Source organism: uncultured Olegusella sp., from assembly GCF_947253395.1.
Classification (GTDB): domain Bacteria; phylum Actinomycetota; class Coriobacteriia; order Coriobacteriales; family Atopobiaceae; genus Olegusella.
Genome location: NZ_CAMXYY010000002.1, coordinates 1 through 57,671 on the forward strand (window position 1 = coordinate 1; position 57,671 = coordinate 57,671).

Sequence of the window (57,671 nt, forward strand, 5' to 3'; positions counted from 1 at the left end):
CTACAGAAGGGCCTCTGCCATGGGAGTTCTGAATGTGATGACGTTTTGCAGTGGCCTGGGCATCAGCTGCTTTCCGGGCGCGTTCGCTGGCAAGCGCGCATAGTTTTTCCTGAGAGTTAACGAGTAGTTCGCCTTCGGCGAGTTCAATCTTTTGCCAGCTGCCATCAGAGGTGAGCTGACGAGCCTTGGTGTTATCAGCAAGCTGGAGATCCATGTATTCTTTGACCATTTGACGACAACGTGGGTCAAGCACGGGATAGGCAATCTCAACGCGACGTTCGGTATTACGTGTCATCATGTCGGCAGAGGAGAGATAGATAGTATCCATCTCGGATCCAAAGGCGTAGACACGAGCATGTTCAAGGAAGCGCCCCACAATCTGGCGTACTACCAATCCGTCGGTTTTGCCTGGGACGCCTGCTTTGATACAGCAAATACCACGAACGATAAGTGTTACTTGAACACCAGCTTCGCAGGCTTCTGAGATCTTATCAATGACATCGCGGTCAGTGAGCGAGTTCATCTTCATGAGAACTGCGGCTTCATGACTACTTTTTGCGCGATGAATCTCGCGATCAAGACCACTCATCACCAAAGGCTTGAGACGGGTAGGCGCCACGCCAAGATAGCGGTAACTGCCGTGTAGATTGCCTAACGAAAGATTGCGGAAGAATACATTGCCATCTTCACCAATGCCCTCGTGTGCGGTAAGTAGCATAAAGTCGGAGTATAGACCCGCTGTCTTCTCATTGAAATTGCCAGTACCAAGGCAGGTGATTCGCTTTATTTCGCCCTGTTGGTGATAGGTAATCTGGCAAATCTTGGAGTGCACCTTAAAGCCTTCTTGGCCATAAATGACGGTGCAGCCTGCGTCTTCGAGGCGTTCTGCCCAAGCGATATTGTTTGCCTCATCAAAGCGTGCGCGCAGCTCCATTAACACGGTGACATCTTTGTTATTTTCGGATGCTGCAATTAAAGATTCGCACAGCTTAGAGAGTTTGGCTACGCGGTAAAGCGTAATTTTAATCTGGATACAGTCATCATCCGATGACGCTTCATGGATAAGTTGTAGCAGCGGGTCCATCGACTCATAGGGATAAAAGAGCAGGATATCGTTAGCTTCAACTTGTGGACGAATGGGTTTTGACATATCAACCATTGAAGAAGGCTGAGGTGAGAAGGGATTATACAGCAGCGTCGCTCGCGAATCTGCAGGTAAGTGCGAGTCAAGCGAAAAGATATAGCCCAAATCGAGAGGGATAGTAACGCGGAAGACACGCTTGCGGGGCAGTTCTGTCTCGCTGAGGATAAATTTCTCCAAATCTTTGGGAAGTTGTCCTTGAATTTGTAGGCGCACTGGCTGCAAACGCTGGCGTAGCTTGAGTACGCGTTTCATATGTTGACGATAGTCTTCTTCTTCACCAACCCCTTCGCCATCAGGATCGATATCTGCATTGCGTGTGAGACGGATGATCGCAGAAGCAGTTGGTAGGTAATTGCCAAAGAGTCCATCGAGGCGCGTACGAATTACATCTTCGATGAGGGTATAACGCCATACCTCTTGGGTACTTGGCAGGGGAATCACACGGGGGAGTGACGAGGGTACTTCAATAATGCCCAGCATTCCCGACTCATCAGGTCCATTGAGTGAGCAGGTCACATAAAGCTGCATATTACGCAGATTGGGGAATGGATGACGAGGATCGACAATTTGCGGTGAGATGATAGGCGCAATGTGTGTGTCAAAATATTTAGAGACAACGGCCTTGTCAGCATCGCTCATAGTTTCACAGCTTGCACGTGCGAGACCGCGATGAGAAAGTTGTGACTCAATAATCTCCAGCGCTTTTTCTTGCTTTTCAATGTAGCTGGGAAGTACGTTAAAGATAGCCCGAAGCTGCTCGGCGGGAGTTTGATTTGATTTGTTATCTGTGGGCTGATGTTTAAGGAGATTCAAATCGGAAAGACCACCGATACGAATCATAAACCACTCATCAAGGTTTGAGTCAAAGATAGATACGAATTTCAGTCGTTCAAAGAGGGGGACGGTTTCATCTAAAGCTTCGTCAAGCACACGGTCATTAAAGCGCAACCAACTAATCTCGCGGTTTTGCGTATACGAAAAATCCAGTTGTGGTGATTGGTTTTTTTCTTTTTGAGAAGAATTCTTTGGAGAAGCAGTTTCCTTTGTAGCCTTTGCTGACTTTTCAGGATTTTTGTCTTGCGTGGCCGCAGCTTTGTCTGCCATACACAACCCCCCATTTCTTATGTGCTCAACAAGCTTCATTTTATCAGCTGATAGCGTGCACGGGCTGTGTTTGACCAATATAAAATTTTACGGAATGCATTTTTTGTTAGCGAAGCATAATAAAAGTTGTAGGAAATCTGGTAAAAATTTGTTTGAGAAAAAATTTTTTAGAGATGTTTATATGTGAAATGCATTCTCTATAATAGGAATAAAAAACCGTGTTTTGTAAATAAAATGTATATTACATGAATGTTACATCACTCTCTCAAATTCTAGAACTACAGCCAGATAAAAAGAAGTCCCAATGAAATAATCAAGAAATAATGATGACTTTATGCAGGTAATAAGGGAAGAATTGTGAATATAACCATCTAAATTTGTCACGAATAACCGCTCAACGAAAAAATAATACCGTTCCCCCGTGAACAAATTTATAGCTATCGAAATTAAAAACTATTGGATATAGTTAGGAATTGTAATGCAGAGGCTTGCGGCTTTAGATAAAAAACTGCGATGCCGATGTGATGTTTCTATTCGAGTTGTGCCAGAAGACTGGCACAAAGGAGTGGGAGGAAATCATGCCTAAGGGACTTAACGTCCACAGCGAGATTGGTGCCCTCAAAAAGGTACTGCTCCACCGTCCTGGCGAGGAACTGCTCAACCTGCCGCCCGATGAGCTCGGTCGTCTGCTTTTTGACGACGTGCCTTTCCTTGAGGTAGCTCAGGAGGAGCATGATCGCTTTGCAGAGATTCTGCGTGAGCAGGGTGCTGAGGTTTTGTACCTTGAGAAGCTCGTTGCTGAGGCTCTTGATGCAGCAGGCACTCGTGAGGAGTTCACCAACCAGTGGCTCGACGAGTCTGGTCTTCGTGGCACGCACACCCGTGCCGTTGTCAAGGAGTTTATGGATTCCATTGAGGACACCCAGACCTTCGTAGAGAAGACTATCGCTGGTATTCGTAAGAACGAGCTTGAGCTTCCGACTCATTCCAGCAATCTGCTTGCTGATCTTGTTGGCGCAGATCAGGACAGTGAGTCTGATCTTTTGATTGATCCCATGCCCAACACCTACTTTACTCGTGACCCCTTCGCAATTGTTGGCCACGGCGTAAACCTCAACCACATGTACTCTGTCACTCGTAATCGCGAGACTTTGTATGGCAAGTACATCTTCCGCGATCACCCTGAGTACAAAGAGTCTCCTCTGTGGTATCGTCGCGATTCTGCTTACCATACCGAGGGTGGCGACGTTCTCAACATCAACGCTCACACCTTGGCAATTGGTATCTCTCAGCGTACGGAGGCTGCTGCCATTGACGCTTTGGCTCAGCACATGTTCTGGGAGAAGGCAGACCAGTGCGAGATTGACACCATCTACGCATTCAACATCCCCGTGTCTCGTGCCTTTATGCACCTTGACACCGTCTTTACCCAGATTGATGTTGACAAGTTCACCATTCACCCAGGCATTATGGGTACCCTGCAGGTCTTCAAGCTCACCAAGGGTGCTTCTGAGGGCGAGATTGCTATCGAGGAAATGAACGACACTCTCGAGCACGTTCTGGCAAAGGCCATGGGTCTGGATGCCGTCCAGCTCATCAAGTGCGGTGGCGGCGATCCCGTTGCAGCAGCTCGCGAGCAGTGGAACGATGGTTCCAACACCCTTGCAGTTGCACCTGGCAAGATTTGCGTGTACCAGCGCAACACCGTTACCAACGATGTTCTGTACAAGGAAGGTCTCGACCTTCTTGTTATGCCTTCCGCAGAGCTTTCCCGCGGCCGTGGCGGCCCCCGTTGCATGTCCATGCCCTTCTGGCGTGAGGACCTCGCGTAGGTGGCGCTTAAAAAGTAATACCCAAAGGGCAGGTTTTACCTGCCCTTTGGCTTGTAGGTCAGATATAAAAAATTTTTTTACGAAAGGAATGAATTATGGCCATCTCTTTGTCCGGCCGCAATTTCCTTAAGCTGCTTGACTACACTCCTGCTGAGATCAACTATCTTCTTGATCTGGCGGCTCAGTTCAAGAACATGAAGCGCGCTGGTATCCCTCATCGTTACCTTGAGGGTAAGAATGTTGTTCTTATTTTCCAAAAGACCTCTACGCGCACCCGTTGCGCTTTTGAGGTCGGCGCTTATGACCTTGGCATGGGTGTTACGTATCTAGACCCCAACAGCTCTCAGATGGGCCACAAAGAGTCCACTGAGGACACTGCCCGTGTTCTTGGCCGCATGTTTGATGGTATTGAGTACCGCGGCTTTGCTCAAGAGCAGGTTGAGGAGATTGCAGAGAAGTCTGGCGTTCCTACCTGGAATGGTCTGACCGATAAGTTCCATCCCACCCAGATGCTCGCTGACATCCTTACCATGAAGGAAGAGTTTGGTGACATCCGCGGCAAGAAGCTTACCTTCTTTGGTGATGCTCGCAACAATGTTGCTAACTCTTTGATGGTTGTTTGCGCTAAGCTTGGCATCAACTTCTGCGCTTGCGGTCCTGAGGCACGCATGCCAGATGCTGAGCTTGTTGCTACCTGCCGTGAGATTGCTGCTGAGAACGGCTGCGAGATTGTGCTGACCGAGGATCCCCACGAGGGCGCCAAGAACTGCGACTGCCTCTACACCGACATTTGGGTTTCCATGGGTGAGTCCTATGACCTGTTTGGTGAGCGCATCAAGCTTCTGAAGCCTTACCGTGTTACCAAGGAGCTCATGGCTGAGGCTAACCCCAACGCTATCTTTGAGCACTGCCTACCTTCCTTCCATGACACCAATACCACCCATGGCAAGGAGGTTGCCGAGGAGTTTGGTATCACCGAGATGGAGGTTACTGACGAGGTCTTCGAGGGTCGTCAGTCTCGCGTCTTTGACGAGGCAGAGAACCGCATGCATACCATCAAGGCTGTCATGTACGCAACTCTGAAGTAAGTTTTTGATTTATATAAAGCAAGGCACCTCCTTGGGTTTTGAATCCAAGGAGGTTTTTTTGGGACTACTATAAGATTGATCCATTGTCAAGTAGTAATTTTTCTATTCTGATTTTTGTATTCTCAAAATATTGCAAATTTTAGTTGAATAAAACATAGGAATGGAAACTCTTTTATGTTTATTCTTCTAAAACATGCTGGTTATTCATGGTTAAACTTGGTGAGACTAGATAAAGTTATCCAAAGAAGATAATCGAATATTTTCACCGACAAATTGCTTACGCTCACCATTGTGATGGAGTTGTGATATCGTAGTTTCGCTAATATTACACATGTTTTGTTGTGTGATAGGCACAAGTTTTGTTGGAGCGCCTGAAGGCGCAAGGAAAGGAGTTGGAATGGCTGAGGTAACTAAGCCAAAGAAGAAGAGGGAGATGCTAACTTCGTTTAGTATTATTTTCCTCCTCATGATTGTTGTGGTAGCCATCTCATGGCTGCTTAATGGTCAGGCTACTGGTGCGAAGACCGCAGATGGCGCAAAGGAGCTTGTCGCAGGTGCTTCTCTCGGCACGTTCACCATGGCAGCCGTTAATGGTTTTGGTGACGCAATGCCCGTCTGCCTCTTTGTTATGGTCCTGGGCGGTTTTCTTGGCATCGTCAACAAGACCAATGCTCTTAACGTTGGTATTACCAATCTTGTTAAGAAGATGCATGGCAAGGAGCTTGTCCTCATTCCTGTTTTGATGTTGATCTTTGCAATACTGGGCTCTACCTATGGCTTCTGCGAAGAGACCGTCGGCTTTTACATCCTGCTTGCTGCAACCATGATGGCTGCAGGCTTTGACCCCATGACGGGTGTCATGATGATTCTTTTGGGTGCTGGCGTTGGTTGCCTCGGCTCCACCGTTAACCCCTTTGCAGTTGGTGCAGCTGTTGACGCTCTCAGTGGCGAAAGTGTTGGCATTGCAGTTGATCAAGGCGTTACCATTGCGCTTGGTCTTATCCTCCTTATTGCTACGTGGGCAGTTTCTTCTTTCATCGTTATGCAGTACGCCAAGAAGGTGCGCAAGGACCCCTCTGCAACCCTTATGTCCGACTCTGAACTCGAGGCTGCTCGCGAGGCTTACGGTAACAACATCGCTGAGGTTGGCGACGCTCAGCTGACCGGTAAGCAGAAGGCAGTTCTTTGGGTCTTTGCTTTTTCCTTCCTCATCATGATCCTCGGCTTTGTGCCTTGGGGCAGCTTTGGCATTACCTTCTTTGAGTCTTGGTCTGGTTTCCTGACCGACCTTCCTCTGGGTCAGTGGTACTTTGCTCAGTCCACCACGTGGTTCCTTCTCATGGCCATCATCATTGGTGTTGTCTATGGCTTCTCTGAGCACGAGATTGTGGACACCTTTATGACTGGTGCAGGCGAAATGATGTCTGTTGTCATGATTATTGCTGTTGCCCGTGGCGTCACCATGATCATGAACGCAACCAACCTTTCCAACTTTGTTTTGAACAATGCTGCCGCCGCACTGAAAGGTACCTCTGCTCCTGTCTTTGCTGTCGGCAGCTACCTGCTTTACTTCCTGCTTTCCTTCCTGATTCCTTCGACTTCTGGTATGGCTGGCGTTTCCATGCCCATCATGGGGCCCTTGGCTGTCAAGCTTGGCTTTAACCCTGCAGTTATGATCATGGTTTTCTCTGCTGCCTGCGGTGTTGTCAACCTGATTACCCCGACCTCCGCAGCAATTATGGGTGGCCTTGCTCTTGCTCGTGTTGAGTACTCCACTTGGTTCAAGTTTGCCATCAAGCTTGTGGCTATCCTGTCTGTGGTTTGCGTGATTATTCTTGCTATCGCTATGACTGTGATTCCTGCATAAGTTTTTACGCAACAACTGTTAGACAAGAAGGACTCCTGGCTTCAGGAGTCCTTCTCTTATGTCACAATTTAGGGCGTTGGCTCGTTTTCTTTGTTTGAATGGATAAATCTTTATGTTTTTTCAATCCCAAAACCTCACTAAGCTTTCTTCGCGTGTCGCGTTGGCTACTGCTGCGATTTCTGTTATAGCTACGTTTGTTATCGTCATGCATCCTGATAGCTTTGCGGTAGTGTCAGCTAAGCCTGCAAGCATTGGTAACATTGTTTTGCTTGTTGCGTTAGTACAGCTTGCTTTAGGTATAGTGGGGGAGTTGCGATACCGCTCTCGAGCGCGCAAGGATTATCATCCATCTTTGGGGAGGGGCGTTGCATCGGCTGTTACTGCCTTTGTTTGTCTTGCCCTTGATTATGTGCTGGTAGGTTCATTTTATTCAGCGGCTTTTGGTACGACGCTTAAACCTGTGGGCTCCGCCGAGCTATTTCATATCTTTGCTCTTATTGGATTTTTTGATGCACTCTTTACCCTTTTGTTGGGAGCGCTTCATGCATTTGCAGCGATTCTTGCCTTGCGTGAGGAAGCCGCGGTATTTGATGACTAAAGGCCATTTTAATCAAAGCATTTATTCAAGCATTACATTTTGACTATCCAGCTGCTGGGATGTATAGCCTATGATAGAGAACGTTAACGAGATTAGAGGAGGCCTTGATGCCCAACGAGGGAAGTTATGAAGCAGCGCTGAGGCGTAGCAACCAAATTCAGGCAGATCTTGCCGATGGCAAAACCGAAGCTTATACCATGCTTACAGGCGATCGCCCTACAGGACGTCTGCATATGGGTCATTACTTTGGCACTCTGATTGAGCGTGTACGCCTACAAAACATGGGCGTTAAGTCCAACGTCATCATTGCGGACTATCAGGTCATCACCGATCGCGATACCACTGAGCATATCCAGGATAATGTCTATAACATGGTGATGGATTATCTTGCTTGTGGCATTGATCCTGCAAAGACCATGATTTTTACTCACTCAGCAGTGCCTGCAGCCAATCAGCTGATGTTACCTTTTCTCTCCTTGGTTTCAGAAGCCGAGCTTGCACGTAACCCTACGGTTAAAGCCGAGCAGGAAGCTAGTGGACATGCTCTGACAGGTTTGCTTTTGACCTATCCCGTACATCAAGCCTGCGATATTTTGTTTTGCAAGGGCAATATCGTTCCTGTTGGTCGCGATCAGTTGCCTCATATTGAGATAACAAGTAAAATTGCGCGCCGTTTTAACGACCGGTATCACTGTAAGGTGTTTCCTGAGGTCGCGGGGCTCCTTACCTCTACGCCCCTGCTTCCTGGTCTAGATGGTCGCAAGATGAGCAAGTCTTATGGCAACGCTATCTCTTTGTGCATGACGGCAGAAGAAACCGCAAAGCTCATCAAGAAGTCCAAGACCGACTCCGATCGCAATATTACCTTTGATCCTGAGAATCGTCCCGGTGTCTCTGCGTTGCTTACTACAGCAGGTATTTGCACAGGTCGCGATCCCAAGGAGATTGCAGAAGAGATTGGTATGGGCGGTGGCGGTGCGCTGAAACGTTATGTTACCGAGGCAGTTAACGGCTATTTTGCACCAATTCGTGAGAAACGTCGTGAGTACGAGCAGGATCTTGATTACATCAAAGACGTGCTACACGATGGCAATAGACGCGCTAACGAGCTTGCTCAGGCCACGCTTGCCGAGGTGCAAGAGGCGATGGGCATGGTTTACTAAATCAAGCTTCGTGGGTGCATTTTGTTTTTAGTGGCGGAGTGTACGCTTGACGATACAAAAAACGCACCCTGATATCAGGTCGTATACGAAGGTTGATTTTTACTCTTCCGCTTACGATGAGCACATCGATACTATCAAAGGTTTTATGCGCATACTTAGGTGCATAAGAACACAGCATGAGTTTATCGCTAACGTAGGTGAAAGCTTTTGCTATGATTTTTAGACTGACACTGTAGCGCAGTAGAGGAGAAATGCATGGCAAGCTCAAATGGAGCAGACGCAAGTAAGACTGCACTTGAAGCAAGTTATCTGCGTGCATTACCGACTCCTGTTATCAGCAGTACTACAGACAATGAAGGTGCGCTTGACCTGTTAGCCAAACTTGATTTGTGGACTCGTGCACAAGTCGTCTTGCTACCTGCAAGCGACCAAGGCGGTATCTCTATGACAGCCCTTGCCAAGCGAGCTTTTGCTGCTGGTAAACGTGTGGGGCTTTGCTTGAATTGCAATGGTGTTGCCGACTGTATTGAGATTTTTTCTGAAGCAGAACTTGACGTTACAGAGTATACGATTCCCGAGGCATCTCGTTGCCGTGCCGAAGGTGATACGTTGGGCTTCAGCTGCAGCGAGCTTGTAGAGTCGCTCTGTATCGTATCCGGGCTAGTGTTTGATGGCCAAGGGTATCGTGTTGGTGAAGATGACGATAAACTCGATGAGTTTCTTGCCTTCTATCCTGGTCACAAGCTTGCTCTTGTCCGTTCGATGCAGGTCTCAAGCAACCCGTTGCCACATGGAGACAAAGCCATTGCCGTTGATTACCTCATCACCGAAAATGCTGTCTGGCATTGTGCTTAGTTGCTTCTTTGCAGCGGGTTTACAACACGCTATTGCTTCGTAGATGGTTCACGACGCATCTTTATATCCTAGTGGGTTTACGATGCACCTTTACTACAGGCTGTAGAAATGACGACTACAGCTTGCACGCAGTGACATTCAAATGAGCGGCCATATCCCTAATAGCTTTGGCGTAGCCCTCGACACCTAAGCCCACAATAGACTCAAAGCATGCGCCGCGCACGTAAGAAATCTGTCTAAATGCTTCACGCTTGTCTACCTCAGAAATATGTACCTCGATAGTGGGAATATCAACTGCGCGTAGGGCATCAAGCAAAGCAATTGAAGTATGTGTCAGAGCTCCTGGATTGATGATAATACCGTCATAAACCTGATAGGCATCTTGGATGCGGTCAACGATATCGCCTTCATGGTTGGACTGAAAACATGAGCATGTACTAAAGCCAGTTTCACTGGCTACCGCTTTGCAAAGGGTGAGTAGATCATCGTAGCTGCTATGACCATAAATATCAGGTTCACGAATGCCAAGCATATTGATATTAGGCCCGTTGATGATAAGAAGTCTGTAGTCTTGAGTAGAGATACTCTCATCCTTAAAATCATCAGCAGTGCCGAGTTCGTTTGACGTTTCTTGCACGACGTCTGCTTCGCCTGTCGTATCTTGCTCAAAAAGTTGGCTAAGTCCTGCCAAGTCATCAACATCAGAATGGGCATGACTCAAAAGATGCGCACCACCAAATAAAGTGGCATTGTTGGCACGTGATTGTGCTTCATAAGAACGCTGACGAGAAGGGCTGATACGCACACGTAGATTGGATGCTAAAGGAGATGTACCCACCACAGTATCTGCATCTTCAGGATTAAGGCCCGTGAGTTCAACAAAGGAGTTGTATACATCACGAACGAGGCGCGGCCCAAAAACCACCTCAAGACCATCGAAACCTCGTGAAGCTAAACCAAGTACGCCAGGGATGGATTCCAGCGCTTCATCGTCAACTTCATCAGGATTGACGATACGCAGCCTAAGGCGTGTCATGCACAAAGAGTTAGAGCGGACATTTTCTTTGCCACCTACACTCAAAAGTACTGATTTCGCGATTGACGAAGGCGAAGCTTCGACTGCCATAAGACTCTATCCTCCCTGGAGTTGCGAAACTTTAGTATAGGAAAGATTCTGCCCTACATATAGCTTTTACAAAGCTCAAACGGTGAGTGGCAGCATGTTTAGGCAAAAAAAGAAATTAGTTGAGAACATTAATTATTCTGTTGTTTGGGTTTTTAGGAAGTCAGAAATAGCGTGCGCATCACCTGCAGGAGAACCAGTGCACGCAACAATGATATCTGCCCAGCTACGATAGAGATTCATGCGTTCGGCTGCAAGCTGGACGAGCCCTTTGGACTGTGAGAGGGGTCTGCCCCTAGTGGAAAGCTGTTCAATAGGGCGATCTAGCATCACGATAAGTCCATTTTGGTGAAGCAAATCGTAGTTTTCTTTGCGTACAACTACACCGCCACCACAGGAGATAACAAGACCTGACCTACTTGCATAGTCTGCAAGAATTTGAGATTCAGCGTCACGAAAAGCAGCTTCGCCATGTGCGCTGATAAAGCCTGCAGCGGTGCTGTCTTCTTTTATTTCAAAAGCTGCATCAAGGTCAATAAAAGGACGATGCAATTTGCGTGCTAAAAGGGCGCCCGTACTCGTCTTGCCAACTCCTGGCATTCCGATTAAACAGATATTGGTCATAGAACTGCGCAACTCACGCTCAATCATTTCAATCGTTTTCTGTGAATGGGTAGTGCTCAAGAAAAGCTCAGATGAAAGAGCTGCCTGAGCAACAAGCATGGCAAGTCCAGACTCAAAAGGAATGCCAAGACGTTCTGCTTGTAAACAAAGGCCCGTGCGTGCGGGGTTGTAGACGATATCAATGACTCCTCGCAGATGACTGAGCCTTGCTAGTGTTGTATTGCTCAGGGGGCTTGCAGGACAGTTGGGATACATACCCACAGGCGTTGTATTGATGAGAAGCTCAGCATCTGCATGGCGTGTGTCAAGTGTGTCATAGCTATCGTCACTATGACGGGAGATGACACTGACAGAGGCTTCCAATTCCTTAAGAGCGGCTTGCACTGCTTGACTTGCGCCACCAGACCCCAAAACGACAACAGGCAAATCAGAAAGTAGCTGAACTCCATTTGTACCCCAGTGATGTTTACAAAAGCGTTTGAGCATCCAAGCAAAGCCGCCCACATCGCTATTATCGGCAAAAATGCTGCCATCACGGCGTTTGATCAAGGTGTTGGCAGTACCTATGCGTTGCGCACGTTCACTTACCTCGTCAGCCAGTGCAAAAGCATTGACCTTGTAAGGAATGGTGACATTGAGCCCCTGCCATGTACCATGGCGAATAAAGTCTTTAAGCTCTTCTGGCTCACGTTCGAAAAGCGCATAGGGAGCCGAGCCTAGCATCTTGTGGATGCGAGGTGACCAGCTATGGCCAAGTTTGCGACCAAGGAGGCCAAAGCGAGAGTCAGGGGCTTCAGCCATTAGATGACCTCACGGTAACTTCCGAGATAGCGCATGTCTTCGCAGACATTGCCGAGGGTTGACATGAGCTGTGTAAATTCAGGAGCTACGACGGGACAATCCACATCAAAATAAAACATGAACTCAAAGTCCTTGCCTAGAATAGGCCGACTCTCAAGTTTAATGATATTGATATCGAGGGCATAAAACTTAGCAAGCACTTTGAAAAGAGCCCCAGGTTCATTGCCAACGACAAGCATCAAAGAACTGCGGTCTGCACCAGGATAGACAGTGAGTTTTTTTGTGATACAAGCAAAGCGGGTGTAGTTATCATCGCGATCCTGCACTGCTTGCGCAAGGGGAACTAAGCCATAAAGTTCTGCGCACGCACGTGATGCAAGGGCAGCAACATCACTACGTTCAGAATTGGCAACCAGTTTGGAGGCAGCAGCGGTATTCTCAACCACATGTACCTGTGCGTGAGGCAGTGATTGCAAAAAGCTCATACTCTGAGCAACTGCTTGCTCATGGCTATAAATTTCGCGAATATCCTCAAGTTTCGTGCCTGGTTTGGCAAGAAGATTGTGATCAACCTTAAGGCGGCAGGTGCGTACAATATGGAAGTCATACTGCATCATGAGGTCGTAGACCTCATTTACCGATCCTGCGCTGCTATTTTCAATGGGCAGCACACCATAGTCGGAAAATCCCTGGTCAACCGCACGAAAAACACCATCAAAGGTATCGAAGTAGCTAATGTTGGCATGCTTGAACAGACAATCAGTTGCAATTTGTGAATAAGCTCCCTCAACGCCTTGGCAGGCAACAAAGGCATCACGAGGGAAAAGCTCAGGAGACTCTTTGAGAGCTTCGTTAATGTTTGCAACTACCTGATTGCTGTGACCCAAAGCACTCGTTTGACGTGAGCGAGAAGCTTCCATAAGCAAAGACATCAGTACTTGGACATAGGCCTGCTGGTCCTTAGGCACCTTGGCTGCGGCATTGACAAGTATTTGATGCTCGCGATCGCGGTTAAAAACGGGAAGCTTGTGTTCAGCTTTATAAGCTGCGACCTTATGAGCAACATCCATGCGCTCTTTGAAGAGCTCAAGAATGTCGTCATCGATACGGTCAATATGCTTACGTAGTTCTGAAATATCTGCCATGGTCATTCCGCTTTCTTAAAGTAGAGGTTATTTGTTCCTTTTGTAGTTTAAAGGTAATGCTCATCATCTGCGCCGCAGGGAGGCCAGGCAAGCCAAGAATCCAAGATAGCAAGGGCACATGCAGACTCTGCTACAGGTACAGCGCGTGGGGCTATGCAGGGGTCGTGTCTACCCTGTACACGAAGAACAGTCTCTTCATTGCGTATGAGATCAACTGAGCGTTGTTCCTGCGCGATTGAAGATGTGGGTTTGACTGCCATGCGCCACAAGAGGGGAGCGCCACTTGTAACGCCTCCCAGATTTCCGCCTGCATCGTTTTTGGCAGGATATACCTTGCCATCAATAATGACATAGGGGTCATTGTGCTCGCTGCCAAGCATTCTTGCGGCGGCAAAGCCCGCGCCAAATTCCAGACCCTTTACTGCGGGAATTCCAAAGACAATACGAGAGATGGTTGATTCAATTCCGTCAAACATGGGTGAGCCGATGCCTGCAGGCAGTCCTGTGGCAACGCATTCCACAATACCACCGACAGAATCGCACGATTTTCTTGCCTTCTCAATATGGGCTTGCATCTCTTCTGCTGCCTGATCACTCAGTACGGGAAAGCTTCGGCCATCCTTTAAGCTGCGTATTTGTGCTGCGAGTGCCTCTGCATCAGCGTGAGATCCTCGGGCAAAAAATGCCTCATCGGCTATACCTGCACATTCGCTGAGGTGGGCAGCGATGCAGACGTCACGCTCAGACAAAAGTTGCATGGCAATACCACCTGCTGCACAAAGTGGTGCGGTGAGGCGACCTGAGAAGTGTCCTCCGCCTGAGACATCCTGTGCACCATGCCATTTTTGTTGAGCTGTCCAATCGGCATGACCAGGGCGAGGCACGCGCTTAAGCTCTTCATAATCTCCAGGACGTGTATTGGTGTTTTGAATAACAAGTGCCAGCGGTGCTCCCGAGGTAGTACCGCTCTGGTTAAGGCCAGACAGAATAGACACGGCATCCGCCTCTTTGCGCGGCGTTGACCAGCGCGCATGACCAGGTGCGCGGCGCATCATATGCTGCTCAAGTGCTTCTCGATTGATATGGTGCCCCGAAGGGAGGCCTTCGATGACGCAGCCAATAGCAGGGGAATGAGACTGACCAAATATGGTGACACGCAAGGCGCTGCCAAAACTAGAGGGCATGTATGGCCTCCTGAGCTTGTGCTTTGCCACCCAGTAGGGCAAAGTCTTTAAAAAACTGAGGATAGGATTTAGCAACACAGTCTGCCCGGTGGATAAGCGTATCTCCGGTGCATTGGGTTGCCAAAATAGCTGCCATCATTGCAATACGATGATCTCCTGCAGCGTCTACAACTCCACCCGTAAGGGTTGAGCCTCCGCTAATAAGTAAATCATCGGCTTCAATGCGCGCTCGTGCTCCGAGTGCTTGCAGTGTTGCACTGACGGTTTGCAGACGGTCTGATTCTTTGAGGCGTAGGCGACCTGCGTTGACAAGACGTGTGGTGCCCGCCGCACATGCGCCAAGCACCGCCAAAGGAGGTACAAGATCGGGGCAATTTGAAACATCCATATGAATGCCTTGTAGGGAAGCAGGAGCGACGCTTGCGGTGTGGTTGCCACGAATAACGGGCGCACCAAAAAGGGAAAGAGCTGCCAAAATAACGCGGTCTCCTTGAGCGCTGCTCAGGTTGAGTTGTTTGACTGAAATTGGCTTCTTACCGATAGCAGCTGCTACCAGCCAAAACGCAGCGTTAGACCAGTCACCTTCCACCTTGATTGTCTCAGGGGCCGCGAGCTGTGTTCCTGACCCGAAAACACGATAAGCGCGATAGCTACCGTCGGCGAGCTGTTTGTGTCCTGCTTCGTATTCCACTCCAAATAGGCTTAGTGCGTTTAGGGTTAAGCGAACGTAGGGCTCAGATTGGAAAGGTTCACTCACAAATATCTCTGTGGTGCCTTTGAGCAGGGAAGCAGCAAGTAAAAGCCCAGTCACATACTGTGAAGAAACATTGCCTGGTAAGGTATAGTTTCCAGCTTGGAGCTGTCCTGTCAGTTTGAGTGGCCAGCTACCAAACTCAGAAAGATTACAACCGTGTGAGCAAAGTGCTGCGGTAAGTTGAGCGAGTGGACGTTTCGCTAAACGCCCTCTTCCCATAAAGCTTGCGTCTGCGCCAAGCGCTGCTGCTACGGGTAACATAAAACGCAGGGTAGAGCCGGACTCTCCGCAGTCGAGCTGTGCTTGGGTACGTGGCTCAAACCTTGATGTTTTTGGGATGGGGACTACCCGAAATCCTGTTTTGGTAGAGGTGATACGGGCACCAAGTGCTCTGAGACAGGCAATAGTGGCATCAATATCCTGTGAACTGCTGCTGCAGTCGATATTGCAGTTCTTATTAGCAAATGCAGCCAAGATAAGCAGTCGATGAGCGACTGATTTGGAGGCAATAGAGTTAAGCTTGCCACCAAGACTTCCTGGGCTAATGAGCATATCCACGCAGGCACTCCGAAATCTCGTTTGGTTTCTTACATGGTTATTGTAAGGAGTGGATTATGGTAAAGAGTGGAAAATTCAAGAGATATAAATACGTCGCAGTAGTTACCAACTAGTCATTTGAAAATATTTATTTTTGTTGGGTTGTTACCATGTACTATGACTAAATATTTTGACTCGAAGACAAAGGAGGATGGCCCCTATGATTGCCATCGTTAAAAAAACAGCTACCCAAGAGCAGCTGGACCATTTTATTCAGTGGATTGAGGGCCGTGGATACAAGGCAAATGTCAGTCAGGGTCAAAATGAAACCATTGTCGGCATTATTGGCGATACCACACAAATTGATCCCTTTTTGCTTGAAAGTATGGACATTATTGAGCAGGTTCAACGTGTGTCTGAACCCTTCAAGAAGGCCAATCGTAAGTTTCATCCCAATGACACCATTGTTGATTGCGGTCGAGGTGTATTAATTGGTGGCGGTCATTTTCAAGTTATGGCTGGACCTTGTTCAGTTGAAGGCATGAACTTGATTGAGATTGCACGCGCAGTCAAAAAGGCTGGGGCTACGATATTGCGTGGAGGTGCATACAAGCCTCGCACGAGTCCTTATGCCTATCAAGGTATGGGTGAAGAAGGACTTGATCTGTTACTTGAGGCGGCGCAAGAAACCAATATGCCTATTGTTACTGAGGTTATGGATCCTCGCGATGTCCAACTTTTTGTGGACAAAAAAATAAATGTTATGCAGATTGGTGCTCGAAATGCGCAGAACTTCCCGTTGCTGCGTGAGGTGGGTAAAACCAACATCCCTATCCTGCTTAAGCGTGGAATTGCAGGTACGGTAGATGAGTTGCTGATGGCTGCAGAGTACATCATGAGTGAGGGAAACCAAAACGTTATCCTGTGTGAGCGTGGCATCCGCAGTTTTGAGACACGTACGCGTAATACCTTTGATGTAAATGCAATTCCTGTACTGCACAAACTGACTCACTTACCTGTGGTAGGGGATCCCAGTCATGCAACAGGCTACACACGCTACGTAAGTCCTATTGCCTATGCGGCAACCGCTGCAGGTGCAGATGGTCTGGAAATTGAGGTTCACAATCAGCCCTCGCTTGCGTGGTCTGATGGGGCACAAGCGCTCACTCCCGAGATGTTTGCTGAGGCTATGAAGCGCATCGCTTTGATTCGTCAGGCAATTACGGTAGATCTTGATTGCGAGGAGGCACGGCTACCTAGCTCAATGAATGCAAAAAATCTTGCTACTGAGAGGGAAGAGGATGCCAAAGTCTAGCCGAGATGAATCAAACGCATCAAATGTTATTTCCGGTCGTGTTGGTATCGTTGGCCTTGGTCTGATGGGAGGCTCTTTTGCCAAAGCCCTCCATGAGGGCGGGCGCGAGGTTTTTGCTTGGAATCGCACACATTCAACTCTTGAGTTAGCAATGATTGATACGGTTGCAGGTGAACTTAACGATACGTCCATTCCCAGCTGTGAACTCTTGATTTTGGCGGGCTATCCTGCCTCGGCGATTGAGTGGCTAAAAGAGAAAGCTCCACTTATTTCAACGAGCACTATTGTGATTGATACGGTGGGCGTTAAGCGTATGGTTTGCCAACGTTGCTTTCCGTTGGCAAAAAAATATGGTTTTGCTTTTGTGGGCTGTCACCCTATGGCGGGCACTCAGTACTCTGGTTATGCACATTCACGCGCTTCCATGTTTCATGGTGCTCCCATGGTGGTGGTAGCTCCTGAGTATATGGATGATATTGAGCGTGTAGATATTTTGGAGCGACTCAAGCAACTGCTCGCGCCAGTAGGCTTTGGTAGATGGATGCTTGCTACTGCTGCCTATCATGATGAGATGATTGCTTATACGAGCCAGCTTGCACATGTGGTGTCTAATGCTTATGTCAAAAGTCCTGCTGCCCGCCATCACAAGGGTTTCTCGGCTGGTTCTTACCGTGATTTGACGCGTGTGGCACGTTTGAATCCAGGTATGTGGACAGAACTCTTTTTGGATAATGCAGATAATTTAAGTGCAGAACTAGAGACGTTGATTGGCAATTTGCAGCAGTACAAAGATGCACTTGATAAGCATGATGAACAAAAACTCTTTGAGCTTTTAGCGGAAGGCGATCGTCTGAAGCGTAAAGCGGAGTCACGCTCTGCTTAGAGGAGAAAACTGATGAAAAGCATTTCGGTAAACACCTCATCGCGTAGCTATAAAGTACAGGTTGGAAGTGGCATTTTAGATTCCTTGGGTTCTGTAGCGCGCAGGTGTGTTGGCGGACAAAAAGCCATGCTTGTTTCAGATAGCAATGTATACCCTTTGTATGGCACACAAGCACAAAGCGCGCTTAAGGCTGCCGCTTACGAAGTAAAAACTGCCATCATTCCTGCAGGTGAGCAATCCAAAAATATGACCGTCCTTTCAGGTCTGCTTGAACATCTTGCTGAAGCTGGTCTTACCCGAGATGATGTTGTGGTGGCGTTAGGCGGTGGAGTTATAGGCGATTTGGCTGGCTTTGCTGCTGCCTGTTATATGCGCGGTTGTGCGGTCGTGCAGGTACCCACTTCATTACTTGCTATGGTTGATTCCTCTGTTGGTGGTAAGACAGCCGTAGACCTTGCTGCAGGTAAAAATCTTGCGGGTGCATTTTGGCAACCATCCGCCGTGATTGCCGATGTCAGCTGTCTATCGACTCTATCGCCTGAACTCTTCTCTGATTCTATTGGCGAGGTTATTAAGTACGGAGTGCTCTGTGACCCAAAGCTTTTTGCATCTCTTGAAGAAAGACCGCTTACGTTGGATGATCCTCAGCGCATCATTGAGCTGGTGAGTCGTTGTATTGAGATTAAACGTGATGTAGTAGATGCAGACGAATGTGAAGCAGGACTTCGCCAAACCCTTAATTTGGGTCACACGATAGGCCACGCTATTGAAGCAGAAAGCAAGTATCACTTGGGCCATGGTAGTTGCGTTGCTGCAGGCCTTTGCTGTATGGCCCGCGCCGATGCAGCTCTTGGACTCTGCGATATTGATACCAGTAAACGTATTAGCAGGCTTTGTGCCGCACATGGGCTACCTACCACGACAGTGCTTGATTCGGATTGCCTCTATAGACGTTCATTGGCAGACAAAAAGCGTCATGGCAGCTACCTTAATCTCGTGCGTATATATGCTATTGGTGAGGTTAGAGTCGAACGCGTGAGTCTTGAGAAATATCGTCAAATTCTGGATTTATGTCGCTAAGGTCTTGATTTTTTGAAATAAAAGCCCGTAGAAGTTTATGCTCCTACGGACTCATTTTGCGTGGTGCCCTCTGTGGGATTCGAACCCGCGGCCTTCTGCTCCGGAGGCAGACGCTCTAATCCACTGAGCTAAGAGGGCGAACGTTTGGCATTATAGTTAATCGACCTAGGATAGGGCAAGATGTACGGCTTCGAGAGGGGGAGCGTTGGCGTTTTCCGATAACTATGCGGGTCTTAGTGGAGCTGAGGTAGCAAAGCGTAAGGCTCAGGGTAAATCAAATATCGATACTGATGTCAAAACAAAAACAATTGCGCAAATCATCAGCGAGCATACGCTTACCTTCTTTAATGGCATAAACCTCGTGATTGCACTTTTGGTGCTTGCTACAGGCTATTTTCGCAATCTATTGTTTGTCACCACGCCTCTCATTAATCTTTTTATTGGTGTTATTCAAGAGATTCGGGCAAAACGTCAGGTTGATAGACTGCAGCTTTTGACTGCCTCAGAGGTGCAGGTACGGCGCGATGGCAAAGATCAACTTATTTCCTCTTCGGAACTTGTGCTTGACGATGTGATTGTTCTTGCCCATGGACAGCAGGTGCCGGCAGATTCTTTGGTGCTTGCGGGTGCTGCGACTATGAATGAAAGTTTATTGACGGGTGAGTCTGAGCCCGTATCAAAACATGTTGGTGATGCGATTCTTTCAGGTTCATTTGTTGACTCGGGATCTCTGGTATGCCGCGTTAATAAGGTAGGCAAGGACGGATATGCTGCGCGTATCAATGCGGAGGCAAAATACGTTAAGCCCATACGCTCTGAAATTAAAAGCGTTGTTGAATCTGTTGTCCGCTTTGGTACCTATATGCTCATCCCTCTGGGCCTTGCGCTTTTTATTCGTACATCCATGACGGGAGCCGAGCTTAATCATGCGATTTTGACCTCTGTGTCTGCAGTTATCGCAATGATTCCTCAAGGTCTTGTATTGTTGACTTCAACTGTATTAGCCGTCGCAACGACGCGTTTGGGTCAGCATCAAGTGCTTGTGCAGCAGGCATATTGCATTGAGACGCTTGCTCGTGTTGATACGCTTTGTTTGGACAAGACGGGCACTCTTACCACAGGCGGCATGATTGTCGACCAAGTTGTCGGTGCTGATGGTGGAAAACAGCTGCGCCAACAAACGCTCACCGCAATGTCTACCATTGCTCATGCAGGTGAGGACGATGCAAACGAAACTGCTGTCGCTATTTTGAATTATGTTAAAGCGCAACAGGTTATGCCATTGGATGTTGTGCGCGCGATTCCTTTTTCTTCTCGTCGTAAATATTCAGGTTGTATTTGTTTGGATGGCCAAGCGCTCGTAATGGGTGCAGCACAGTTTGTACTTGGCGATGAGTTTTCCTCTGTAGAGACTCAGCTTCGTTCTTTTGGTGAATTAGCGCGCGTACTAATTGTGGCGCGTGTTGAGGATTTTGATGAAAAAGGTCTATTTATCGGCAAAGCCCAGCTCCTTGGCTTTGTAAGTATCCAAGACGAGCTTCGTGCCAGCGCACAGGAGACAATGGAATACTTCATCCAACAAGGAGTCGATCTTCGTGTCATTTCGGGCGATGATCCGGTCACGGTCTCTGCCATTGCGCGCGTAGCGGGTGTTCCTCAAGCAGACAAATGGATTGATACTTCAACGCTCACAGACAAAACAGCTATTGCACAGGCTGTGAGAGATTATCGAGTCTTTGGTCGTGTGACCCCTGAAATAAAGCGTGAATTGGTGATTGCCCTCAAAAACCAAGGTCATACGGTTGCTATGACGGGCGATGGAGTGAACGATATTTTGGCTTTGCGTGAAGCGGACTGCTCGGTTGCTATGGCCTCAGGTTCTGCAGCAGCGCGCAATGTTGCCGAGATTGTCCTTGCAGATGATGATTTTGCTCACATGCCTCAAGTTGTTGCAGAAGGACGTCGTTCTATCAATAATCTTCAGCGTTCGGCTTCTCTATTTTTGGTAAAGACAGTCTATGCTGCAGTCTTGGCTTTTATTTGCGTATTTTTGCCGCCATATCCTTTTATTCCCATACAGGCTTCGCTCTTATCAGGCATCGTTATTGGACTTCCAAGCTTGGTGCTTGCACTGGAACCCAATCATGAGCGTGTAACAGGATCTTTCCTTGAGCATGTGCTGAGTCGCTCATTACCTGCTTCATTAGCGATTGTGGTAGCTCTTTTTGCCGAGATTTTGGCTGGGCGTGCGCTTGGTTGGTCTTTTGGATTGGTATCAACAGCATGCACCTATTTGGTTGCCATCATAGGCATTATCTTGGTATGGCGTATTTCACAGCCGCTCAATGTACTGAGAAAAGCTCTTCTTGGAGTCATGATTTTTTCACTTCTGGTTGCGGTGTTATTTTTCTTTGACTTCTTTTCAATTGAGGATTTATCGCTTGGAGGTTACATCTTTTGCGCGATTGTAGCTTTGCTGTCAGTGGGGATATTCAAGCATAGTTATGATTGGCTAAATGGGCCTGCGCTTGATGCCGGGTTCCTTAAAGGTGCAGTTGCTCGGGTGGAGGCATTAAATGTTGGACGTGACAAGCGACGCGCAGCTTGGCAAGAAGCCTTGCGCGACCGATTTGAAAGTTGATGTTAGCTCTGAGAATTTTGTGCAAGCAGTATATAAGGCGAGAGAGAGCGTAGAGTTTGCCGTTGGTAAAAAGAAGTTCCATGCATATAAGGTCGCAGATATTCCCGGGGCAGATAAGCTTCCCTACGCCTTATTTGTTTTGCTAGAAAACTGTGTACGTCGCGCTAAAGATGACGATGAAGCTGCTCTTTTGGCGGGTCGTATCGTCTCGGCGGCACTTGAGGGTACCAAGGGTGCTGAAATTCCTTTTATGCCCGCTCGCGTACTCTTTCAGGATTTTACGGGTGTCCCTGTTTTTGTGGACTTTGCTGCTATGCGTGACGCTATGGCAGCTCGTGGCGGCAATCCAGAGCGTGTGAGTCCGCGTATCCCGTGTACCTTGGTCATTGACCATTCGGTCATTGCTGATGAGGCAGGTACATCCTGCTCTGCCCTTACTAATCGTCTCAAGGAAGTAGAGCGCAATCGTGAACGCTTTGCTTTCCTTAAGTGGGCGGCAAAATCTTTTGATAATGTGCGTATAGTTCCTCCAGGAGAAGGGATTTGCCATCAGCTCAATATAGAACGTTTCTGCGAAGTTGTCTCTACTGACGCTCTTAGCGATCAAACAGTTCCCGTTGCATGTTTTGATAGTTTAGTTGGCACAGACTCCCATACCACTACAGCAAATGGTCTCGGTATTCTTGGATGGGGTGTTGGTGGTATAGAGGCTGAGGCTGCAGCCTTAGGTCAGCCGATAAGCATGCTGGTGCCTCCTGTGGTTGAACTTAAGCTTACCGGTAGATTGCCACAAGGTATCAGCGGTATGGATTTAGCGCTGACGGTGTGCGAGCGACTGCGTGCAGAGGATGTTGTAGGCAGTCTTGTGGAGGTCACTGGTGATGGTGTAGGCACGCTCAGCGCTACCCAACGTGCGTGCGTTGCCAATATGACTCCTGAGTATGGAGCTACAACTACGCTTTTTCCCGTGGACACTCCTACGATGGATTATCTCTGGCTTACCGGTCGCTCAGAAGAGCAAATCAGGCTCATTGAAAAATATCTTGATTTGCAAGATATGCTGCAAAAATCTTCTGATCGCATGTATGCCAAAACAATCGAGATTAATCTTGCCGAAGTGCAGCAGAGTTTAGCTGGGCCCTCAAGACCACATCGCCGTGTCGTGCCCGCAGAGCTTACCACGCGTTTTGAAGAAGGTGTTATTGCTCACGGTCATAATCCTCATGAGATGTTTGATATTCAACTGAAAGGACAGAGGTATCAGATTGGCCACGGTACTGTTGCAATTGCTGCTATCACCAGCTGTACTACAGCAACTGACCCTACCATGATGGTTCAGGCTGGTCTTCTTGCAAAGGCGGCAGTTGACAAGGGCCTACATACTGCTCCTTGGGTTAAGACTATTTTGGCTCCAGGTAGCCATGCGGCGGCAATGATTCTTGATCGCGCAGGTCTTTCTGAAAGTCTTGAGCAGCTAGGCTTTGCTGTGTGTGGCTTTGGTTGCATGAGTTGCATTGGTAACTCAGGATCTATTGCTGCTCCTCTTCACAATATTGCAGACCACATTGAGCTTGCAAGTGTGCTTTCGGGTAATCGTAATTTTGATGGGCGTATCTCTCCTGACGTAGCGCAAAACTTCCTCATGGAGCCTGCACTAGTGCTTGCATATGCATTAACTGGTACGGTTAATTGTGATTTGACATCGACACCAGTAGGACATGCAGCTGATGGTACGCCCCTTATGCTTTCTGAGTTGATGCCAAGCGATGATGAGGTAGCTCAGATTTTAGCGTCGGTGCTGACTCCTGAGCTTTATGAAGAGGGTGGCATAGGACTGCTGAGTGGTTATCCTGAATGGTCTTCTATCCCTGCAAGCTCTTCTGCTACTTTCGACTGGGATCTGTCGTCTACCTATGTACGTCGTCCCAGCTATTTTGAAGAGGCACGGACAGGGGATAGCATCAAGATCCAAGGTGCTCGCTCCCTCGCTTTGTTAGGTGATTTTGTAACCACAGATCATATTTCGCCAGCAGGAAGCATTGCGAGTGATGGCCCCGCTGCACGCTATTTAATCGAGCGGGGTATCAGCGAGGATAACTTTAATACCTTTGGTAGTCGCCGTGGTAATCATGAACTTATGATGCGTGGTACATTTGCCAATGTAAAGCTTGTCAATAAGCTTGCTGCTGGTAAGACGGGCGGCTGGACGCGCAACTTTGTTGATGGCACACTTACGAGTATCTTTGATGCCGCTATGGACTATCGCAGCAAGCACATTCCTCTTGTTATCATAGCGGGCAAGATGTATGGCTCGGGATCTAGTCGCGATTGGGCTGCAAAAGGTCCCGCCTTGCTTGGTGTTCGCGCTGTACTTGCAGAAAGCTTTGAGCGCATTCATCGTTCAAACCTTGTACAAATGGGTGTTATCCCCTTACAGTTTGTTGAAGGTCAAAATGCTGAAACACTAGGCCTTGATGGGAGTGAAGAGTTTGATTTGTCCGAAATCAAACTTGATCAGCTTATAGCTGGCCATACCAGCTGTAGGGTCTGTGCTCGCAAAGCTCATGGCGACCGTGTGCATTTTGAGTGTGTGGTACGTATTGATACGCCAACTGAGGCGGATTTTGTACGTGCAGGGGGTATCTTGCCCTATGTGCTCAACGATTTGAACACAGCATAAGTGTGCAAGCACTTTGTTCTCTGTGCGGATTGCGTATCTATGAATGAGGAAGGAGGAGGTCAGTGATTTGTCCACATTGTGGTTCGCATATTTCTGATGATGTATTGCGTTGTCCTGCTTGTCATGGTGATTTGGGCATGACTACGCGGCTTCCTCGTCTTGAGCAAAGGTGGTGTGCCAATTGTGGTGCGCTAGTTCCTCTCGGTGCTGATAGGTGTCCTGCTTGTGGCACCTTTGTGCCGGTCAATCTTCATTCGCAAAACAATATATCTACAGCTACCAAAGAGATTTTAAAAAAAGCTGAGGAAGAGCGGAAAGCCCGTGAGGCAAAGAGTTTGGAGGAAGGGGAGACCCATGCAATGCCGCGCATTGAGAGTGCGGTTCCTGCAAATCCTGAGGCTTACGACCCGTTAAATAAACATGATAATTTCCCTCGCGCACGCGTAGCCTTGGTAGCAGCCCTTGCATCGTTGCTTGTGGTGGGTGGTACGGTACTCTATATCACTCATCCTTGGAATGCTGAGGCTTTTGCCACCAAAGCAAAGATACCTGCGGATATGTCTATGGCGGGATTTCCTGGCAAAAAAAATGCATTGAGTCAAGATAGGGCATCTGGCTCTGATGCAGAAAAAACAGTGCTTTCTGCTGATGAACTCACGTATCAAAAGCTCATGGGAGTCTACAAGCAGTACAACAGCTATGAAGAGGAGCTTGAAAAAAGCGAAAGCCTGCTGAAAGAAAAGGGCACGATGGGCAGTTTTGACGAACGTAAAGCCGGTCACGATAGCCAAGAGGAACTTGCCATTCGTCTGGATAATACCCTTAAGTCCTTAGACGAGATTGATATCACAACGGGCACCTATGCTCAGGATGTATCTAACTTTAAAACTTTAGGTTCGTGGTTGCGTAACTGGTCTGACGATCTTCGTACCTGTTGGAAGAAGTCTGCCGAACTTGACAATGCCGAAGGAAAAGAAGATGAAATCTTTGCTGCAATTAATGAGCATGCCGACTCAAGTGGCAAGAATACCTTCCGCTCACACTTTGATTCGAATTATTCTGCCTGGAAGCCAACAAAACCTACTCAGTAAATCTGGGTTTATGGTTTATTCTTAACTATAACTTAGCGTCTGCCGAATATGTGAAACGCGGCTTGCGCTGGTAAACTCGTACAGATATGTTAATGCTGCTGGCAACATGCCGTAGTGAGAGGTGAGCAGACACATGGGTTTCTTCTCTGATCCGCTCTATGAGCCTGAATATAAGGTCGTAGGCGATGAGATTGCCACGATCGATACTAATAAGGGCATCATTTGTGTGCGTCTTGATGGTGTAGGGGCGCCTATTCATGTCGCAAACTTTTGCGAATTGGCTTCGGCTGGTTTTTATGATGGCCTAAAGTTCCACCGCTATGTTCCTGGTTTTGTTATCCAAGGCGGATGTCCTCATACACGTGATATGTCCGCCGCTGATGTTGCGGCAGGCAAGGTTGGCCCCGATGGAATGCCTGGTACGGGTGGTCCTGGCTATCGTATCAAACAGGAATTTACGACCAATCCTCGCAATTCCCATGATGATGGCGCTCTTGCTATGGCGCGTTCTCAGTCGCCTGATTCAGCAGGTTCTCAATTCTATTTCTGCCTAGGTGCTCAGCATGGGCTAGACTCTGGTTATACAGTCTTTGGCCAGACAATTGAGGGTCTTGAAATTGAGCAGTCTTTGCGTGCAGGCGATATCATTAATTCAATTCGTATTAAGCATGCGTAAGCCTCAGTACATGCCTAAGCGTGGTTGGCTGAACTAGGCTCAAGAATGATAGGAGCGTCCCAGAGTGAATACACAAGCGTTTGCAGCGGGCAATGAAGCATACAAACAGGCAAACTTCGGTGTTGCAGTAGAGCTGTTTGTTCAGGCAAAAGGCCCTGGTGAGGTGTCTGGTCAGATTGACCACCTTCTTGGTAACTGCTACATGCGCCTTGGCCGCTATGACGAGGCTGCAGTTTCTTATGCTGATGCTCTTCGTGACTCCACCTATGGTCATGCGGGCGCACTTGCCTGCAATCGCGGCCGCGCCTTGCTTGCTGCTGGTCGTCCGCAGGAGGCTATTGCCTCTTTGACAATGGCGACTAAAGATGGCAGCTATGCCACTCCTTATAAGGCTTATTTGGCTTTGGGTGACGCCTATTTACAGGTGGGTGATGCGCGCGATGGTGGTGTTGCTTATCGCAATGCTGCAATTGATGAGTCCAACCCCAAGCCTTCCGTGGCTTTGACCAAGCTAGGCTCTTGCTTTATGAAGTTAGGTCGTGCAGCAGATGCTATCGAGGCATATCGTACTGCCCTTGATTTTGCGACTGGCGAAGATAATCAAAATAAGATTTATGCCTCTATGGGCCTTGCCTATGTAGCGGCAAATCGTATGTCCGAGGCCGCCGATGCCTTTGGCCGTGCTACCACGGATGGTCACTATCAGCTGACACCCGAGGAGCGCATCTCTGCAGATGCCGCGCAGCGTGCATTACATGCCCAGACAGGTGATGGTCCTTCCGAGACAGATGCGCTTCTAGCCGCTGCGGGATATGGCTCTCAAAGCGTAAGCGCAGGTGTTGATCCTCTTGATCCATTGGGCAAGTCTGGTGAATTTATTCCTTCGCCTGAGGATACGGGATTCTTTTCTCTTGATGAAGAAGAAGTTGTCAAGCAGGATAAGAAGATTCGTCGCAAGCACAAGCATAGTGGCCTTAAAGCCTTTTTTATTTTCTTCTTTATTTTGGTACTTCTTTTGGGTGCAGCCGCCTTTGCGTATTGGAAAGGCTATGGCTGGCCTATGCAGGCTGATGTCACTACCAGCCTTTTTGAGAAGGCAAATGAAGGTGCTGACTACTCAAGTCTTGTGTCTCCCAAGCTGACCGACGATGCTCGCAAACAGCTTGACCAAAATCTTCCTGCGGGGGTGAAGTCGGTTACAGCGGTAACTCAAGAACAGTCCATGAGTACTTCTAAAGTGCTTGTTGATGTCAAACTGCAAGATGGTGGTTCACTGGCATATACTGCAACCCTTGTTCGTGAAGGCATTGGTTGGAAGGTTGCCAAGATAGAGTTGCAATCTCCTTCAACTGGCGGTAGTGATGCCAAACTTGAGACTGAGACTTCACCGTCTGATACGGCGGATAAGACTGATGCCAATACAGCTCAGCCTGCCGATAATGCTACGACCCAGAGCAATCCTACGGCCGACACTCAAAATACTTCCGAGCAAAACAACGATCAACAAAGTACTGATTCAAACACCCAGACGTCCCAGAACTAGCAGGTAGAAGGCAGGGAAGATGTCGATTCTCGATACACTCTTCGGAGAGTATAGCGGCGATCTTGCAATTGACCTTGGAACAGCAAATACTTTGGTTGCTGTTCGCGGTCAAGGTATCGTAATTAATGAGCCCTCCGTTGTCGCTATCGATAAAAGTGAAGATAGAGTACTGGCCGTCGGTGCCGATGCAAAGCGCATGATTGGCCGTACTCCAGGTTCTATTATTGCTGAGCGCCCACTCAAAGACGGCGTTATTGCTGACTTTGATGTAACTGAAGTTATGCTTCGGTATTTCATCGAGAAAGCTCGCGGCTCTCAATCTAGGCAGTACCCTTGGTCACCCCGTCCCCGTGTTGTCGTCTGTGTGCCTTCTGGTGTCACTTCTGTCGAGAAGCGTGCTGTTTTTGAGGCTACTATCCAGGCTGGTGCTCGCCAGGCCTATTTAATTGAAGAGCCTATGGCTGCAGCAATTGGTGCTGATTTACCTATTGAAGATCCCACAGGATCCATGGTTGTCGATATTGGTGGCGGCACCACTGAGGTTGCTGTTATTGCTATGGGTGGTATCGTTGTGTCCCAGTCGATTCGTACTGCTGGTGATGAGTTTGACCAGGTTATTCTTGAGCATGTGCGTGATGCATATAATCTTTCGATTGGTGAGCGCACAGCAGAAGACATCAAGATTAAGGTTGGCTCTGCTGCACCCTTGGCAGAGGAATTAGATGTTGAGGTCAATGGCCGTGATGTTATGAGCGGTCTTCCAAAGGCTGTGCGCATCGAAAGCGAGGAAATTCGCCGCGCTCTTGATAAGCCCTTGGATGATGTTACCAAGGCAGTTAAGGATGCCTTGGATATAACTCCGCCTGACCTTGCAAGCGACCTGATGTATTACGGAATCCTTCTGACTGGTGGCGGTGGTTTGCTGCGCGGTCTTGATCAGCGTCTGCGTGATGAGACCGGTGTGCCTGTCAATGTGAGTCCCACTGCACTCGAAAACGTCGTTAACGGCTGTGCCAAGGTCCTTGAGGCCAATGCATTGACGGGTGGCTTCGTACAGAGTGCGGGTCAGTAGGAGGCTATAACATGCCTCGTCATTCACTCGGCGGACTTGGTACGCCTGCTCAGCTGCGTAAGCGCAGTGTTAATAATGGTTTGCGAGTTGCAGTCGTGTGCGTTGTGCTTTCCGTCGTATTTTTTACTTTGGGGAGCCGCGAAGCAGGAAAAGGTCCTCTCAATAGTATCCGTGGTGGTTTTCAGGTGGTTATGACCCCTGTAAAGACACTAGGTTCTGCCGTTACAGCACCTTTTCAGGGTTTGGGAAATATCTTTGCCAACCTTACTTCGAGTCAGGAGACGCTCTCTGAGCTTAAGACTCGCAACGAAAAGTTGACCGCTCGTAACGCTGAGCTTGAAGAAGCTCAGCAAACGGCAAAGCGTTTGCAGAAGCTTTTGGACTTGCAGGACTCCTACAATCTCAAGTCTACGGCAGCGCGCATTATTGCGGGTTCTACTGACTCATGGAGCTCAACGGTTACCATTGATAAGGGTACTCTTGCGGGTCTTGCAGTGGGCATGCCTGTTACCGATGCTGCAGGTATTATTGGTCAGACTATTGCCTGCGGTCCTACGTCTTCAACGGTGCGCCTGCTGACGGATGAAGGCTCTAGTGTGGCCGCAATGCTTCAAGGTACGCGTGTCCAGGGTATGCTTAATGGTTCTGCCGATGGCACACTGCATCTCACTTTGATTGGTACTGACCAAAAAGTTGAAGTAGGAGATATGGTAGTTACCAGTGGACTGGGTGGTGTTTTTCCCAAGGGGCTACCTCTGGGGCGTGTGTATAACGTCAATCGTACAACAGGAGCGCTCTATCTCGATATCCAAGTTTCCACTCTTTCTTCTACGGAGAATTTTGAAGAAGTATTGGTAGTTACCTCGCTTACCGAAGGGCAGGAAGCTACTGAAGAAGAAATTGCAGCTGCTGACAAGCAAGACTCAAAGCAAGTAAAGGGTGCTAACAGCAGTGCCAAGAGCGGCAGCTCTGCTTTGGGTAGTAGCAGTTCTGATGGTTCTGATAACTCATCTTCGGGAGAGGAGTAGGCGGCCATGCAAATACGTGACAAAAATAAAAATCGCCGCTCCTTTGGTGTTTTGGCGCTGATTTGCATTGTACTTCAGCTAGCCTTAGCTCCCAATATTGGTATCGGAAATGGACGCGCAAATATCGCTATGGTATTTGCTGGAATTGTCTCTTTGTCTGTTGGTGGCGGAGCTGGTGTGCTTTCTAGTTTTGCTGCTGGCGTGTTTTATGATCTGTCTACTACAGGACCTTTTGGTTTGATGGCTTTCTTGCTTACCGTGATGAGTTATGTCTTGGGATCTGAAGAACGCAATAGGCTTTCTGATGAACCTACTGAAAGTATTACTGCTTTTGCAGCCAGTTCGCTGGTAGCTCACTTGGTTTATCACTTAACCATGCTCTTTGTGGGTTCATCCAAGTCTTTTGTTGATGCCGTCGTGTTGAGAACGCTACCGACTTTTTTGCTGACGCTGATAGTTTTTGCTCTATTTGTTCATTTCTTACATTTGGGGTCTGGTAATTCTGCCATGAAGACAGCACGCAAAGCTGGACTGGCAGGTAAGCGCCGTGGCGGTAGTCATTACGATCTAGGAAAGCTGTAGGCTGAGCTATGAGTATGACCACGGTCATTGTAGTCATCTGTCTACTCATTGCTCTTGCCCTTATTGTCATTTTCTTGATATTTGGGCGAGGGGAATCACGTTTTACTTTTGATATCGGTGGGGCTGCGCCTCGAGCGACGGGCGGCGCTGGTAACTCATCAGATACAGGTTTTCGCGAGCGTTTGGCTGGACTCGGTATTTTTTCAGGTACAGTAATTGCCGTACTTTGGGTCAAACTCTGGTCTATGCAGCTTCTCTCTACCACTACGTATAGTCGGCAGGCTGAATCCAATCGCACTCGCACTATTTCGACGTTAGCTCCGCGTGGACGTATTTTGGATCGCAACGGCAATGAGTTGGTTACCAATAGATCTTCTTTGACGGTGACTGCCTCATCGGTGGTTGCCGATGATCAACTGGAGTGTCAGCTTCTGGGCAACCTTATCGGTATGCCTTGGCATGCAGTGCGTCGCAAAATCCAAGATACAAGCGATGGTGCACAGAGCATGCGTACCGTTGCTTCTGATGTTTCTCGTCATACTGTGGCCTATATTGAGGAACGCCCCTATCTTTTTCACGATGTTACCGTTGAACAGCGTACGGTGCGTCTTTATCCCCATGGTAGCCTTGCTGCTCATGTTGTGGGCTATACCGGCACCATATCTGCCGAGCAACTCAAGAATGCCAAGGATAAAAGAACTGGCGGTAATGCCGACTATCAGTCAGGAGATACGGTAGGTCAGGCTGGCGTTGAGTATCAGTATGAAAATGTTTTGCAGGGTATTCGTGGCGAAAAGACGGTATATGTTAACGCAGATGGAAAGGTGCTTGATCACGTAAGTACCGTTGAACCTCAGCCTGGCTCTGATGTGATGCTGACGCTGGATATCGATGTCCAAAAAGCCGCTGAAGAGTCTTTGCAAAAGATTATAAAAAAGCTTTCAAAGCCAAAAAACGAAGATCGTATCGCAGGCTGTGTCGTCTGTATGGATGTCACTAACGGTGAAATTATTGCTATGGCAAGTGAACCAACTTTTTCACCCAATATTTTTGTTGGTGGTATCTCTGCTTCCGACTGGGAAGAACTTGGTAAGGAAGAAAGTGACAATCCTCTACTCAATCGTGCCGTAACTGGTCAGTATCCTTCTGCTTCCACAATTAAACCACTCTCTGCTTTGGCAGCCTTAGACAATCAGCTTGCAACTCAAAGTTCTACCTATAATTGCACAGGATATTGGACTGGTTTTGGTAAAGAGTATGGTCAGTACTGCTGGAACCATGAAGGTCATGGCCTTATGTCTATTGAGACAGGCATAGTCTTTTCCTGTGACGTTGTTTTTTATGAGATTGGTAAGGCAATCTTTTATTCCAAGACTCCCGAAGCTTTGCAGGATAAATATCGCTCTTGGGGTTTAGGCAAAAAGACAGATATTGACTTGCCCAGCGAATCTGTGGGGCGCGTACCTGATGCAAAATGGAAGTGGAATTACTTCAGTTCGGCAGATGATACTGCTCGTAGCTGGCAGGGCGGCGACAATACCAACCTTGCTATAGGCCAAGGTGACTTGTTGGTGACACCGCTGCAGATGACTTGCGTTTATGCCGGCCTTGCTAACGGTGGATACTGGTTTACTCCACATGTACTTAAAAGCGTTATGTCTCGTGAGGGCTCTGGATCAGTTATCGATTACAAGGCAAAAGATCCTAAAAAGGTCAAAGAAAATGATGCATATATTGATTTGATACATAAGGCGCTTATAGGCGTGGTCTATGATGAATCTGAGGCTCAGGCATCTCATTTCACCAATATGACCGTGCGTGTTGCTGGCAAAACTGGTACTGCAGAGTCTGGCCATGACCAGCCTCATGGTTGGTTTATTTCCTATGTTCCTGCAGATAAACCCAAGTATGTTGTTGCATCATGCTTGGAATATGCCGGTTTTGGTAGCGTTTCGGCTCTTCCTGTTGTTCGTGACGTACTTGGTGCTATCTATGGTCAACCCGATACATCTGAGCAAGAAGTAGGGGGGGATAGATAACATGGCAGAAACAGCTTCTTTTTTTGAGCATCTTCGCTCGCTTTTTGACAAACAGAGCATCGCATCTACAAAAAAAGGCCGCCTTGCAGGACCTTTGAGTAGTTTTTATCTAGGCGGACTTGTACCTGTACTACTGCTCGTATGCTATGGCACCGTAATCATTTGGTCTGCTTCACGTACTATCGTTGATGTCTCTTTTCCTCGACATCTGCTCGGTATCATGATGGGTTTTGCTGTAGCGCTTGCCATCTGGCGCAGTGACTATCGTGTGATGCAATCATCTTCGATTGTACTTTTTGTTATCATCGTTGGTCTGATTGTATTACCCAATGTTCCTGGTTTTGGCATTTCTGCCAAAGGTATGACGGGCTGGGTCAAAATACCTTTGGTAGGCTTGCGTTTCCAACCTTCGGAAATCGTCAAAATACTTACCATCTTTTTGATGGCAGGTCTTGGTGCAGAATACAATGGCAAGATTGATACCCTGCGGGACTATGTCAAGATTTGCGGTATCCTTGCTGCTATTTTTGCCATTTTGATTATTCAAGACCTCGGCACGGGTCTCATTGTTTTTGTTGTAGGTGCCTCCATTATCATCATGTCTGGTGCCAAGAGGAGCTGGGTTCTCATTACTATTGGTTTGGTAGTCGCTGTTGCTGCTTTGGTTGTTGGTCTCTCATTGGCTGACAATGTTCCGCACGCTCTCAAACTGCTTAAGGATTATCAGCTCAAACGCTTGCTTGTCTTTGTGGATCCTTCGGTAGATCCTGCTGGCGATGGTTATAACCTGCTACAGGCAAAAATTGCAGTTGGCTCTGGTGGACTATTGGGTAAAGGTATTGGTAATGCGAGTCAGGCTTGGTCGGGTTTTTTGCCTGAGGCACATACTGACTTTGTTTTTGCTCTTTTGGCTGAAGAGTTTGGTTTTATGGGGGCAACTTTGCTTTTAGCTCTCTTTGCTTGGGCAATATTTTCTACGATTTGGCTTGCTCGTCGTTTTGAATCGCCGTATGCAAAATTGTTGCTTGCGGGTATTGCAACAATGTGGACGTTTCAGCTCTTGCAAAATGTGGGTATGTGTATTGGGATTATGCCTATTACTGGCATTCCCTTGCCGTTTATTAGTTTTGGTTCATCTTCGATGGTCGTACAACTGTCGGCTGCAGGTATTATTCAATCCATTTGGCACCATCGTCCCAAAGCTGCGTAGGCAAATACATAGGATGCATCATTCATTACAATGCCTGTTTTTCTTGACATTACAATGGAAAAGAAAAACGGTGTAGAGGAGAAACTGGCATGGCAAAGAAAGCTTTTTCGCTATCGAGCGTGTTTGAGCTTTTAAGTGAGAGCAAAAGTTCTGATGAGCAACGTTGTGCTCCTACACATACTTTGGTAATAATCGATATGTCTGCTGCTCGTGAGTTGATACTTGAACTCAAACGACTGCTTTGTGCCGAACAGCCAAGTGCTGAGTTAAGTATCAAAGAGCTCGAATATGGTGTGAGCACAACGCTTGTGCCTGACCTTGCTATTTTTGTTGTGGGCAATCAGCTTACTCTTGTTGCCAAAGAAGCAAAGCATTTCGCAGAATCTGGAGTTTCTTGTGCCTTGATTGCGGAAAGTAGTCTAGATTTACCTTCTTTTGACAATTTGGACGAAAGCTTCAAAGACTTACTGACACCCATTGCCGTTTCTAATACTGCAGAGCTTGCAAAACCGTTAGCTCAGTGGATGGTAGAGGCTAGCGATAAAGCAGTGGCCTTTGCTGCGTCTTATAGTTTTTGTAGACAGACACTCATTGATTCGCTGGTGCTGCTGTGTGCTGCTCAAAATGCTGCGGTTGGTGCTATTGATATTATCCACGGCTCAGATTTTCCCATCATGACAGTCAACCAACTCAAATTAGCCTTGAGCATTGCTGCTGCATCTGGCCGCTCTTTATCGCCTTCTTTTTTGATAGATACCGCTTTGGTTTTGGCTTGTGGGCTCAGCTGGCGCCAGTTTGCTCGTATGCTGAGCAATATTTTGCCTATGGGCAATTGGTTGGGGAGAGGAGCCATGGGATTTGCAGGTACCCTGGCAACAGCTCAGCTTTTGAAAGCTCAAAATGATGGAAGCCTTGTTCGTGATGCAGCTAAGCTTAAAGACAGGTTGCTTAGACAATGCGTTGCAGTCAAAGAGGCTCAGCAGAGCCATACTGTTGTCAAGCGTATAGCGCCTGTACTATCCAGCGATGCTGCCGCTGCACGTACAACTGGCTATATAAGCTATCGCTAAGTCCGACGTCAAATCGCAGTATCGCGGAGTATATAGTCTATATTTGGTGTTAGTCTTGTGGATGCGATAAAGAGCTTGCTCCAATTGGCTAAGCTGTATATCCTAACTAGAGGCGTCCGCTGTGTCTCTGACGGTTTTTCCGTTGACGATGCAGGTCGACGCCTGTATTATGGATAGCTGTTGCACTATTCCAGCATCGAAGGGTTCTCACATGTACGCAATCGTTACGACTGGTGGCAAGCAGTATAAGGTTGCCGAGGGCGACGTCATTGACGTTGAAAAGCTCAGCGCGCAGCCTGGCGACAAGGTCAACCTCGACGTCCTGATGCTTGCTGACGACACAAAGACCGTTGTCGCTCCCGCTGAGCTCGAGGGTAAAAAGGTTGTCGCTGAAGTGGTCGATCAGCACAAGGGCAAGAAGGTTATTGTCTTCAAGCTTCACAAGCGCAAGCGTTATCGCCGCACCAAGGGTCACAGGCAGCAGCTTACGCGCCTGCAGATTACTTCCATTCCCGCGTAGGCTCGCGCTATTCCCATTAGTTTTTCGAGTAAGGCAGGTAGTACTATGGCACATAAAAAGGGCCAAGCATCTTCGCGCAACGGTCGCGATTCCAACGCTCAGCGTCTTGGTACCAAGATTTTTGGTGGTCAGACAATTAAGACCGGTCAGGTTATTGTTCGTCAGCGTGGCACACACATTACTCCTGGTACAGGTGTTGGTCGTGGCAAGGATGACACGCTTTTTGCACTGCAGGATGGCACCGTGCAGTTTGTGAGGGGTGCCAAGCACGTCGTTAACGTGGTGCCTGCTGAGTAGAGTGTAGGTTGCATAATCAAACCCCATCGCTAGTGCGGTGGGGTTTTGTCTTTGTGTTTGATTGTCTTGCTTGAACACTTTGTTTCAATTCATAAACGTATGTGAAATGAGACTCAATCTAAGCGTGCTCTTTGATATAGTCCCACTAACACGAAATCGAGTGAAGAAGGGAGTTTGACCATGATGACTCAGATAAGCACTTCTAAGGGCATGAACTGGTGGTGGCGTAGCTGGTCTTCTTTTGGTCGACTCTAGGTCGCTTGCTGCCACATGACTTGTGCAGACGACTTCCGGGTTGACCGGGAGCCGTTTTTTTGTGTCGTTCAATCTACATTGACTATCAAAGCTCATGTTAGGAGAAACTCTCATGGAAAATTCGAAGCATACTGGCGCTGAAGTCCGTACCATCAAAAGTACTCAGGCACAGTCAGGCAAGCTTGATGTTGGTTCTTTGGTTCTCGTCGCTATTCTTCTTGCTGCAGGTTTTATTCTCAATGCAACAGTGGGTAACATGCTCGCTATTACAGGTATCAAGCCTGAGTTTTGTATTGCTGCATATTGCTTGGCTATCCTGCTGCTTAAGCCGACCCTGCCTCAAGCCATAATCTTTGGTATTCTCGCGGCTACCGTCATTCAAATCACTACTTCTATTCCTGGCGTTGAATACGTTGCGGATATTCCTGGCGCAGTTGTAGCTTTTTTGCTCGTTAATAAATTTACCGATGACAAGACACCTGTATATCTTCCTTTTGTTGTGGGTTTTGTTACTACTTTGGTTTCTGGTCTGATTTTTGCTTCTATTGCAATGGTCATCGTACTTAAGGGTGCGCTTGCTTCCATGCTGCCCCTATTAATTGTTGTGTTAAGTACTGCGGTGGGCAATGCCTTGGTAGTAGGTGGTCTTTACCCTGCTTTGCGTAAGGTTGTCTCTCGTTAAGTTGTATCAAGGATGCTGCCATCCTTTGAAAGGGGCTTGTAGTGTCAGTATGTAGGGCATGTGATTCGGCTGCCATACCAGTTATTCAGTTGTCTCACGTATCTTTTGCTTTTGAGGATACGACGCAAAAAAATAACTCCCTGCATGTGCGCCCCTATGCGTTACATGATGTAAGTCTTGACATCAATGAAGGAGACTTCGTAGGTATCATTGGTCCTTCTGGAGCAGGTAAAACTACCCTTACTTCGGTGCTGTCGGGTGCGATACCTCATCATTATAAAGGTGAGTTCAGAGGTGCTTGTTTGGTAGCGGGTATTGATACCTGCGAAGTCGAGCTTACAGATGTCTCTCAGATTGTTGGTAGCGTCTTGCAGGACATTGATGCACAGATGGTTTCTGCAAACGTAGAAGATGAGTTGCTTTATGGTCTTGAAAACTTTGGTGTTGATCATGAGCACATAATGCCGCGCGTATTTGAGGCGCTTGAAGCGGTAGGCATCTCCGATTTGCTTCATCGCGATATTGCGACTCTTTCTGGAGGACAGAAGCAAAAAGTTGCGATTGCCGCAATTTTGGCCTTGCAACCTCGTGTATTGGTTTTAGATGAGCCTACGGCAGCACTCGATCCGCTTTCGTCACGTCAGGTATTTGATACGCTTCGTCTACTCAATCAGACTCAAGGAATTACAGTGGTTGTGGTAGAGCAAAAAGTTGCTCTGCTTGCTGAGTATTGTCAGCGTATGCTCGTGCTTTCCGAAGGAGCTGTTGCCCTTGATGGCAGCCCCGCAGAAGTTTTGACGCACCGTCAAGAGCTCAAAGCCATCGGTGTTGATTCTCCACGCGTTACCCGTGTTTCAAACAAGCTGCATGCAAAGCAATTACTTGATAAAAGCTGTTCTTTTTTGACTACGGATACTGCATTTGCTGGTATCAAGAATTTAATTGCTGACAATAAAACTCCTCGCAGGGCTGATTTTGAGCCCAGAAGAAGCGAAGACGCGTTTATAGTGCAACACGAAGCTGGTTCCAAGACCCAGCAACAGGCAGTCTTGTCTTTTGACCGCGTAGCTTTTTCCTATGGACCTCATGCCGCTTCGGTGCAAGATATTGATTTTGAGGTGTATCCCGGTGAGCTGCTTGCCATTATTGGTCAAAATGGTGCAGGTAAAACTACCCTTACCAAACTCATGAATGGTCTTCTCAAGCCCTCTGAAGGCAGGGTGACCATCTGTGGTTTGGATACATCTGTAGCTCGTACAAGTCAGATTGCACGTCATGTCTCGACGCTTTTTCAAGATCCCGATCATCAGATTTGCAAAGAAACTGTCCTCGATGAAGTGGCTTTTTCCTTGGAATTACTAGGCGTTGATACACAAATAGCCCGCTCTCGAGCAGCACAAACGATTAAACAGTTTTCCTTACCAGCCGATGTTGCTCCGTTTTCGCTTTCACGTGGCCAGCGGCAGATTGTGGCTCTTGCCAGTGTAATCGTAGTGCGCCCACAGTTACTCATTTTAGATGAGCCTACCTGTGGTCTTGATTATCAAGAGTGTATGGTTGTCATGAGGGCGGTCAAAGAGGCGCGCAAGCAGGGCTGTGCCATTGTGATGGTGTGTCATGACATGGAAGTTGTCTATGACTTTGCAAGCCGCATTATGGTCATGTCTGATGGCTTTAGTCGTGCTGATGGCAATCCCGTTGAACTTTTTGAGAATTCTGAGCTCATGAAGCAGGCTTCTGTGGCACCGCCGCAGATTCTTGGTCTTTCTAGCAAGTTGGCAGCAGATGGCTACAGTGTCTATAAAAGTCTGTCTGAGGTGAGTGATATTGTGACTATTACGGAAGGTCTGGTGAGATAAATGGCAGGTCTTCTGAAGTACTCTGAGGGTACCACCCTGCTTCATCGTGCTAATCCTCTTTCCAAGGTTTTATTGGCACTCTGTATTTGTGTGGCTGTTTTTTTAGCGCCTCATCCCTTTATATTGATGGGCATCATTGGTGTAGAAGTCCTCATAGGCCTTTATGCGGGCATTGGCAAAGAGACTTTAAGCCTGCTTACGGGTCTTTTGGGTTTGGGCTTGGTAATGTGCTTGGTTCAGGTGCTTATTATTCGAGATGGCACGCCTATTTTTTTGTTTGTGACAGACCGAGGTCTTTCCACAGGTATATTAGTTGCTTTGCGCCTCGTAGCTTTTGCCATCCCCTTGGTACAAATGCTCACGTTGACTCGGCTTACTGATCTTGCAAATGCTGCAGTTGAAGTGTTGCACGTTCCTTATCGTTACGCTTTTACTATTACTACTGCTCTTCGTTTTGTGCCGATTTTTGCGGATGAGATGAACAAAATCGTTGAAGCTCAGACTGCCCGCGGTGCCTCTTTTGATGAGGGTAGCATTTTTAGACGCCTACGTCTGATGCTGCCGCTTGCAGCACCGTTGCTGATCTCTTCGGTTGCCAAAGCTGATGATACAGCGCTCGCAGCAGAGGAAAGAGGCTTTTATTTGCGCACGCGTTCCTCTTCCTATAAACGCTATCCTTTTGCTGCGGCTGATATTGTTGTTTTTGCCGCAGGTATGTTAATTGTGGCTGCTTCCATCATTTTATAAGGATTAATTTTTACCTTAGCCCAGCTAGGTATAGGCATGATGTCCCTTGGGCATGCTGGGTTTGTTACCATAGAAGCAGCAATCAAGGAGGAAACTTTGGGCGTGAGCTTCACAGATATGTCGAGAATCTGCGTTAAGGGCGGAGATGGTGGTGCTGGCTGCATGTCATTCCGTCGTGAGGCGCACGTACCTAAGGGCGGACCTGACGGAGGAGATGGCGGTCGTGGCGGCGATGTGGTGCTTGTCGCTGATCCCCATATTTCATCTTTGATTGATTATCGCTTTAAGCATCATTTTAAGGCGGAACGCGGTACTCATGGTCAGGGGTCACGTCGCCATGGTAAGGATGGTCATGATCTTGAGCTGCATGTACCGTTAGGAACGGTAGTACGAGAGCTTGATGCTGAGACTATGGAGCCATGTTTTGAGATTGCCGATCTTGTTGCTCCTGGGGAGCGTGTCATTGTAGGTCCTGGTGGTCACGGCGGTCGTGGCAATATTCATTTTGTGAGCTCTGTACGTCGAGCTCCTGCCTTTGCAGAAAAAGGTGTGCCTGCGCGAGAGCATTGGATTGAGCTTGAGATGAAACTTTTAGCTGATGCAGCCTTGGTTGGCATGCCATCAGTAGGCAAAAGCTCTCTTATCGCGCGCATCTCAGCTGCTCGCCCCAAAATCGCTGACTACCCCTTTACCACACTTGTACCTAATCTGGGGGTAGCTCGCGCACAAGACGGGTCATCTTTTGTCGTTGCGGATGTTCCTGGCCTTATTGAGGGCGCAGCTCTTGGCAGGGGGCTGGGTCATGAATTCCTTCGTCATATTGAACGAACAGCCTTATTGATTCATGTGGTTGATGCGACAGGTGGTTTTGAGGGACGCGACCCTGTTGAGGACTACAAGACCATTAATGCAGAGCTTAGCGTATATGCTGAGGAGTTCTCTGAACGTCCTCAGATTGTCGTTGCCAACAAATGTGACCTACCTGGCACCGAAGATGCTATCGCTCGCCTAAGGGCGGCAGCTACAGCCGATGGCAGACCTTTTTTTGCGGTGTCGGCAGCTACAGGTGAAGGTTTAAACTCCCTTGTTGCCGCCTGTGCAACACGTGTTGCAAGTCTTAGGGCTGCTATTAAGGCGGGGGAGTCTGCCGAAGAGCTAAATGCACGTCTTGAAGAACAACGTCGCCGCCGTGAAACGACCATCCACATCACGCGCGAAGAGCGCCATGTCTGGCGTATCACTGGGGACGCTATTGAGCGCATGATTGTGCAAACTGACTGGGAAAACGAAGAGGCTATTTCGTTTATGCAGCATCGCATGCAGCGTATTGGCTTGTTTGACCGTCTAGAAAAAGCGGGAGTTCAGGAAGGTGATGAGGTGCGCATCTTGGGTTTTGCCTTTGATTATGAGAGCGCCCGCAATGCTCAGTCTGTCTCAGAAGAAGAGTTCTTAGAGGACGTGTGTGATGAGGGTCTTGCCGATGTTTAATGCCATACCCGCAGGTGGAACTATTGTTGTCAAGCTTGGTTCCTCAACGCTTGTAGATAAAAATTTTCGAATTGACACCTCTTTTGTGCGTCAGCTTTGTGACCAAATAGCTGAGCTTGAACACCAAGGCTTCAACGTTATTCTTGTTTCCTCAGGCGCTGTTGCCGCAGGTCTTGATAAGCTGGGCTTTGAAAGACGTCCCAAAGATATAGCTTTGCTGCAAGCGTGTGCAGCTGCTGGGCAGGTTGCTCTTGTTGGGGCTTACGGTGAGGTTTTGGAAGAACATGGCATTGCCTGTGGTCAGGTGTTACTTACCCGACGAGATGTGATGGATAGAATAGGTTATCTCAACGCACGCACAACGCTGCGTAGCCTTATTGAGCTTGGGGCGGTGCCCGTTGTCAATGAAAACGATACGGTATCTGTTGCTGAATTTACCTTTGGTGACAATGATATGCTCGGTGCCATCGTAGCTACCTTAGTAGCAGCAGATTTGTACATCATTTTGTCTGATGTGAATGGACTATACACTGCCAATCCTTCGACACACCCTGAAGCTACGCTTATCCATCATGTGAGTCATATTGATGCTCACATCAGTGCAATGGCGTCAGGTTCGGGCAGCTCCATTGGAACGGGTGGCATGGCAACCAAACTTCGAGCTGCTCGTGCTGCGATGGCAGCGGGCATTCCCACGCTTGTGTGTCGAGGACGTATGTCACATATCTTGCTTGATGCAGTGTTGGGTAAGGAAATTGGTACGCGTTTTGAATCTGCTACGGCAAACCATGAGGATTCACGCAAACTATGGATTGGCCTTGCCGAACCTGCACGCGGACAAATTACTCTCGATGAGGGAGCCTGCAAAGCTGTACTCCAACAAGGTGGATCAATACTTCCTGTTGGCATTACCCAAAGTGAAGGACGCTATGCCGAAGGTGATGTCTTGAGTGTATTTGGTCCCGATGGCAGTCTTATCGGTCGTGGGGTGAGCCGTTATAGCAGTGAAGATATGATCCGCGTACAAGGTTTACGCCTTGAGATTATTGGACGTTTCTTGCCCGAGAAAGCATCTACTCCTGCAATTCACCGAGATGAATTGCTTGTTTTTTAGTAAGAAGGATAACGAGACTCAATGAGCGGAGAGGAGAACCCTCGAAATGCCTTTGCGAGAGCCTGATGACGGTAGTGGTGTCCTAAGTCCTGCGCATATCGCGAGTCAAAAGTTGCGTATACGCACGCCTGCCTGTGGTGACTTACCACTTTTGGGTACCGATCCAAAAAAGCGCTATCGTTTAGGTATTATGGGTGGGACTTTTGACCCCATTCATCATGGGCACCTTGTTTGTGCTGAGACCGCTTTTGATGCGCTCAATCTTGATGTCGTTGTTTTTATGCCTGCGGGTTCCCCCGCTTTTAAACAGCATGTTCATGTTTCTTCGGGTGAAGATCGCTATGCCATGACTCTGCTTGCCACCTCAGACAATCCACATTTTATGGCGAGTCGCTTTGAGGTAGACCGTGAAGGTGTGACGTATACAGCCGAAACTCTTCGTTTGCTGAGATCGATTTATCCAAATAATGTTGAGCTTTTCTTTATTACCGGAGCAGATGCTATTGCCGATATAGTGCGTTGGAAGGATGCAGGAAATATTGCAGATTTAGCTCATCTCGTAGGTGCTACTCGTCCAGGTTATGACTTGAGGCATGCACAAACTGCAATCGCAGAGTCTCCCTATGACTTCCAAGTAACTTATCTTGAAGTGCCGGCATTGGCAATTTCCTCAAGTTATCTGCGCAGGCGTGTTGAAGAAGGTCAGAGCCTACGTTATCTTACGCCGGATACTGTTACTGGCTATATTCACAAACATGAGCTTTATGGAGCACATTCGTTGAGTTATGGATCGGTGATGGCGCTGGAAAAAGCCCGTGTACATGATGGGGCTACAGAGGAAGTAACTGCATGAGTGGACTTCAAGTTTATCGCGACATCGATGAAGGTCTTGATGCTCATCAAAGCGCAGAGCTTGCAAAGCTACGTGCTGCTTTGCGTGAGCATATGGCTGTTGTTAAGCCTAAAAGATATGCTCATTCACTTTCTGTAGCGACTGAAGCAGGACGCTTGGCACATATCTATAGTGTTAGTCCCTATCTGGCACAAGCAGCCGGTATATTGCACGATTGGGATAAGACGCTCACCTTTGATGAGCAGTTGCAGCATGCTCAGGCTGCCAATATTGATATGGGTGTTGAGCTTTCCTTGGTGGGAAACCTTTTGCATGGCTTAACTGCCGCTCATGATTTACCTTCCAAATTTCCTGAACTTCCTTCTGAAGTATGGCAAGCTATTGCTCGTCATACCACAGGGGCTCAGGATATGACGCCTCTTGATATGGTGTTATTTATTGCTGATGGCATTGAGCCTTTGCGTCCTGCAAGTCCAGGAATTGAGCGTACACGCTCGCTTGTGGGAAAAGTTTCGCTTGATGAGCTCTATTGGGAGTCGTTTATTGGTGGTGTAGTCTACGTGTTGGAAGGTAGACGCTACCTTTATCCGGGTACTCTAGAGTTATACAACAGCTATGTCCTTAAGCACTAAGGAAGTCTTCAAGAAAGGTTGGCTACATGGCAGTTACACCCCTCGAACTCGTACACGTTGCCGCAATCGCTGCAGATGACAAAAAAGCTCAGGATATTGTCATTATCGATCTTGAAAATGAGACCGATATGTGTGATTACTTCTTGATTTGTACAGCCTCTAGCAAGGCACAAGCTGATGCCGTGCTTGAGGCAATTGAGGAAAAGGTAAAGAAGAATTGCCAGGAAGCACCCTTATCTGTTGAAGGCAAAGCAGGTTCTGGCTGGACTTTGATGGATTATGGTGCCGTAGTTATTCATGTTTTTAGACCTCAAGCGCGTGAGTATTTCCGTATTGAACGCCTTTGGGGAGATGCTCCACGTGTGAATTTTGGTTTAGAGGGTCAGGCAGAGCCAGATTCTTGTGACAAAAACAAATAAGCTGCAGGCTTATCGAGAGCGACCTTCTTCGTCGAGCTCGCCACGTAGACGCAAATCATGCCCATAGGCAATAACTGAATTTCCAAAACGTGATTTTAGTTCGTCAGTGGTAAGAGCAAGGCGACGTAGGTCACGTTTTTTCTTAGCAAGACGTTTGCTCTCTTCCACATCAGATTCCGTCTCAAAAAGACTGAGTTGTTGAGAGTTGCTTGCCTCAAAATTGCTTATACCCACGCCTACAAGACGTACAGGGCTCCCTTCATGCCAAATCTGCTCAAGAAGTTCGAGTGCTACCTGGGCAAATTCGTGTTCATCATCTGTGGGCCTGTCAAGTTGGCGCTGAATAGTATGGCTTTTATTGAAGTCAAACTTAAGCTTTAAGCTTAGTTCGCTACCTTTAAGCCCTTTTTTTCTCAGGCGTGTACCCGTGAGCGCGGCTACATGCAAAACTGCGGCATGGACATCTTTTTTATTGCATAGATCGTGGGCAAAGGTACGCTCAGAAGAAACTGACTTTGGCACTTCATGTACGGCCCGCTCCGCGACAATGCTTTGTTCTTTGCCTGCTGCGCGCTCTATGAGGCGAGGTCCATAACTCCCCATCATTCGTCTGAGTTGTTGTGGATCTGCTTGGGCAAGTTGTCCGAGAGTTTTTATATGTAGCGCTTGTAGTCTTGCTTCCGCTTTGCTTCCGATACCACTCATAGCGCGTACGGGCAAAGGTGCCAAAAAGAGAGCTTCTGTACCTGGAGGTACAACGGTGAGTCCACGGGGTTTTTCTCGCTCAGAAGCGATTTTGGCTATAGTTTTGTTAATGCCAAGTCCGATGGAGCAACTAATTCCAAGTTTTTCCACACGATTTTGAATTCGCCGACAAATAACAAGGGGATTTTCTGCAGCATAACGACCAGGTGTTATATCAAAAAAAGCCTCATCAATAGAAACTTGCTCTACCAAGGGTGTTTCATCAACAAGAATATTCATGACAGCTGCAGATAACTCGCGGTATCGCGAGAAATGACCTTCAGTCCAAATTGCTTGGGGGCAAAGACGTTCTGCCAGAACACTAGGCATAGCAGAATGTACGCCAAATTTGCGTGCCTCATAAGATGCGGTCGAAACGACACCACGACGCTTTGAAGACCCTCCAACAATAAGGGGCTTACCTCGCCATTCTGGGTGATCAAGCTGTTCGACCGAGGCAAAGAACGCATCCAGATCAAGCAAGCCGATTGCTCGTCCTGACCAAGGAATTACCGCTCTGTCATCCTTTACATTCTCCATGCTTATCATTATAGGTAAGTAGCAAGATGGCTCCTTTGTTCTAGATGCCTGTGCAATAAGCTGAAGTTATGCTTATTCAAAAATTCAAAAAAACATTGATAAATTTGTTCTTAGAGCTGCTTAAACGTTGCTTTTACATGGATTTTGTCTTTAAGATATAAAAACTATACCTTGCACCAAACGCTAAGAGTCGTATAGTAGGAGAGCATTTGTGTGGCAAAGCGGCACAACTACTACTACCACGGTGTCGCTCGTCTGAAGGAGTTTTCATTGGCAGTCAAGATTCGTTTGGCCCGTCACGGCGCCAAGAAGCGTCCCTATTATCGCGTTGTCGTCGCTGATGGTCGTATGCCTCGCGATGGTCGTTATATTGAGGAGGTTGGTCGCTATAATCCTTTGACCACTCCCAAGACCATTCAGCTTGACCTTGAGAAGATTGATGAGTGGGTTGCTAAGGGTGCTCAGCCCAGCTCTACCGTCTCTCATCTGATGGACATTGTGCGTACTGGTGCTCCCGCACCTGAGAAGAAGGCCAAGCTTTCTAAAAAGGCTCAGGCCAAGGTATCAGCAGCCCAGGACGAGGAGTAAGCCATGACCGGCGAATTCGCCGACGTCACTGAGGAGACCATCGACGTAGTCGAGGAGATTCAGGACGACGAGGAGCTCGCCTCGGACAAGGTTGCAGATCTCGTGGAGTATATCGTGTGCGGTTTGGTAGCTGATCAAGATAGTGTTTCTTTGGATGTTACCGACCGTGAGGGCAGCGCACTTATTGAGGTGAGCTGCGCCGAAGAGGACGCCGGCCGTATTATTGGTCGTCGTGGTCGCACGATTAAGGCCATTCGCACGCTTGCTCGTGCCCTTGGTTCACGTGTGGGTACTTCTGTCGAGGTAGAGGTTGTAGGTTAGGTGGCCATGGCGCGCAAACATTGGCGCTTGGTCGCAGGTATAACAAAGACACATGGCAAAGGTGGGGAGGTCGTAGCGACTCCGGTCGCGGGGCTTCCCCCCTTGTTATACGCTGGTATGCATGTGGCTTGTGTTCCACCTGTGCTCAAGCGAGATAGGTTCCATCGGATACATCATGTGACCAACGCAGGTTCAGGTCAACTGATTTCCTTATCTGATGTCACAAGTATTTCTGATGCCCAAGCCCTGGTAGGTCATTGTCTTTTAGCTCTTGTAGAAGAGCTGCCTGATGATTTAGGTCCTACTTTGGATGAACTGTTGGGTCGTCATGTGGCTGACCGCAGGTATGGTGAACTAGGACATATCTCTGAGATTATGGTAGGTCCTGCCAATGATGTTTGGGTGGTGCGTCAAGGCAACAAAGAAGTATTGATTCCTGCCATTGATGAGTTCATTGACGCGTTGCCTGCTCAAGGCGTTATTCATGTTCATTTGCCTGATGGACTTGTTTAGGGAGGAGAGGCTGTGCATATTGAAACACTTTCCGTCTTTCCCGAAGTCTTTGAGCCTTATATGAGCACCTCTATCATGGGTCGTGCGCAGGATAAAGGAATTTTGAGCTTTCAAGCGTATAATCTGCGTGATTGGACACATGATAGGCATCACACGGTGGATGATGCACCTTTTGGTGGTGGTCAGGGCATGCTTATGAAGCCTCAACCCATCTTTGATGCTGTGCGCAATCTAAAATCCCGTAGTTTATCTTTGCCCTATGTGGTTTTCTTTTCACCTTGTGGAAGGCGTTTTGATGAGTCTTGCGCACAACGTCTTGCCAAAAAAGAGCAGCTATTGTTTGTTTGTGGTCGTTATGAGGGTATGGACGAACGCTGTTACGAACTGGCAGATGAGATTATCTCCCTTGGTGATTACGTACTTACAGGTGGGGAGCTTGCGGCTATGGTTGTAAGTGATGCCGTCGTGCGTTTATTGCCAGGCGCTTTAGGTGATGAGAATAGTGCGAAGGACGAGTCTTTCTCGGATGGTTTGTTGGAATATGCCCAATATACTCGGCCCGCAGATTTTGAAGGTAGGAAAGTCCCTGAAGTTTTGCTCTCAGGCAATCATGCAGAAATTGCAAAATGGCGGGCTCAAAGTGCGTTGGAACGTACCCAAAAGTGGCGTCCCGATTTGCTAGAAAATGTTTCTTTGGCGCTTCAGGAGGGGAGAGCGTAGTATGGAAAAACGTGGTATTCCCAATTGGCTGCAATGGGTGTTGGTCTTTGTTATTGCTATTTGCGCCAGTTTGCTGATACGCCGTTATGTGGTTGAGTTTTATGAAGTACCGTCAGGCTCGATGCTTCAAACAATCCAGCAAGGGGATCACCTGATAGGTTCGAAAGTGAGTCTATGGTCAAATGATCCTCAGGTGGGTCAAATCGTAACCTTCAACGATATTAAAGGTACAGGCGATACGCTTATTAAACGCATTATTGCAGGTCCCGGTCAAACTGTTGACATCAAGGATAACGCAGTTTGGGTTGATGGTAAAAAGCTTGATGAACCCTATACCTCGGGTACGCCTACCCTGCCTTTACGCGATACCTGGGTTGCAGGTGGAATTACATATCCCCTTACCATTCCTGAAGGACAGGTTTGGGTTATGGGGGACAATCGTACCGATTCTCTTGACTCGCGTTACTTTGGACCCATCCCTCTGAGTTCCATCACTTCTGAGGCGATATGGATTTATTGGCCGCCTAACCGCTGGGGTGCCTTAAAGTAGACACGCAGTTTTTATGAGTTGCAACTGATGCGACGAGAAAATCAAGGTATGGTTTTGCCGTACAAAAAAGTTAACGAGAGGAAAGCAGGACTATGAGTACTACTCCACTAAGCTTCCAAGATATGATCTTGGCCCTTGAGCATTACTGGGCAGATCAAGGTTGCACGGTTATGCAACCTTACGATAGCGAAGTCGGTGCTGGTACCTTTCATACCGCTACTTTGCTACGTAGCCTGGGACCCGCTGCTTGGCGCACCTGCTATCCACAGCCTTGCCGTCGCCCTGCTGATGGACGTTATGGGGAAAATCCCAATCGTATGCAACATTACTATCAATTCCAGGTAGTGCTCAAGCCCAGCCCTGTTGATTCTCAGGAGCTGTATTTGGGATCGCTTACAGCAATTGGCCTTGACCCTGCCGAGCATGACGTCCGTTTTGTTGAGGATGACTGGGAAAGTCCTACGCTGGGTGCTTGGGGCTTGGGTTGGGAAGTCTGGATGGATGGTATGGAGGTTACTCAATTTACCTACTTCCAACAGGTGGGTGGCATTGAAGTTGACCCTGTTCCCGTTGAGATTACCTATGGTCTTGAGCGTATTGCTATGTATGCTCAACAGGTTAATTCGGTTTATGACTTGGTATGGAGTTGGCTACCTGATGGCACCGCCATCAAATACGGTGATGTTTTCCTCGAAAACGAGCGTGAGTTTTCGGTATATAACTTTGAACTTGCCAATGTTCCCATGATGCGACAGAAATTTGATGATTACGAGAGGGAATGCCACGCCTGTCTTGATCGCAAGTTACCGCTCCCTGGCTATGACTGCGTTATGAAGTGCAGCCATGCCTTTAATCTACTTGACTCTCGTGGGGCACTGTCTGCTGTTGAGCGTGCAAACTATATTCTTCGTGTGCGTACACTTGCCAAAGCCTGCTGCGAGTCATATTTGGCAGAGGTCGCGAGCAAGTCTGATGCAGAAAAGAAGGAGGTGGCCTAAATGGCTCATAAGAAGGATTTTCTTCTCGAAATTGGTACTGAGGAAATGCCGTCCGCACCTCTTTCTAACGCCGTTGTTCAACTAGGAAAACTCGTGGACGAAGGCCTTGATGAGCTTGGGCTGTCTCACGGTGAGGTGCGTATTATCTCGACCCCGCGTCGACTAGCTGCTCTCGTGGCAGACGTTGCTTGTGCTACCGAGGAGCGCAATGAGTCTCATCGTGGACCTGCTGCACGTATTGCCTTTGATGCTGAGGGCAATCCTACCAAAGCAGCTCTTGGATTTGCTCGTAAACAAGGGGTGAGCCCGGATCAGCTGCAAAGGCGTGTAGATGCTGATGGCAACGAGTATGTCTTTGCTGAGATTCACGAAGAATCCCATCTGGCAGAACCTCTGCTGACCCAACTTTGTGAGTATGTCATCTCGCATCTTGAATGGCCTAACTACCGTAGTCAGCGTTGGGGTTCTGAGCACGTGAGCTTTGTGCGCCCAGTTCGTTGGATTTGCGCTCTTTTGGGGAGTGAAATTATAGAGCTCACGTATGGTGACGTGACAAGCAGCAATACTACCCGTGGTCATCGCGTGTTAGGTGCGGGCGAGCACGTAGTCGCCGAGCCCAAGCTTTACGAAGATGTTTTGCGCTCTGTTTGTGTACTCGGTGAAGAAGAGCGTGCAGCGGTTATTCGTAAGGGCATAGCTCAAATTGAAGCTGAGCGTGGTGGTGCACATGTTGATACGCCTCGTGCTACGTTCCAAGAGGTTGTCAATCTTTGTGAGTGGCCCTCGGTTATTGTGGGTAAGTTTGATGAGGAGTTTCTTGCTGTTCCTCATGAGATTATCTGTGAATCCATGCTTTCCAATCAACGTTATTTCCCTATTTATGACAAGAATGCCAAACTTACCTGCGAGTTTGTTGTTGTGAGTAATGCTGACCCTCTCTGTGCCGCAACGGTTATCGATGGTAATGAGCGTGTGGTGAGGGCTCGTCTTGACGATGCAAAGTTCTTCTACGATGAAGACCTTAAGGTTCCGATGGATGAATTTGTTGAGCGCTTGAGCCAAGTTGTCTTCCAAGAAAAGCTGGGTACCATGCGTCAAAAGGTTGAGCGTATGGAAACCCTTGCTTTGGCAGCTGCACATCAGTTGGATGCTGACGAAGAATTAGTGCAGAAGGTACAACGCACTGCACATCTAGCCAAGGCAGATCTTGTGAGTCAGGCAGTTATTGAGTTTACGAGTCAGCAAGGTGTTATGGGCGGTTACTACGCTGAGGCAGCGGGGGAGTCTGTTGATATTGCTGATGCAATTCGCGAACACTATCATCCACGTTTTGCAGGTGACCAGCTGCCTTCTGGTGTTGTGGGGCAGCTTGTAGCTTTGGCTGACAAGATTGATACCACTTGTGGCATGTTTGCCATTGACGAGCCGCCCACAGGCTCTGCAGACCCCTTTGCCGTACGCCGTGCAGCAATTGGCGTGATTGCTATTCTCAAGGTTTTGCCCAAGCTTGAGCTTCGTAAACTCATTCATTGTGCGCTCTCTAGCCTTGCTGCACAGGGCATTTGCTTTGATATAACTAAAGTTGAGGCAGATGTTGCCAAGTTTTTTGCAGGTCGTCTTGCTGCTATGGCCAAAAAAGATGGCATTGCTCCAGACACCATTGATGCTGTTTCTGCGGTAGGCGTCATTGACCCTGCAGAATTCTTTGCTCGCGCTCATGCTCTTGATGAGGCGCGTTCAAGCCAGCCTGAACTTTTTGATGATTTGGCGGTGGCATACGCCCGTGCCGCGCACCTTGCTGACAAGAAGTTGGGTATTGAGGTTGACGAAACTTTACTCAGTGAATCTGAATTGAGCTTGCTCCAAGCTTGTTGTGAAGGTGAACAGAATGTGGAGAAAGCATTGGCTTCAGGTGACTATGAGGGGGCTTGTCGCTCTCTCGCGGCATTAAGAGAGCCCATCGACCGATTCTTTAGTGACGTACTTGTCATGGACGAGCACACTAAGTTAAGGGAGAACAGGCTTCGGCTGTTAAACCGCTTTGCAAATGTCTTTGCAGATGTGGCGGATATCGGAGCACTTTCCCGCAAACGCTAGGTATGCACGCCTTGTCATGTGTATAAAGTCGGACACAAAGGTCCGGTTTGAGAGGAAGGAACGCATTCATGCCTGAGGACTTCATCGGTGAGGAGATTGGGGAAGAGTCCCTTCCCATCGTATTCGTTCTCTCTGACGCTCGCGGCAAGACTGCGGTTGGCGTCGTAGAGGCTGCGGCTGACCAGTTTGAGGATGGTGCGATTGTCGTTAAACAGCTGGGTAATGTAAACAATGTTGAGATGGTTTGTGACTACCTTGACAAGAATCGCGAAGAGGATACACCTACGGCTGTTTTCCACACGATCGCTGATAAGAATCTTCGCCGTGATATTAGGCGCGAGCTAGACAGTAGGGGTATTCCTTCTGTTGACTTGCTCGGTCCTGCCATTACGGTTATTGCTAGCCTTACGGGTTCTGAGCCCGCAAGTATCAGTGGTCATCGTGCAGAAACTTCTGTACAAGAGCTCGCGTAAGCTGCTCATATTGTGAAAAATTGAGTTAGACAGCAGGCCAATATTTCCTCGTAGTGTGGAAATGATGGTCTGCATGTCTGGCTTTATTAATTTGAATTCAGCTTAACTGCTGGATTGCGCTATCATGCTGCTGTTGGTACAGGGGTGGCTTTGGCTACCCAAAGTAACGAATCAAGGAGTGCGTATGGCTGAAAAGCACGTTTACCGGTTCGGTTTTGACGAAAACGGTAAGAATGTGACTGAGGTCGCAGGCGAGACCGTTAACAAGGCAAAATGGATTACAGGTGGCAAGGGTGCAAACCTTGCCGAGATGGCCAATATCGGTCTTCCTGTTCCTCCAGGATTTTCTATTACCTGCCAGACTTGTGTTGAGTATTCTGGCGCTGGCAATGTTTGGCCTGAAGGTGTACTCGACGAGATTGATGAGTACCGCAAGGATCTCGAGAAGCGTATGGGCAAAAAGCTCGGTGACGCAGAGGATCCTCTGTTGGTATCTGTTCGCTCCGGTGCTCCTTTCTCCATGCCTGGCATGATGGATACGGTCCTGAACCTTGGTCTGAATGATGACTCTGTTCAGGGTCTTATCAAGCAGACTGACAATCCCCGTTTTGCTTACGACTCCTACCGCCGTTTTGTTCAAATGTTCTCTGATGTAGTTATGGGTGTTTCTGGTCAGCTTTTCGAGGATGCCATCAACGCCAAGAAGGCCGAGAAGGGCGTTAAGCTTGATACTGAGCTCGATGCTGATGACCTTAAAGATCTTGTTGCTACGTTCAAGCAGATTTTTGCTGATAACGTTGATGTCGAGAAGTATCCTGAGGTTGAACTTGACGGCAAGGCTGTCTTCCCCCACGATCCCATCCTGCAGCTCCGTCTTGCCGAGCAGGCAGTCTTTGGTTCTTGGAATACCGAGCGCGCCATCCTTTACCGTAAGCAGAACAAGATTCCTGATGAGCTTGGTACTGCTGTCAACGTGCAGGTAATGGCCTTTGGTAACAAGGGCAACACCTCTGCTACTGGCGTTGCATTTACCCGCAATCCTGCTGATGGTACCAATGAGCGTTACGGTGACTTCCTCGTCAATGCTCAGGGCGAGGATGTTGTTGCTGGTATTCGCAACACTGAGCCCATTGCTGACCTTCCTCATGTCCCCGGTCTTGAGGAGGCAGGTAAGGAGCTCTTCCGCGTCTTTGAGATTCTTGAGGACCACTACGCTGACATGATGGACCTCGAGTTCACCATTGAGCAGGGCAAGCTTTGGATGCTGCAGACTCGTGTTGGCAAGCGTACCGCTTTGTCTGCACTTCGTGTCGCTATCCAGATGGTTGAAGAGGGTCGTATCGACAAGAAGACCGCTGTGTCTCGCGTTGCTCCCGATCAGCTTGATCAGCTGCTCCATCCTCAGTTTGACTCCAAGGCAAAATATGATGTCGTAGCTAAGGGTATGAATGCTTCTCCTGGTGCAGCTGTGGGTGCTGTCGTCTTCTCCTCTGCTGACGCTGTTGCTTATCAAGAGGCTGGCAAGCCCTGTGTTCTCGTTCGCTGGGAGACCACTCCCGATGACCTTGCTGGCATGGTTGCTGCCGAGGGTATCTTGACCTCTCATGGTGGCAAGACCTCTCACGCAGCAGTTATTGCTCGTGGTATGGGTGCACCCTGCGTATGCGGTTGCGAGTCTCTCCATATTGATGTCGCCAAGAAGGAAGCTAGCATTGCTGGTACCGACATTGTTTTGAAGGAAGGCGACATCATCTCCATCGATGGCTCTACGGGTAACATCATCCTTGGTGCCGTGGATTTGGTTCGTCCCGAGCTCGCTGGTGACCTCGGTACCATTCTTGAGTGGGCTGACGAGATTTCTAACGATGAGTCTCTTGGTCGCGTTTTCCAGGTTCGCGCCAATGCTGACAACCCTGCTGACGCAAAGCTCTCCCGTGAGTTTGGTGCAACTGGTATTGGTCTTGACCGTACTGAGCACATGTTCTTGGGTGATCGCAAGCAGCTTATCCAGTCCTTTATTCTTGCTGAGGATCAGGCAACCAAGGACGAGGCTATTGCCAAGCTGTATGAGGCTCAGATTGGTGACTTCTACGAGATGTTCAAGGCCATGGATGGTCTACCTGTCATCGTGCGTCTACTTGATCCTCCTCTGCATGAGTTCTTGGAGTCCCCGCGTGCACTTGAGGTTTCTCTCGCACGCGCCGAGGCAAAGGGTGAGGATATCAGCGAGGGCAAGGCTCTCCTCAAGAAGCTCGACAGCTATCAGGAAGCCAACCCCATGCTTGGTTTGCGTGGTTGCCGTTTGGGCATCGTCTATCCTGAGCTCAATGATATGCAGACCCGTGCCATCGCTACCGCTATGGCTCAGCTCAAGAAGGAGGGTCTCGATCCTCAGCCTGAGATCATGATTCCTCTTGTCTCTCTTGAGACCGAGATTGAGCAGGTTCGCGCTCAGGTCGAAGCTCAGATCAAGGCTGTGTGCGAGGCAGAGGGTGTCGAGCTCTCCATCCCCATTGGCACCATGATTGAGATTCCTCGCGCTGCTGTCATCGCTGATGAAATTGCAAAGCATGCCGATTTCTTCTCCTTCGGTACCAATGACCTCACTCAGATGGGCTTTGGCTTCTCTCGTGATGACGTTGAGTCTGCGTTTGTTCCTCAGTATCTTGACCGTAAGATTCTCAAGGCTAACCCCTTCGAGACTCTCGATCCTGGCATCGCTAAGCTCGTTAAGCTTGGTGTTGAGGGTGGTCATGAGGGCAATCCTGGCATTGTTTGTGGTGTCTGCGGCGAGACCGGTGGTGACCCCGAGTCTATTCACATGTACTACAAGCTCGGCCTCGACTATGTGTCCTGCTCGCCTTATCGTGTGCCTATTGCACGCCTTGCAGCAGCACAGGCCAAGCTCGACTAGTTTGATTTTTGCATCAAGCTGATTTTGAGAGGAGCCTCTCGGGGCTCCTCTTTTTGTGAAATTGCACGTAACTTATGTGATACGGTCGACAAAACCCTTATTAGTACTTGTAAGGGACTTGATAAACGCTTAGAATGACCGACGGTGTGTAAACATGCCATGTGCCGTGCTTGAGTTGGCGGCACCTCTGGACGAGAGATGAGGAAGTTTCATGGACTACATCAAGGCGATTGAGCGTCAGCAGATTCGTGAGGATATCCCCACAGTCATCGTTGGCGATAACGTCAAGGTATACTACCGCATTAAGGAAGGCGAGCGCGAGCGTCTGCAGGTCTTCCAGGGTGATGTTATCCGCATTAGTGGCGAAGGTGCTCGCGAGACCTTTACGGTTCGTAAACTGAGCTTTGGCATTGGTGTTGAACGTACATTCCCCATGCATTCTCCCAAGATTGCAAAGCTCGAAGTTGTTCGTCATGGTCAGGTGCACCGTGCAAAGCTGTACTACCTCCGCGATCGCGTGGGCAAGGCTGCTCGTCTTCGCGAGAAGCGTATTTAGTTTTAGTGCAACAAAAAGAGTGTTTAAGCCGTCCCTTGGGGCGGCTTTTTTATGGTACAGACTCGCTGTGTGCTACATTTTATTTGGACAAAACAAGGGAGGATGTTTGTGGAGCATGCTGCGACAGCACGGGAGATTGCAGGGCTTTTTAAAACTGCCTCTCATGATGAACTAGACAACTTGATTTCTCGCTACGCAGAAGATCCGCGGGCGCAGGTGCAGCAGGCGCTAAAAAGTGCACGTAAACGTCAGGAACATTTCTTGCAGGAGCGTAGTCGTGTGCACGAGATGTATCTCTTGCAGAAAGAACTTGGTGGTTCAGGCATCATTGTAGGTGTAGATGAGGTGGGTAGAGGTGCAATAGCAGGGCCTTTGACAGTTGCCGCGGTGGTATTGCCAGATGAGCCAGAGATTTTGGGTGTCAATGACTCCAAACAATTAAGTCCCCAGCAGAGAAGCGAGCTTGCTTTACGAATTCAGACCATAGCAGTTTCTATAGGTATTTCTCATATACCTGCTGAGCTAATCGATAAGCAGGGTATGGCAGCTTCGCTTAGACAAGCAATGAGCGAAGCTATTGTTGATACAGGGATCAAACCAGACTCTGTTTTGATTGATGGAAATCCCGTTCATGCTCATCCCAAGGAACGAACAATCGTTAAAGGTGATGCAAAGATTGCCGCAATTGCTGCAGCTTCGATTGTTGCCAAAGTGACACGAGATCAACTGATGGTCGAGTATGGCAAAAGTTATCCTGAATACCACTTTGCTTCTTGTAAAGGCTATGGTTCTGCAGAACATATTGCAGCAATTAAGCAATTTGGACTCACACCTCTCCATCGTGTAAGTTTTTGCAGCAACTTTGTGGAAATGCCATCGCTTTTTTAAGAATATTTTTGTGCCAATCTTTTGTGATTCTTGTCAGTTGAACTATTGCTGCTGGACAGCCTTGTTATGCAGCTGCGATTGCAAGACTGCTTGTAGCTGAAGGTCAGATTAACAACAAGCAAAATCCAAGTTGCTTTCTTCAAAGTCTTGTGAGAGACCGAGAAGGGAGAAATTTTGGAAGCAGTAGAGCGTGAAAAACCAATTGCAGAGTTGACTTCAAAAGAGCTAGGTCATCTAGGTGAGTGCTTAGCCTGTCGCTATTTGGAAAATACTATTGGCCTAAAAATTGTAGAGCGTAATTGGATTTGTTCTGCCGGAGAGGCAGATATCGTTGCGATTGATGACAAGCAGCATATTCATCTCGTTGAGGTAAAAACACGCTACACAACCAAGGAAGCTTCAGCGATATATCCTGAAGAAGCCGTGAGTCAAGCCAAACAACGTCGCTATCGCAATATTGCACTGATGTATATCAGTGCTCATTCTCTTGAGACACAGGTGTATTTTAGTGTGCTTGCGCTCAACGTCTATGGTCAGCACAATGCCCATGTACGCTACATTCCCCATGCCTATGTGTGGGATGAATAACATGACAACACAGTCTCGATTTGCAGTACATACAGCGGTTATTAGAGGAGTCGAGGCTCTTCCTGTAACCGTAGAAGTATCTCTTGCTGCGGGAATTCCTGGGATGACCATTGTTGGTATGCCTGATTCTGCAGTCTTGGAAGCGCGGCCACGCGTGCGCTGTGCTTGTAAGGCAGCTTCCTATGATTTGCCACGACTCCATATCACGGTCAATCTTGCTCCAGGAGAGCTTAAAAAGCGGGGGAGTGGTTTGGATTTACCTATAGCGGTAGCCACTCTCGCTGCTACCGGACAAATTCCCCATAGAGATTTAGATCGCTGCCTTTTTGTAGGGGAACTTGCCTTGGATGGTGGAGTAGCTGCTGTGCGCGGAATGGTTGCTTATGCGCTTCTTGCCGATGAAATGGGTTTGGAGTTGATAACGGGGGCAGGAGAGGCTTTGCCCGCAAACTTAGCATCACATATGAAGCTGCTTACAAGTTTGAGCCAGCTTAAACAGGGGGTAGATCGACTCGCTTATGACAAGCAAACTCAATTTTTGGAAATTTCAAAGCAGCCATATAGTCTTGATTTTGCCGATGTTATAGACCAAGAGATAGCTAAACGTGCTTTTTGCTTGGCTGCTGCAGGTGGTCATGGCTTACTTATGGTGGGTCCTCCTGGAGCAGGAAAGACCATGCTTGCCAAGCGGCTACCCACCATACTCCCAAGCTTAGCTGCGGAAGAACAGACAGAGGTGCTGCTTATTCACTCCTTGGCAGGAGAACCCCTTGCTGAGGGTTTTCAAATGATTCGTCCTTTTAGGTCGCCTCATCATTCTATTTCATATGCAGGAATGGTGGGTGGTGGCAGGCCTGTTATGCCCGGTGAGGTATCGTTGGCCCATCATGGGATTTTGTTTTTGGACGAGCTCCCAGAATTTGCTCCAGCTACGCTGCAAGCCTTACGCCAGCCCCTTGAAGATAAAGAAGTGCGTATTGTTCGCGTAGATGGCATTTATAAATTTCCCTGCGCCTTTCAATTAGTTGCTGCAGCCAATCCCTGTCCTTGTGGTTATTTGGGTGATGTAGGGCATGTATGTACCTGTAGTCCTGGACAGGTCACTCGCTACCAAGGACGTATTGGCGGACCTTTAATGGATCGTATCGATTTGCAGGTTACTGTGACACGACCTAAGGAATCACGAGTTATTCAAGGGGAGCTAGGTACAAGTTCTACTCAGATGAAAGAGCTTGTCTGTCAAGCTCGCGAGTTTTGCGCATGGAGGATTGCGCATAACGAAAAAAGGCAGACAACTAGCCTTGCTGAAATTGCCGCACTTGATCTTCAAGCTCAAAACACCTTGGAAGATATTGCTCGAAGAAAATCCTTTGGAGGCAGAGCTATTTCACGAGTTGTAAGAGTAGCACGGACAATTGCAGATTTGGATTGTCGGGACGAAGTAAATAGTACTGACATTATCGAAGCATGCTCGTATCGAACAATGAGTTCATAGAGAGGCAAAGGTATGTATACAAGTCATGAATTGCACTTAGGAGATGAAGCATATCCCGCAGAATTACAATTATTAGAAAAGCCACCAGATC

The 57,671-nt window shown here is 48.1% G+C and carries 51 protein-coding genes and 1 tRNA gene (1 of these 52 running past the window's edge); 44 read left to right on the plus strand and 8 right to left on the minus strand.

The window, feature by feature from the left end:
- A partial coding sequence (gene ppk1 / locus Q0X25_RS00375) for a polyphosphate kinase 1 (protein WP_298578247.1) occupies positions 1–2,248 on the minus strand: 2,248 nt, incomplete at its 3' end.
- Positions 2,249–2,826: 578 nt separating this feature from the next.
- Between ppk1 and arcA the strand changes: the two genes are divergently transcribed.
- The 6 genes from arcA to Q0X25_RS00405 all read left to right on the plus strand — a co-directional run bounded on the left by arcA (position 2,827) and on the right by Q0X25_RS00405 (position 9,651).
- Positions 2,827–4,080, plus strand: coding sequence for an arginine deiminase (gene arcA, locus Q0X25_RS00380; RefSeq protein ID WP_298578249.1), 1,254 nt, complete (start codon positions 2,827–2,829; stop codon positions 4,078–4,080).
- A 95-nt stretch (positions 4,081–4,175) separates the two neighbouring features.
- Positions 4,176–5,168, plus strand: a complete 993-nt coding sequence (argF, locus tag Q0X25_RS00385) for an ornithine carbamoyltransferase (RefSeq protein ID WP_298578251.1) — start codon at positions 4,176–4,178, stop codon at positions 5,166–5,168.
- 397 nt (positions 5,169–5,565) lie between these two features.
- On the plus strand, positions 5,566–7,035 hold the full coding sequence (locus Q0X25_RS00390) for a YfcC family protein (protein ID WP_298578253.1): 1,470 nt from the start codon (positions 5,566–5,568) through the stop codon (positions 7,033–7,035).
- Positions 7,036–7,147: 112 nt separating this feature from the next.
- The gene (locus Q0X25_RS00395; RefSeq protein ID WP_298578255.1) at positions 7,148–7,633 is read left to right on the plus strand and encodes a hypothetical protein; all 486 of its coding nucleotides are present in this window, start codon (positions 7,148–7,150) and stop codon (positions 7,631–7,633) included.
- 107 nt (positions 7,634–7,740) lie between these two features.
- Positions 7,741–8,796: a tryptophan--tRNA ligase gene (gene trpS / locus Q0X25_RS00400; RefSeq protein ID WP_298578256.1), complete on the plus strand. Its 1,056-nt coding sequence runs from the start codon at positions 7,741–7,743 to the stop codon at positions 8,794–8,796.
- A 255-nt stretch (positions 8,797–9,051) separates the two neighbouring features.
- On the plus strand, positions 9,052–9,651 hold the full coding sequence (locus Q0X25_RS00405) for a 5-formyltetrahydrofolate cyclo-ligase (RefSeq protein ID WP_298578257.1): 600 nt from the start codon (positions 9,052–9,054) through the stop codon (positions 9,649–9,651).
- Between the two features lie 115 nt (positions 9,652–9,766).
- Here the strand turns inward: Q0X25_RS00405 and aroQ are convergent, their stop codons facing one another.
- From aroQ to aroA, 5 genes are all read right to left on the minus strand, one after another.
- Entirely contained in the window at positions 9,767–10,777 is a 1,011-nt protein-coding gene (aroQ, locus tag Q0X25_RS00410) for a type II 3-dehydroquinate dehydratase (RefSeq protein WP_298578258.1), read from the minus strand.
- A gap of 132 nt (positions 10,778–10,909) precedes the next feature.
- Positions 10,910–12,199, minus strand: coding sequence for a shikimate kinase (locus Q0X25_RS00415; protein ID WP_298578259.1), 1,290 nt, complete (start codon positions 12,197–12,199; stop codon positions 10,910–10,912).
- The gene (locus Q0X25_RS00420; protein ID WP_298578260.1) at positions 12,199–13,344 is read right to left on the minus strand and encodes a bifunctional chorismate mutase/prephenate dehydratase; all 1,146 of its coding nucleotides are present in this window, start codon (positions 13,342–13,344) and stop codon (positions 12,199–12,201) included. The genes Q0X25_RS00415 and Q0X25_RS00420 overlap by 1 nt, the downstream gene beginning before the upstream one ends.
- A gap of 47 nt (positions 13,345–13,391) precedes the next feature.
- The gene (gene aroC / locus Q0X25_RS00425) at positions 13,392–14,528 is read right to left on the minus strand and encodes a chorismate synthase (RefSeq protein ID WP_298578262.1); all 1,137 of its coding nucleotides are present in this window, start codon (positions 14,526–14,528) and stop codon (positions 13,392–13,394) included.
- The gene (gene aroA, locus Q0X25_RS00430; protein ID WP_298578372.1) at positions 14,518–15,834 is read right to left on the minus strand and encodes a 3-phosphoshikimate 1-carboxyvinyltransferase; all 1,317 of its coding nucleotides are present in this window, start codon (positions 15,832–15,834) and stop codon (positions 14,518–14,520) included. Before aroA ends, aroC begins: the two co-directional genes overlap by 11 nt.
- Before the next feature lie 205 nt (positions 15,835–16,039).
- Here aroA and aroF point away from each other — a divergent pair, with 205 nt between their 5' ends.
- From aroF to aroB, 3 genes are read left to right on the plus strand one after another with little or no spacing between them, the layout of a single operon-like run.
- Positions 16,040–17,134, plus strand: a complete 1,095-nt coding sequence (gene aroF / locus Q0X25_RS00435) for a 3-deoxy-7-phosphoheptulonate synthase (protein WP_298578264.1) — start codon at positions 16,040–16,042, stop codon at positions 17,132–17,134.
- Positions 17,121–18,017 carry a prephenate dehydrogenase gene (locus Q0X25_RS00440; protein ID WP_298578267.1) on the plus strand — a complete coding sequence of 299 codons (897 nt, stop codon included), beginning with the start codon at positions 17,121–17,123 and terminating at the stop codon, positions 18,015–18,017. Before aroF ends, Q0X25_RS00440 begins: the two co-directional genes overlap by 14 nt.
- Positions 18,018–18,029: 12 nt before the next feature.
- Positions 18,030–19,097 carry a 3-dehydroquinate synthase gene (aroB, locus tag Q0X25_RS00445; RefSeq protein WP_298578269.1) on the plus strand — a complete coding sequence of 356 codons (1,068 nt, stop codon included), beginning with the start codon at positions 18,030–18,032 and terminating at the stop codon, positions 19,095–19,097.
- A gap of 61 nt (positions 19,098–19,158) precedes the next feature.
- Here the strand turns inward: aroB and Q0X25_RS00450 are convergent.
- A tRNA-Arg gene (locus tag Q0X25_RS00450) sits at positions 19,159–19,235 on the minus strand.
- Between the two features lie 67 nt (positions 19,236–19,302).
- On the opposite strand from Q0X25_RS00450, the gene Q0X25_RS00455 reads away from it, so the two are divergent.
- The 21 genes from Q0X25_RS00455 (at position 19,303) to rsfS (ending at position 43,595) form a co-directional block, all read left to right on the plus strand.
- Positions 19,303–21,738 (plus strand): HAD-IC family P-type ATPase, encoded by a 2,436-nt coding sequence (locus Q0X25_RS00455; RefSeq protein ID WP_298578271.1) that lies wholly within the window; start codon positions 19,303–19,305, stop codon positions 21,736–21,738.
- Positions 21,674–24,418 carry an aconitate hydratase AcnA gene (acnA, locus tag Q0X25_RS00460; RefSeq protein WP_298578273.1) on the plus strand — a complete coding sequence of 915 codons (2,745 nt, stop codon included), beginning with the start codon at positions 21,674–21,676 and terminating at the stop codon, positions 24,416–24,418. Before Q0X25_RS00455 ends, acnA begins: the two co-directional genes overlap by 65 nt.
- Before the next feature lie 62 nt (positions 24,419–24,480).
- Positions 24,481–25,509 (plus strand): zinc ribbon domain-containing protein, encoded by a 1,029-nt coding sequence (locus Q0X25_RS00465; RefSeq protein WP_298578275.1) that lies wholly within the window; start codon positions 24,481–24,483, stop codon positions 25,507–25,509.
- A gap of 133 nt (positions 25,510–25,642) precedes the next feature.
- Positions 25,643–26,185: a peptidylprolyl isomerase gene (locus Q0X25_RS00470; protein WP_298578277.1), complete on the plus strand. Its 543-nt coding sequence runs from the start codon at positions 25,643–25,645 to the stop codon at positions 26,183–26,185.
- A gap of 64 nt (positions 26,186–26,249) precedes the next feature.
- Complete coding sequence (locus Q0X25_RS00475) at positions 26,250–27,728, plus strand: tetratricopeptide repeat protein (RefSeq protein ID WP_298578279.1); 1,479 nt, start codon at positions 26,250–26,252, stop codon at positions 27,726–27,728.
- A 19-nt stretch (positions 27,729–27,747) separates the two neighbouring features.
- Positions 27,748–28,800 (plus strand): rod shape-determining protein, encoded by a 1,053-nt coding sequence (locus Q0X25_RS00480; protein WP_021625356.1) that lies wholly within the window; start codon positions 27,748–27,750, stop codon positions 28,798–28,800.
- An 11-nt stretch (positions 28,801–28,811) separates the two neighbouring features.
- Entirely contained in the window at positions 28,812–29,828 is a 1,017-nt protein-coding gene (gene mreC / locus Q0X25_RS00485) for a rod shape-determining protein MreC (RefSeq protein WP_298578285.1), read from the plus strand.
- A 6-nt stretch (positions 29,829–29,834) separates the two neighbouring features.
- Positions 29,835–30,410, plus strand: a complete 576-nt coding sequence (mreD, locus tag Q0X25_RS00490) for a rod shape-determining protein MreD (RefSeq protein WP_298578287.1) — start codon at positions 29,835–29,837, stop codon at positions 30,408–30,410.
- 8 nt (positions 30,411–30,418) lie between these two features.
- Entirely contained in the window at positions 30,419–32,449 is a 2,031-nt protein-coding gene (gene mrdA / locus Q0X25_RS00495) for a penicillin-binding protein 2 (protein ID WP_298578289.1), read from the plus strand.
- A 1-nt stretch (position 32,450) separates the two neighbouring features.
- A complete protein-coding gene (locus Q0X25_RS00500) occupies positions 32,451–33,659 on the plus strand; it encodes an FtsW/RodA/SpoVE family cell cycle protein (protein WP_298578292.1) in 1,209 nt (402 codons plus the stop codon).
- 89 nt (positions 33,660–33,748) lie between these two features.
- The gene (locus Q0X25_RS00505) at positions 33,749–34,729 is read left to right on the plus strand and encodes a hypothetical protein (RefSeq protein WP_298578294.1); all 981 of its coding nucleotides are present in this window, start codon (positions 33,749–33,751) and stop codon (positions 34,727–34,729) included.
- Positions 34,730–34,940: 211 nt separating this feature from the next.
- On the plus strand, positions 34,941–35,249 hold the full coding sequence (rplU, locus tag Q0X25_RS00510) for a 50S ribosomal protein L21 (protein WP_298578297.1): 309 nt from the start codon (positions 34,941–34,943) through the stop codon (positions 35,247–35,249).
- Between the two features lie 45 nt (positions 35,250–35,294).
- Complete coding sequence (rpmA, locus tag Q0X25_RS00515) at positions 35,295–35,546, plus strand: 50S ribosomal protein L27 (RefSeq protein ID WP_021735304.1); 252 nt, start codon at positions 35,295–35,297, stop codon at positions 35,544–35,546.
- A gap of 367 nt (positions 35,547–35,913) precedes the next feature.
- On the plus strand, positions 35,914–36,483 hold the full coding sequence (locus tag Q0X25_RS00520) for a tryptophan transporter (protein WP_298578301.1): 570 nt from the start codon (positions 35,914–35,916) through the stop codon (positions 36,481–36,483).
- A gap of 41 nt (positions 36,484–36,524) precedes the next feature.
- Positions 36,525–38,342: an ABC transporter ATP-binding protein gene (locus tag Q0X25_RS00525; protein WP_298578303.1), complete on the plus strand. Its 1,818-nt coding sequence runs from the start codon at positions 36,525–36,527 to the stop codon at positions 38,340–38,342.
- On the plus strand, positions 38,343–39,089 hold the full coding sequence (locus Q0X25_RS00530) for an energy-coupling factor transporter transmembrane protein EcfT (protein WP_298578305.1): 747 nt from the start codon (positions 38,343–38,345) through the stop codon (positions 39,087–39,089).
- 117 nt (positions 39,090–39,206) lie between these two features.
- A complete protein-coding gene (gene obgE / locus Q0X25_RS00535) occupies positions 39,207–40,577 on the plus strand; it encodes a GTPase ObgE (protein ID WP_298578374.1) in 1,371 nt (456 codons plus the stop codon).
- Positions 40,570–41,691 carry a glutamate 5-kinase gene (gene proB, locus Q0X25_RS00540; RefSeq protein WP_298578307.1) on the plus strand — a complete coding sequence of 374 codons (1,122 nt, stop codon included), beginning with the start codon at positions 40,570–40,572 and terminating at the stop codon, positions 41,689–41,691. Before obgE ends, proB begins: the two co-directional genes overlap by 8 nt.
- Before the next feature lie 46 nt (positions 41,692–41,737).
- A complete protein-coding gene (gene nadD / locus Q0X25_RS00545) occupies positions 41,738–42,544 on the plus strand; it encodes a nicotinate-nucleotide adenylyltransferase (protein WP_298578309.1) in 807 nt (268 codons plus the stop codon).
- Complete coding sequence (gene yqeK, locus Q0X25_RS00550) at positions 42,541–43,176, plus strand: bis(5'-nucleosyl)-tetraphosphatase (symmetrical) YqeK (RefSeq protein ID WP_298578312.1); 636 nt, start codon at positions 42,541–42,543, stop codon at positions 43,174–43,176. The genes nadD and yqeK overlap by 4 nt, the downstream gene beginning before the upstream one ends.
- A 26-nt stretch (positions 43,177–43,202) precedes the next feature.
- A complete protein-coding gene (rsfS, locus tag Q0X25_RS00555) occupies positions 43,203–43,595 on the plus strand; it encodes a ribosome silencing factor (protein ID WP_298578314.1) in 393 nt (130 codons plus the stop codon).
- A gap of 9 nt (positions 43,596–43,604) precedes the next feature.
- Here rsfS and dinB read toward each other — a convergent pair whose 3' ends face one another.
- Positions 43,605–44,879 (minus strand): DNA polymerase IV, encoded by a 1,275-nt coding sequence (gene dinB, locus Q0X25_RS00560; protein WP_298578316.1) that lies wholly within the window; start codon positions 44,877–44,879, stop codon positions 43,605–43,607.
- Between the two features lie 270 nt (positions 44,880–45,149).
- Here dinB and rpsP point away from each other — a divergent pair, with 270 nt between their 5' ends.
- The 14 genes from rpsP to Q0X25_RS00630 all read left to right on the plus strand — a co-directional run.
- Positions 45,150–45,467 carry a 30S ribosomal protein S16 gene (gene rpsP, locus Q0X25_RS00565; protein ID WP_298578376.1) on the plus strand — a complete coding sequence of 106 codons (318 nt, stop codon included), beginning with the start codon at positions 45,150–45,152 and terminating at the stop codon, positions 45,465–45,467.
- Between the two features lie 3 nt (positions 45,468–45,470).
- Positions 45,471–45,788, plus strand: coding sequence for a KH domain-containing protein (locus tag Q0X25_RS00570; RefSeq protein WP_298578318.1), 318 nt, complete (start codon positions 45,471–45,473; stop codon positions 45,786–45,788).
- Between the two features lie 177 nt (positions 45,789–45,965).
- Positions 45,966–46,301, plus strand: a complete 336-nt coding sequence (locus tag Q0X25_RS00575) for a ribosome maturation factor RimM (protein WP_298578320.1) — start codon at positions 45,966–45,968, stop codon at positions 46,299–46,301.
- A 12-nt stretch (positions 46,302–46,313) separates the two neighbouring features.
- Positions 46,314–47,021, plus strand: a complete 708-nt coding sequence (trmD, locus tag Q0X25_RS00580) for a tRNA (guanosine(37)-N1)-methyltransferase TrmD (RefSeq protein ID WP_298578322.1) — start codon at positions 46,314–46,316, stop codon at positions 47,019–47,021.
- Between the two features lies 1 nt (position 47,022).
- The gene (gene lepB / locus Q0X25_RS00585) at positions 47,023–47,571 is read left to right on the plus strand and encodes a signal peptidase I (RefSeq protein WP_298578324.1); all 549 of its coding nucleotides are present in this window, start codon (positions 47,023–47,025) and stop codon (positions 47,569–47,571) included.
- Positions 47,572–47,663: 92 nt separating this feature from the next.
- Positions 47,664–48,569 (plus strand): glycine--tRNA ligase subunit alpha, encoded by a 906-nt coding sequence (locus Q0X25_RS00590; protein ID WP_298578326.1) that lies wholly within the window; start codon positions 47,664–47,666, stop codon positions 48,567–48,569.
- Positions 48,570–50,666 carry a glycine--tRNA ligase subunit beta gene (gene glyS, locus Q0X25_RS00595; protein WP_298578329.1) on the plus strand — a complete coding sequence of 699 codons (2,097 nt, stop codon included), beginning with the start codon at positions 48,570–48,572 and terminating at the stop codon, positions 50,664–50,666.
- A gap of 68 nt (positions 50,667–50,734) precedes the next feature.
- Entirely contained in the window at positions 50,735–51,139 is a 405-nt protein-coding gene (locus Q0X25_RS00600; protein ID WP_298578331.1) for a kinase/pyrophosphorylase, read from the plus strand.
- A 184-nt stretch (positions 51,140–51,323) separates the two neighbouring features.
- Entirely contained in the window at positions 51,324–54,053 is a 2,730-nt protein-coding gene (gene ppdK / locus Q0X25_RS00605; RefSeq protein ID WP_298578334.1) for a pyruvate, phosphate dikinase, read from the plus strand.
- A gap of 211 nt (positions 54,054–54,264) precedes the next feature.
- A complete protein-coding gene (gene rplS, locus Q0X25_RS00610; protein WP_298578336.1) occupies positions 54,265–54,609 on the plus strand; it encodes a 50S ribosomal protein L19 in 345 nt (114 codons plus the stop codon).
- A gap of 102 nt (positions 54,610–54,711) precedes the next feature.
- The gene (locus Q0X25_RS00615; protein ID WP_298578338.1) at positions 54,712–55,497 is read left to right on the plus strand and encodes a ribonuclease HII; all 786 of its coding nucleotides are present in this window, start codon (positions 54,712–54,714) and stop codon (positions 55,495–55,497) included.
- A 174-nt stretch (positions 55,498–55,671) separates the two neighbouring features.
- Positions 55,672–56,085 (plus strand): YraN family protein, encoded by a 414-nt coding sequence (locus Q0X25_RS00620; RefSeq protein ID WP_298578340.1) that lies wholly within the window; start codon positions 55,672–55,674, stop codon positions 56,083–56,085.
- A 1-nt stretch (position 56,086) separates the two neighbouring features.
- Positions 56,087–57,580 (plus strand): YifB family Mg chelatase-like AAA ATPase, encoded by a 1,494-nt coding sequence (locus Q0X25_RS00625; protein ID WP_298578342.1) that lies wholly within the window; start codon positions 56,087–56,089, stop codon positions 57,578–57,580.
- A gap of 12 nt (positions 57,581–57,592) precedes the next feature.
- On the plus strand, positions 57,593–57,671 hold the 5' portion of the coding sequence (locus Q0X25_RS00630; protein WP_298578344.1) for a DNA-processing protein DprA. Its footprint extends 830 nt past the window's final position; the window shows 79 of its 909 coding nt (coding positions 1–79); the start codon lies at positions 57,593–57,595; the stop codon falls past the right edge of the window.

What these genes read in the sequence shown, in the direction of transcription:
- dinB (WP_298578316.1), bottom strand. Translation starts at nt 44,879, where the DNA reads ATGGAGAATGTAAAGGATGACAGAGCGGTAATTCCTTGGTCAGGACGA.
- Q0X25_RS00520 (WP_298578301.1), top strand. Translation starts at nt 35,914, where the DNA reads ATGGAAAATTCGAAGCATACTGGCGCTGAAGTCCGTACCATCAAAAGT.
- Q0X25_RS00505 (WP_298578294.1), top strand. Translation starts at nt 33,749, where the DNA reads ATGGCAAAGAAAGCTTTTTCGCTATCGAGCGTGTTTGAGCTTTTAAGT.
- Q0X25_RS00500 (WP_298578292.1), top strand. Translation starts at nt 32,451, where the DNA reads ATGGCAGAAACAGCTTCTTTTTTTGAGCATCTTCGCTCGCTTTTTGAC.
- glyS (WP_298578329.1), top strand. Translation starts at nt 48,570, where the DNA reads ATGGCTCATAAGAAGGATTTTCTTCTCGAAATTGGTACTGAGGAAATG.
- Q0X25_RS00415 (WP_298578259.1), bottom strand. Translation starts at nt 12,199, where the DNA reads ATGGCTGAAGCCCCTGACTCTCGCTTTGGCCTCCTTGGTCGCAAACTT.
- Q0X25_RS00480 (WP_021625356.1), top strand. Translation starts at nt 27,748, where the DNA reads ATGTCGATTCTCGATACACTCTTCGGAGAGTATAGCGGCGATCTTGCA.
- rsfS (WP_298578314.1), top strand. Translation starts at nt 43,203, where the DNA reads ATGGCAGTTACACCCCTCGAACTCGTACACGTTGCCGCAATCGCTGCA.
- rplU (WP_298578297.1), top strand. Translation starts at nt 34,941, where the DNA reads ATGTACGCAATCGTTACGACTGGTGGCAAGCAGTATAAGGTTGCCGAG.
- rplS (WP_298578336.1), top strand. Translation starts at nt 54,265, where the DNA reads ATGGACTACATCAAGGCGATTGAGCGTCAGCAGATTCGTGAGGATATC.
- Q0X25_RS00420 (WP_298578260.1), bottom strand. Translation starts at nt 13,344, where the DNA reads ATGGCAGATATTTCAGAACTACGTAAGCATATTGACCGTATCGATGAC.
- trpS (WP_298578256.1), top strand. Translation starts at nt 7,741, where the DNA reads ATGCCCAACGAGGGAAGTTATGAAGCAGCGCTGAGGCGTAGCAACCAA.
- Q0X25_RS00405 (WP_298578257.1), top strand. Translation starts at nt 9,052, where the DNA reads ATGGCAAGCTCAAATGGAGCAGACGCAAGTAAGACTGCACTTGAAGCA.
- Q0X25_RS00440 (WP_298578267.1), top strand. Translation starts at nt 17,121, where the DNA reads ATGCCAAAGTCTAGCCGAGATGAATCAAACGCATCAAATGTTATTTCC.
- lepB (WP_298578324.1), top strand. Translation starts at nt 47,023, where the DNA reads ATGGAAAAACGTGGTATTCCCAATTGGCTGCAATGGGTGTTGGTCTTT.
- Q0X25_RS00625 (WP_298578342.1), top strand. Translation starts at nt 56,087, where the DNA reads ATGACAACACAGTCTCGATTTGCAGTACATACAGCGGTTATTAGAGGA.
- Q0X25_RS00615 (WP_298578338.1), top strand. Translation starts at nt 54,712, where the DNA reads ATGTTTGTGGAGCATGCTGCGACAGCACGGGAGATTGCAGGGCTTTTT.
- aroC (WP_298578262.1), bottom strand. Translation starts at nt 14,528, where the DNA reads ATGCCCTCTAGTTTTGGCAGCGCCTTGCGTGTCACCATATTTGGTCAG.
- aroF (WP_298578264.1), top strand. Translation starts at nt 16,040, where the DNA reads ATGATTGCCATCGTTAAAAAAACAGCTACCCAAGAGCAGCTGGACCAT.
- Q0X25_RS00395 (WP_298578255.1), top strand. Translation starts at nt 7,148, where the DNA reads ATGTTTTTTCAATCCCAAAACCTCACTAAGCTTTCTTCGCGTGTCGCG.
- Q0X25_RS00570 (WP_298578318.1), top strand. Translation starts at nt 45,471, where the DNA reads ATGACCGGCGAATTCGCCGACGTCACTGAGGAGACCATCGACGTAGTC.
- aroA (WP_298578372.1), bottom strand. Translation starts at nt 15,834, where the DNA reads ATGCTCATTAGCCCAGGAAGTCTTGGTGGCAAGCTTAACTCTATTGCC.
- Q0X25_RS00590 (WP_298578326.1), top strand. Translation starts at nt 47,664, where the DNA reads ATGAGTACTACTCCACTAAGCTTCCAAGATATGATCTTGGCCCTTGAG.
- proB (WP_298578307.1), top strand. Translation starts at nt 40,570, where the DNA reads ATGTTTAATGCCATACCCGCAGGTGGAACTATTGTTGTCAAGCTTGGT.
- acnA (WP_298578273.1), top strand. Translation starts at nt 21,674, where the DNA reads ATGTTGGACGTGACAAGCGACGCGCAGCTTGGCAAGAAGCCTTGCGCG.
- obgE (WP_298578374.1), top strand. Translation starts at nt 39,207, where the DNA reads ATGTCGAGAATCTGCGTTAAGGGCGGAGATGGTGGTGCTGGCTGCATG.
- mreC (WP_298578285.1), top strand. Translation starts at nt 28,812, where the DNA reads ATGCCTCGTCATTCACTCGGCGGACTTGGTACGCCTGCTCAGCTGCGT.
- nadD (WP_298578309.1), top strand. Translation starts at nt 41,738, where the DNA reads ATGCCTTTGCGAGAGCCTGATGACGGTAGTGGTGTCCTAAGTCCTGCG.
- Q0X25_RS00470 (WP_298578277.1), top strand. Translation starts at nt 25,643, where the DNA reads ATGGGTTTCTTCTCTGATCCGCTCTATGAGCCTGAATATAAGGTCGTA.
- aroQ (WP_298578258.1), bottom strand. Translation starts at nt 10,777, where the DNA reads ATGGCAGTCGAAGCTTCGCCTTCGTCAATCGCGAAATCAGTACTTTTG.
- arcA (WP_298578249.1), top strand. Translation starts at nt 2,827, where the DNA reads ATGCCTAAGGGACTTAACGTCCACAGCGAGATTGGTGCCCTCAAAAAG.
- ppdK (WP_298578334.1), top strand. Translation starts at nt 51,324, where the DNA reads ATGGCTGAAAAGCACGTTTACCGGTTCGGTTTTGACGAAAACGGTAAG.
- Q0X25_RS00600 (WP_298578331.1), top strand. Translation starts at nt 50,735, where the DNA reads ATGCCTGAGGACTTCATCGGTGAGGAGATTGGGGAAGAGTCCCTTCCC.
- mreD (WP_298578287.1), top strand. Translation starts at nt 29,835, where the DNA reads ATGCAAATACGTGACAAAAATAAAAATCGCCGCTCCTTTGGTGTTTTG.
- yqeK (WP_298578312.1), top strand. Translation starts at nt 42,541, where the DNA reads ATGAGTGGACTTCAAGTTTATCGCGACATCGATGAAGGTCTTGATGCT.
- mrdA (WP_298578289.1), top strand. Translation starts at nt 30,419, where the DNA reads ATGAGTATGACCACGGTCATTGTAGTCATCTGTCTACTCATTGCTCTT.
- rpmA (WP_021735304.1), top strand. Translation starts at nt 35,295, where the DNA reads ATGGCACATAAAAAGGGCCAAGCATCTTCGCGCAACGGTCGCGATTCC.
- aroB (WP_298578269.1), top strand. Translation starts at nt 18,030, where the DNA reads ATGAAAAGCATTTCGGTAAACACCTCATCGCGTAGCTATAAAGTACAG.
- argF (WP_298578251.1), top strand. Translation starts at nt 4,176, where the DNA reads ATGGCCATCTCTTTGTCCGGCCGCAATTTCCTTAAGCTGCTTGACTAC.
- Q0X25_RS00530 (WP_298578305.1), top strand. Translation starts at nt 38,343, where the DNA reads ATGGCAGGTCTTCTGAAGTACTCTGAGGGTACCACCCTGCTTCATCGT.
- Q0X25_RS00390 (WP_298578253.1), top strand. Translation starts at nt 5,566, where the DNA reads ATGGCTGAGGTAACTAAGCCAAAGAAGAAGAGGGAGATGCTAACTTCG.